The following is a 57,671-nucleotide window of genomic DNA, read 5'->3' as shown; positions in this document are numbered from 1 at the left end:
GACACCGGAGCTGATTGAACTTTATACCGAGCTGGGTAATCGCCTGAAATTAGCATTTGCCGGTTCCACTGCCTCGATTTATTCATCTTCAAACGAATTGTTAAGCTGTATGCGAATGCGCGCAGATAAACAGTTTAAACTGCGCAATGGTGCGCTGGACTGTGTCCTGAAGACCTACAAGATCACCGCTGGTGGTGTGAAGCAGGTGGAAGGTGCTCAGGAAGGTGAGTTGGTAGAGCAGCAGGTTGCCCCGGATTTTGCGAACCGTTTAAAGAAAAACCTCTCGAAGCTGGATAAATGGGCGAAGAAGGAAAAGCTGGATTGCTATCGCGTCTATGATGCTGATTTGCCGGAATACAACGCTGCGGTCGATAAATACAAAGACTATATCGTGATTCAGGAATATGCGGCGCCGAAATCCGTTCCTGAAGAAAAGGCCCGTCGCCGTCTAATGGATATCATGCGTGCAACGATTCAGGTGACTGGTGTAGACAGCGATAAAGTCGTGCTGAAAGTACGTGAGCGTCAGAAAGGCAAAAGTCAGTACCAGAAGCTGTCCAGTGCTGCCCGTTACATGACCGTCGATGAATACGGTGTGAAACTTCAGGTCAATCTTTTTGATTACCTTGATACCGGTCTGTTCCTGGATCATAAAATCACCCGCCGCCGTTTAGGTCAGATGGCCAAGGGCAAAGATTTCCTTAATCTGTTTGCGTATACCGGTTCAGCGACCGTCCATGCGGCTTGTGGGGGGGCTAAATCGACCACGACAGTGGATATGTCGAATACCTATCTGCGCTGGGCTCAGGAAAACATGGCGCTTAACGGACAGGTGGGTCAGCAGCATGAGTACATTCAGGCAGACTGCCTGCAGTGGCTGCAGGAAGTGGATGACACTTTTGATCTGATCTTCATTGATCCGCCTACGTTCTCTAACTCAAAGCGCATGAAGCAAAGTTTTGATGTTCAGCGTGATCACATCATGCTGATGGAGAACCTGAAGCGTATGTTGCGTCCGGGCGGCCAGATTGTTTTCTCCAACAACAAGCGCCATTTCAAAATGGATGAAGCAGGGCTGCTGGCGTTAGGCCTGCAAGCGAAGAATATTTCGTCTGAGACATTACCTCAGGATTTTGCACGGAATAAACACATTCATAACTGCTGGATTATCACGCATAAGGAAGGCGGCCTCTGAGCCACCCATAACATAACTAAGGATTGTTACTTGCCTATCATCCTCTACAGTACTGAAGGGTGCCACCTCTGCGAACAGGCTTATGCGCTGCTTGCAGAGGCGGGTGTTGCCGGACAGGTTGACGTTGTTGATATTGCTTTTGATGACGGCCTGTTTTCTCGTTACGGTGTCACGATCCCTGTGGTGTCCATTGAAGCGAATGGATCTGTTTCTGAGCTTGGCTGGCCGTTTGATGCCAGCCAACTGACTAATTGGTTAAAGAGTCATGGCGTTAATTAAAATTAGTAATGCGCAGCTGGCCTATGGCGATCATCCTCTGCTGGATAACGCTGAGTTTTTGCTGCAGCCCAATGAGCGGGTGTGTCTGGTTGGCCGGAACGGTGCCGGTAAATCTACCCTGATGAAAGTCATCGCCGGTGATGTGCTGCTGGATGACGGAAGCATTCAGCGGATGAGCGAGCTGAAAGTATCGCGTCTCGAACAGGATCCGCCACGCGATGCAGACGGCACTGTGTTTGATTATGTTGCGGAAGGGCTGTCGGATGTCGGTGGTCTGCTCCGTGAATATCATCATCTGCTGGACAGTATTACCACGGACCCAAGTGAGTCGAACTTCGCAAGACTGGCCAAGGTGCAGGAGAAGCTGGATCACGCAGATGCATGGCAGTTCGATAATAAGATCACGTCGGTGCTTGAACATCTGGAGCTGAAACCGGAAATTTTGCTGACCGATTTGTCGGGTGGCTGGCAACGGAAAGCAGCACTGGCGAGAGCTCTGGTGAGTGATCCTGATATCCTGCTGCTTGATGAGCCGACGAACCACCTGGACGTCTCCACGATTGAATGGCTGGAAGGGTTTCTGAAAGACTTCCGCGGTTCCATTATCTTTATTTCGCATGACCGTGCCTTTATCCGTTCCATGTCGACCCGGATTGTGGATTTGGATCGGGGGCAGCTGAATTCTTTCCCTGGGGATTACGATAAGTACCTTGACGCGAAGGAAGAATTGCTGCGTGTTGAGAGCGAACAAAATGCTGAGTTTGATAAAAAGCTGGCTCAGGAAGAAGCCTGGATACGTCAGGGGATTAAAGCCCGTCGTACCCGTAATGAGGGGCGTGTTCGCGCGCTGAAGCAGCTTCGTGTTGAGCGAAGCGAGCGTCGCGAAGTGACGGGTAAGGCTGATATGCAGCTCCAGGAAGCACGCCGTTCTGGAAAAGTGGTCTTCGAAGCGGAAAACATCAGTTATCGCTATGATGAAAAGCCAATTATCCAGGATTTCAGTTTCAATGTGATGCGTGGTGACAGAATTGCACTGATTGGTCCGAATGGTTGCGGTAAGAGTACATTACTCAAGTTATTGTTGGGTGAACTCCAGCCGACAGAGGGGCATTTCCACTGCGGTACGAAACTCGAAGTTGCTTATTTTGATCAGTATCGTGAAATTCTGGATCCGGAAAAGACGGTTCTGGATAATCTGGCTGAGGGTAAGCAGGAAGTCGTGGTCAACGGTCGTAGCCGGCATGCGCTGGGCTATTTGCAGGATTTCCTGTTTCATCCCAAGCGTGCCCGCACACCGGTGAAGGCACTTTCCGGAGGTGAGAAAAACAGGCTGCTGCTGGCTAAATTGTTCCTTAAACCAAATAATTTGCTGGTGCTTGATGAACCAACAAACGATTTGGACATCGAAACTCTGGAACTTTTAGAAGATATTCTTGCCAATTATCAGGGCACTTTGCTCTTAGTCAGCCACGATCGACAGTTTGTTGATAATACTGTGACCACAAGCTGGATTTTTGAAGGTCAGGGTGTCATTAATGAGTACGTTGGTGGTTACCATGATGCTCAGGCCCAGAGAGAAAATTCTGCATCTCAGAGAGCAAAAGCGCAGGCTGAAGCCATTGAGGCAGAAAAGAAAAAAGCTGAGAACAAACAGCGGCAGCAGGCAAACCGTGAGAAACCGGGTAAAAAACTGTCTTATAAGCTCCAGAAGGAACTTGAAGAGCTGCCTGCTCGTTTAGAAAATTTGGAAAATGAGATTGCCGGTCTGCAGGAGAAAATTAATGATCCTGCCTTCTTCCAGAGTGCGCCCGATGATACTCAAGTGACGCTGTCACGCCTTGCCGAGGCGGAACAGGCTCTTGAAGAAGCATTTGAGCGCTGGGAAGAGCTAGAAGCAATGCAAAAGGAATCCTAATGCGACATAAGACGTTCACGTTTTCTGCACTGGCGGTGTTCATCGCCAGTGCTACACAGGCTCAAGCGGCGGTTTATGATGTCATCGAAATTACGGGTGACACGAGCGGTGTAGAGACACTGCAGTACTATGATAAAAACACGAGTACGCTGGCTGAGAAGGTACAGTTTTACGGTCAGGGGATTGAACCGTCGGCAAGCGGTGTGAACTGTTTTGAAACCAGTTGTGCTTCTACGGATCACAAACTCTACGGTGAAAGCCGTTTTGGCAGTGATGGTGTCGATATTCGTGATGAAGTCCCATTCCAGTTGGATAATTTTCAGCAGATTAACGATCAGTGGTCTCTGGAAAGGTATTGTAATTCAGCATTAGGTTTCAACACATGTGATACCTGGGCGAAGATCCGTTACTTCGGCACGGATTACAATTCAGATAATCCGGAAAATGGAGAAAGTTTTGGCGGTTTACGTCGTGAGCAGTTTGCATGGCAGAACAACTATTACGCGAATACCTTACCATTGCTTGATAATGGGTCAGATAACCTTGAACGGGTAACGACCTTTGCCAATACGGCTGCTGGATATGACTCTAGCGTGACACCGTCACTGGGTTCGCTGGTGGACAGCAGTGATCATGTCACGACGAACGCTGCCGTGAATGCGTTAGGAAGCTCGACGTTGGGAGATTTTACCCTTGGTGTCACGAGCTCTGCCTATTTCGCCAACAATAATCACTACGCACGCCAGTTTAACAAGCGTGGCTTCGTGAATGTTAATGGTAATCAGGTGTCTTTGTTGCCTGTCACCGGAAACGCTCTGGTGAAGAATATGGGCCAGACGTTAGCCTGGGATGCCGTGGAATATCCTGAAAACAGCGGTAATCTGCTGGTGGTTGGCAGCGCAGCATTTTCGCCTTCTGAACTGAATAACAACATGAAGGTGCCAGATGATGTGTCTGTGAGTCGAAGCGATCTGACGAATTGTAAAACAAATGGTGCCGACCCGAGTCAGATCTTCAATTCTTGGGCATGTCAGTTTGTTGTGTTTGCAAATGATGCCGTGTTCTGGAACGTTGACGGCAGTGCAACGAATCCAGAGGCACAGCTGTTGTCTGAAAGGGCTTCGAACCGTCCTGCACTTGATCCGGATGATAAGAACCGTTCTTTCCAGGCTTCAGCTCGGGCTGTTGCTTTAGTGAACCAAAAGCCTGTGATGGTGGGTTATACAACCGACTCTGTCGGCAATGATTATTATGCAATGCGCGCCGCTGTCTACAAGCTGAAAGACGGCGTCACAGGAACACCAACAGCTAAAGACTGGGCAGTATCCTATATCCCGAATCTGAATATTGAATCAGGGGATGAGCGTGTCTATCGCTATACGCTCGCGACGGACATTAATGAAAACGGCAAGGTTATTGGTGTTGCGAAGTCAGCACGCTCCGAAGAGCGTTCATTTGCTGAAAAGTTGTATGTATACGACGTCAACACACAAAAGTTCTCCTGGCTGGATTCTTCCGTAAGCAGCTTATTTTTTAAAGGTGCGAATGGTTTTGCCAGTGAGATTAATAACAATGACCAAATCGTTGGGTGGGTTGATACGGAGACCGTGAACCAGGTGAATGGTCGTCAACGTCGTCAACGCGCATTCACATATCTGGCTGGTAGTGACATTGTCACTGATGCATTGCCAGCGAAGTCCGCATGGTTGCTTGATGATCTGACGAACGATGATGTCCTTAGCGGTAATGCCAATAAATTCCGTATTGCGCAGGCGACCGGGATCAATGATGCCGGAGTGATTTCTGCAACGGCACTTAAATGCGAGAACGGTTTTCAAAGCCTCAGCAAAGATGCCAAGTGTGAAGGCGAAGAGCGTTTGGTCGCGGTACAGCTTGTTCCAAAAACGGATGCAAAAGTACAAGCACGTTTGGATGAAAAAGAGAAGGTCACCCGGAAAGGTGGATCTCTTGGCCTGGTGACGTTGTCACTTTTGGCGTTTTTTGGGTTACGCCGGAAACAGTAATCTTGCAAACTTTGTTTAAATTTTAATCAGGCTCACAAGTTGTGAGCCTGATTTTTTATGAAGGTTGATATCTTTCTCTAAATATCCAATCCTTAGAGGTGGAGTCACAAAAGCTCCATCATTATGTAATGGTAATGATGAATATGAATAAGGATGAGGATCGAACTATGAAGAGACAAAAGCGGGATCGTATGGAACGCGCACAATCTCGAGGCTATCAGGCTGGTTTAAATGGTCGTTCCAGTGATTCATGTCCATATCAAACAATGGACGCCCGTATGAATTGGCTAGGTGGCTGGCGTGATGCAAGAGAAGAGGTGCAATCTGGCCGCGCGAAATAAAAATAGTCTTTCACCCTCATATCCACAACCATGCAGAGCCCCTTTGGAGTAGGGGCTTTTCCTTTTCTGGATGCTGAAACGTAAAAAAGCCGCTTGAATGCGGCTTTTGAAAGATAAATAACTGAATCAGATTCAGAAATTAGAAGTGTCCTGGAACAGACCAACTTTCAGGTCTTTGGCGACATAAATTTCTTTACCGTCAACCAATACACGGCCATCTGCAACACCCATGATCAATTTACGGTTGATGACACGCTTCATCTGAATTTCGTAAGTGACTTTTTTAGCCGTCGGCAGGATCTGTCCGGTAAATTTCACTTCACCCACACCCAGTGCGCGGCCTTTACCTTCGCCGCCAATCCAGCCCAGGAAGAAACCTACCAGCTGCCACATTGCATCTAAGCCCAGGCAGCCAGGCATGACTGGGTCACCAGGGAAGTGGCAGTCAAAAAACCAAAGCTCCGGATTGATATCCAGTTCAGCAGTAATCAGACCTTTACCAAACTCACCACCTTGATCGGTGATTTCGGTAATCCGATCCATCATCAGCATGTTTGGTGCTGGTAATTGAGGACGGCCAGGACCAAATAGTTTGCCCTGGCTAGATTCGAGGAGATCGTCACGGTTATAAGAATTGCACTTCTTCATTGGATGCTTATTTCTCTTTGAAATTATTGGGGCAATTTAGCTTACACCTGTACGCTATAACAACTCGGATCAGTGGTGGCCCAACCAGTTCCTGAAAAATGACAGCCAGCCGCGGTCATCACTGTGTCCGCTATGTACATGCTCAATACGATCTGCAATGACGTCCAGCAACGTGTCTTCCTGACCGTCTTCTTTGCTTGCATCACGACTGAAAGCTTTACCCGTCAGCAGAGGCAGGGCGTCGTTCACGCTCTCTACAGCCCAGATATGGAAACGACCTTGCTGAATCGATTCCAGTACCTCATCGGAAAGACACAGATTACTGAGGTTTGTTTTCGGTAATATGACACCTTGCTGGCCAGTTAACCCGCGGTACGCACAAACCTTGTAAAAACCTTCGATTTTTTCATTAATACCACCGACGGCCTGGACACGTCCGAACTGATCGACTGCGCCGGTAACTGCAATTTGCTGATTGATCGGTTGCTGAGACAGTGCTGAAACCAATGCGCAAAGCTCTGCCAGAGAAGCGCTGTCACCATCTACTTCACTATAGGATTGTTCAAAAACAATCGATGCAGCATAGGGTAGCGGTTGATCCAAATTCAAAGCAGCACTTAAAAATGCCTGCATGATCATCATCCCTTTGGCATGGATATTACCGGCGAGCTCTGCTTTACGTTCGACATCGGAAATATCGCCGTCACCGAAATGCACGACGCAAGAGATACGGGCAGGTTCACCGTATGCTGTTGGATGGCCTGGCATCTCAACGACGGTTAAACCGTTCACCTGGCCGACTTCCTGGCCCTGGCAGTCAATGATCACTTGGCCATGATGAATATCTTCAATAGCCCGTTCAGGCAAATAAGCGCTGCGATATTCTTTGGCTTTGAGCGAACGTTGAATGTGCTCAGCATGAATTGACTGGCCTTCGGACTCGATGGCTGCTTCGCAAAGCAAACTTAAATACCAGATTGGGCAAAGGGGCAGGCGATTCTGATCTTCTTCATGGCGAGCACCTGTTCTCATCAGCAGTTTCAGTGCTTCGGTGTCTGCAATATCGGGAAGCTTTGCTTTTTGAATCATCGATTTCAGATAACCCAGATAATCCGGCAGGTTATCCTGCGCCAGGCGCATATCCTGTTCGAATTCCCCGTACATACTGAATCCGGAAGCAATATCAGGCTCAGCATTTTCAAGCTCAGCCATCAGGTATCTGTCACCAATCAATACGAGTTTTACATTCAGCGATTCTGGCGCAGGAAGTGGGTATAATTTCTTCTGAGTTACTGGTTGCCACTCAAGCTGACCATTCATCAATACGGCTTTTAATCTTGGCCACAGGCTTGGATTCGCCAGGATACTCGCCACAGAGAGGACCAGGTAACCGTTGTTGGCTTGATGAAGTAACCCGTGTTTGACCTGAGGTTTGGTCAGTTTTCCGTCTTCAAGCGGCGGGTAAACTGCACCAAACAAGTTGATTTCAGTGACGTTGTCACCTGCAATGATGACGGAGGATTCTTCAGCCGACATTTGAGGTGCGCTGTGGAAGTGATGAATTAAATCAATCACATAATCACGGTAAATTTTGTTGTCCGGAGCTGTAACCCGAAGAACTCTGGGTTGAATAGTAACTGCTGTGAATCGGCGTACAGCATCGCACAGGCGATCTTGTAAAATGCCTGTCGGTGCAGGGGGGAGTTGTGCATATTGCGCCAGAACTGATTCATACTGCGAATAGTCTGGAAGCATGGTACGCCAGGATTCTTCTTGCATATCTCGATGTAAATTCCGTTACTGTGAAAAAGACAGCAGTATAAAGGAATCGCTGTCCGCATAATAGAAGACGTTTGGATTTTGCTGGTCAGGTGAAAACGGTCAGCCAGGATTTGTGTTAGCTGGGCCTAAAAAACAAAAGGTTACTCACTGCATCATTGTGCTTCATGGGTAACTTAGTTACACTGTCACTCTATACTAATTGTAGTCTTTCACAAACTCAGATAAGCAGCGGATTATGAAATATCAGCAATTGGAAAACCTGGAAGCTGGCTGGAAGTGGGGTTATCTCGCAAAGAAATATAAGGAAGGAGAGGCTATCACTCGATACATTGACACGAGTGAAGCAGAAGCGGCTGTGCAGTCTTTTCTTGCGCTGGAACACGAGCCAACAAAAGTGCTGGAATGGATTCAAAACCATATGTCTCCGGCATTGGATAACAAAATGAAGCAGGCGATTCGTGCAAAACGAAAACGTCACTTCAATGCTGAACAGGTCCACACCCGGAAGAAATCGATTGATCTGGATTATCGGGTTTGGGAAAAGCTGTCTGATAAATCCAGAGAGCTAGACTGTACGCTATCCGATACGATTGAGTATCTGCTGAGTGAGAGTAGTAAGTCGCTGGAAGCCAATAAAAAAGTTCAGGACATCAAACAAGACTTAAGTAAATTGCTTCAGCTTGATTGATTCGCTATACCTAATATCAGGCGCTGTTTGTTAGAGGATGGAAACAATGGAATATGTGTTTTTACTTGCAATCGCAGTACTTATCCTGGTTTTTAAAGATCGTCCGGTGATGGTGTTAACCTTTGAGCAAGGGGAGTTGGTCAAAACGAAAGGGAATATCCCAGCTGGCTTTTTAAATAGCTGCAAAGATATTGCTCATAGAGAGCCTTTTAATGGAAAAGTCAAGGTGTATAAAAACCGTTTTACGACGAAGTTGATTTTTTCCAGAGATGTACCGGTCAAAGTAAAACAGAAAATCCGTAACGTGTTCCCGTTTACAAACAGTAATAAAAAGGTGGGGCATAAACGCGCATGAAATGAATCTAAGGTCTGAATACCCAACAGACCTTTTTTTGTTTTATCTTAGCGCACTATAACTTCATTTTCTATTTAACAGTATAAATGACATTCACACTGAACCGCTAGCCTTGAGCACTCATTTGGCGACTTTGATGTACTTTCTCCAGGCATTGGTTCAGTTTCTTCATTGAAAGTGGTTTTACAATATAGCCGTCAGGTTTATGGGATATCACTTTTTTCACGGTCTCTATTTCACTTTCTCCTGTAACAATGATCACCGGTAAATGAGGGAAGTCCTGTTTAATTTGTGTCAGCAAGGGAATGCCGTCGAGGGGAACGTTAAGGTTCAGGTCAAGAAATACACAGTCGAGTGAATGACCAACCAGTTTGGATTTAGCAAAGATGGCTTCGGCCTGACTAGTTGAACCTGCATAAAGAAGCGTTTTTGGTTGGGCGCTGTTTCTCAGAAGTTGTGCTAAAATCTGCGCCATCACTTTGTTATCTTCAATAATCAGCACATTCTTCATCCACAGCCATCCTTTTCTTTTTATGGGTTTTTATTTACTTAGATACTAGAAAAGATTTCATCGACAATCTAGGAAATTTGGGCATTACTTATTGCATCTAATGCACCATAACTTATTTTTTAGCAAAAATATAAACAAGTTCACAGTACAAAATGATACAAACATTAATTACATCATTATCTAGCTTAAACAGGGAACATCTCTGCTGAACTGAATGATTGCTGAAAGTTTAGATATTCCTCACGATATCTATCAACCCAAGAGAGGGGCATCCCAGTAAAATGGTATGTTTGTCATAAACATGGTTTCAAACTCAGCCATCATCACTCAATGTATCAGGTGTGACCTTGTCAATGCAGACTTCTCCACTCGCTTATTTGAAATATTATCGGCGCTGTTATCGTGAAGACAGTCATGATCTTTCTTTGTCGAATGTCTTAAAAATTCGGCAGGATAGAAGGCTATGGATTCGAGAAGAAGAAAACCTGCTCACCGGTAAATTACCCAGGCAACCTGTCGTCGAAACAATTGCGGAAGAGATGGCAAAACAAGCCGATCTGTATCGAAGAGAAAAGCGTTTGATCTACGGCAGTCTGATGATCAAAGGTCAGATAAATATTACGAATGGTTTTGCTGCACAACGACAGCTGTTTTCGCCATTAATTTATTTGCCGGCTGAACTGGTTCTTGATGATGTCGAACACAGATGTGTTCAGGTTGATGTGACTGACATTCGAGTAAACAACGCGCTCCTGAGGCAAATACTTAGCCCTAAGATTGATCCGCAGGTGATTGATACATTTCCAGAACCAGTGTTTCCGCTGACCGACATTTATATTGCCCAAGTCGGACACTGGTTGGGGACACATTGCCAGGTTCAACGCCTTGAAAGTTTAGCCAGATGGCCGATTTTAGAATGCGCATCAGAGACAATGAAAATGTCCGGCACGGATAACATTGAGCTGGTGTGTGCCAGCGGACTCTTTCTTGCAGACAGAAGCCGAGGGAGTCGGGGCGTTTTACATGAATTGAATCTGATGCAACAACGGCAATCGCTTTCTCAGCCATTAATGCAATTGTTTCATTTAGAAAGCCATCGTGAGAAGCAACAAAGAAAAACAACATCTCACGTATGCCATTTACCATATCAGTTGAGTTTGCCTCAGCAACAGGCCTTGAAAAATGCTGCGCTCCAACCTTTAAGCATCCTGTCCGGACCTCCAGGCACTGGGAAAAGTTTTACCATTGCTGCGATGGCTATCGACCGTATGATGCATGGTGAATCTGTTTTAATCGTAGCTAAAACAGATCAGGCCATTGATGTGATTGCGGAAAAACTCCGGGATGGTTTTGGTCTTGAAGGTGGCTTTGTTCATGCTAACAGCACATCCTTTAATAAAACGATGCGCCAGTATCTGGAGAGTATTCTGCTGTCCGGCCAAAGAGTGACGGCGTCACAAAATGATAACTCTGCACAGCAGTTGAAACAGACAGGTGCTGAACTCGCAAAGGCTGAAAAAGAGTTTTCACGAGCTTTATGGATTGCTCGTTACGCAAGCGGACATAACTCCGGAACCTGGTTACAAAAACTCAAAGCAAATTTTCTGAGTCGTTTTATTAGAGAAAGTGCGTTATGGGAAACACAAGAGACACTGCAACGTGCCACACAAGTTTACAACAGCCTGGCGATGTCAGAAATTAACCGGACCAGGAATGAACAACTGGCTGATGTGCTTCAGACACAGCGCAGGACAATGCATCAGTTCTGGGATGCATTGAAAGCAAGGAACTCGAAGACTCAAGAAGAACGTTTCAGGGATACCGATTTTACAACGATAACGACAGCATTACCGATTTGGCTGGTTACAGTAGATGAATTGAGCCAGTCTTTACCGTTGCACGAATCCTTATTTGATGTGGTCATTTTTGACGAAGCGACCCAATGCGATATCGCAAGCGCGCTGCCGGCACTTTATCGTGCCAAGCGGGCGGTTGTTGCAGGTGATGTGAAGCAACTCCGTCATGTTTCTTTTCTTTCTCGCGGCCAACAGAACAAATTCTGGCATGAAGAAGGCTTACCAGAACATTTGTTAGAGAACTTCGCTTATCGCGATAAGTCACTGCTGGATTGTGTGTCTGCCAGTTTATCCAATCAAAGTGCTGTGACGTTTCTGGATGAGCACTACCGGAGCCAAGCCGATCTGATCAGATTCAGCAATCAATACTTCTATGGTAATCGTCTGAAAATCATGCAGGCACGCCCGGGGGGCTCACAGCAACCTGCATTAGAATTTATTTATTTGCCAGAAGGCCAACGTACTAAAACAGGGCGTAACTCAGCAGAAAAAGAAGCTGTGATTACTTTAATTCAATCTTATCTTGATGCTTTTCGAAACGCGGTGTACCCACCAAAAATCGGAGTCATCTCTCCGTTCAGAGAACAGGCTGCTTTTATTGAGAAAGCGGTAGAGAAAGAGTTTTCGTATGAAGTAATACAACGGCATGCGCTGCGGGTCTCAACGCCTTATGGATTTCAAGGTGAAGAGCGTGACATCATGATTCTGTCGATGGCTGTAGATGAAAACAGTGCTCGGGCTGCAGCATACTTAAATCGGGAGGATATGTTTAATGTCATGGTGACCCGCGCAAGGAAGTCACAGGTCATCTTTCATTCGTTCATTCCCGAAGTGTTGAGTCATCAGAATTTGCTCCGCCAGTATCTTGGCTTTTCTCATGACGATAAAGCTACAACGACGCAGCAAAACGCGGAATCATTTATCTGTGATTTCACTAACCAGATCAAACAAGCGCTGGAACGGGCAGGGATTCAGTATTGGGTCGGCGCTTTTGTTGCAGGCGAAAATATTGACGTGATCTGTCAGCATGGAGAAAGCACGCTAGGCCTCGATTTAATCGGTTACAGTGGCGATTTTGAAGGATACTTTGACCTCAATACTCACAGAACCTTCCAGCGCGCCGGACTGCAAGTACTCCCGGTACCATTCCAGCTATGGCAATCTGACCCTGAACGTGTCCTTCGTGAAATTAAAAATCGCTTAAGTATAAGCTAGCTAGGTTACCGCGTAACTTTTTGTGTAAGGTTCCGTCCAGTATTGGCTGATGCTGATAATATTGGAAATGATCGCGTTATTTCCTGAGAAATCATTTATCAATGAGTTTGATTCTTTGCTTGGACAGACATCAGATTATTGCCTCTGGTCAGAAATAATGGTCATCATCTAAGTGAGCCAACCCGATAAATCCATGAAGCTCTGAAACTGTCAGTCATTCGTATCTAACACATTTACCTGGTCATACATTTGGATTCCTTGGAGCATAATTAGGATATACGCTGGTAAGCAGCACCTAATTCAATGAAGCGTTTGATCAAACGATAAACTTGGCGCGGACTCAGTTTAAGTAAACCGGCAGCCTCAACACCGGTGAGCCGTTTGTCACAGATGTCTTGGATAAGCTCGATTCTCAATAATTCATTATCAGTCATGGTTAATAGCATCCACGGGCTCCAAACTCGGTAAAGAAAGCATGTTTTGAAGCTAGAACAACATGACATTTCAATCTGGCTCAAACCTGACACTTCTAACTAGATCTTACAACTCAAGTGCGCATAACATAGATTATGTTAAATGATGTGTCCGGAGGAAGTTATACTTTTTATATCCTGCCTACTCCTATTCTCAGATGGTCTTGGTTCTGACATGTTTGAGCAGCAATTTAACCATAATTGGATTTACCATAAAATAGGTAATTCACACTATGATTTAAGCTCTGCTGCAAATGTTAGTTTGCCTGGTCCTTCAATCTTAAGTGGAATAACCAGACAGACAAACGCCTAGCGTTTGTCTGTGGAAAGATGAGAATTATTCTGTCACCGAAACAATTTCAGCATACTCACTTAACATTTTATCAAGTTCCGGAACGCGGATTGGTTTTGCTAAAAATCCATCCATTCCAGCTTCCCGGTACTCGACCTGATCAGAATGCATGGCGTTTGCCGTCAAAGCGATAATCGGAAGATCGCACTGTTTTTCTCTGAGCTTTCGGGTTGCTTCCATACCGTCCATAACAGGCATGGAAATATCCATCAGAATCAAATCGAATTGTGTTGGCGATGCCAGAACCATATCCAAAGCCATCTGGCCATGATCGGCAACCTGTACTTTGTGTCCTCGCTTCTCGAGCATTAGTTTTGCGACCATCTGGTTTGTCTTGCTGTCTTCGGCCAACAAAATAGAAAGCGATCGACTCTGAGTGGTTTTGGGTTTCAGTGCCTGTTCTTCTTGCTGTGTTTCAACCACAGTGATCGGCAAGAAAACAGTAAAGCAGCTTCCTTGCCCGAGCTGACTTTGAAGTGAAATTCTTCCCTGCATTTTCTCAATGAGATGCCGGCTAATTGCCAAACCAAGACCCGTGCCGCCGTAACGCCGAGTGATGCTGCCATCTGCTTGCACAAATGGATTGAACAGATTCTTCTGTGCTTCTGCAGAAATACCAATGCCCGTATCAATCACTTTTACCGTGACTTCATTATTCTCTGTTGCGACAGCAACTTTGACTGAACCCTGATCCGTAAATTTAATGGCGTTCCCGATCAAATTGAACATGACCTGGGTGACACGGTTTTTATCACCAAGCATCCTTGCCGGCACAGCTGGATCAACACTGACACTCAGAGTGATATCTTTCTTCATGGCCTGATCTTCAAGCTGCTCAACCACAAGACTGACGCAATCCGTAACAGACATCGGCTCCAGATATAAATCGAATTTGCCAGATTCAATACGGGACAAATCCAGAATGTCATTAATAATAGTCAGAAGAAGCTGGGCAGACTGCTCCATCTGATTGATCCATTTCAATTGATTGGCATCGAGGCCTGAATCAGCCAGTGTATCCATCAAACCAAGAACCGCATTCAACGGAGTACGTATCTCATGGCTCATCATCGCCAGAAATTGTGACTTGGCTGCGTTCGCTGATTCCGCTTGTTGCCGGGCCTGTTGTAACTCAACCAGCCGTTGCTTCTTGTTGGTAATGTCTTTCGCCGTACCCCGGTAGCCTCTTAACTCACCATGCTTATTGAAATATGGACTGGCACTGAAACTAATCCATGCCCCACCCTCAATGCCTGGTAACTGCCATTCAAGATCTTCAAAATCTTCATTTTTAAGCAGCTTGTGCCGCAGCTTAGTCTGAAAATCTTTGTCGTCATCAAATAAATCCAAAAGGCTTTTTTTATCAATCACGTGGTTGGACAGATCAGGAGCCGAAATGTAGGTAAAACGAAATTCTGTGTCGATCTCCCAAAACCAGTCACCAACTGTATTCGCAAAGTCTTTGAATCGTTGCTGGCTGTGTAGCAGTTCTTGTGTTCTGACCGTGACCAGAGTTTGCAGTCTTTCCCGGTAATCGATATCAATGATGGCACGCTCAAGTAACGGTCTGAAACGCGCGAGAACCCTTTTACAGGCGGAACCAAATTGTCCTGGTTCAGAATGAATAAACAGGAGTAACGCATCTCCGGAGCTGACTTTGACGCCGGTCATCAAAACGGAACGACATAAGGCAAGTTTATCTTTTGATAACCTCTTGAATTCAGAAACCTGTGCAGGATCAAACAGCGCGATACTTTCACCATTAATCGCCCGGATAAAGGTTTGATTGACTTCCCAGTTGCAGCCTTCGAAATGAACACAGGTCGTGACGAGCTCTTCAAGTTGAGAGGATTCATCTTCACGAGTCAGAACCAAGGCGTGTTCAAAACCAATGTACTTACGCAAAACGGCCAGCAGACTGTTAAATACCTGACGCTTATTATTTGCGCCAGCCATTGCAGACATGCCAGCCAGAATTGCCGAGTATTCGTCTCTGAGTTGTTTTTCCCGTTCCTGGCTTCTCAGCAATGCAAGCAGGGTTTCCTGTAAAGTCTCTGTTTCTTTCCCTGTCATGCTTTTCATTCCCGGTAAAATAAAACTTTAGATATCATCAAATTGCCGTGCTCATTCTCACCACCAACAAACTGCCCCTGCTCACCGAAGGTAAATGGACAAATATATGGCGCGTCACACATAGCCTGCCGCATTTTTTCAGCAACCTGCGCCATTCTTGGCTTCACCTGAAGCATACAGCCTGCACAATAAATACTGATGCCACCAATCGCCTCAATTTGATGATGACTTTCTACCAGTCCGCCAACATCACGACCGGCACGGTTCACCAAATTGTCTTCTGTGCCCGTCATCAGATAAAAACGTTCTCCTTCCTTTATAGAAGCAAATAACGTAATTCCGCCACGTTCAGTAACTGAATTGGGATGAGCCAGTTTAAAATAAGGTAAATCATGTAAGATTCCGGCAACCCGCCCCAACGGGTACAAGGCCGAAAGAGACATGATCGATTCGTTGTAGTTTAACGAATGCTCTATCCATTCCTCATAGACTTCTTTAGCGGGCCGGTGATCAAGTTCGATCAGTTCCCTGCCGTCAATCTTAGTCGCAACAGCAGACAGCCCTGTTTTCGCATACCCGGAATGAAATGAAAAACTGACTTCGCAAGTTGGATAGAAGACACTGACTGCGACCCCTTCAGAAGAGGTATGGTCCTGAGTAAAAAGCTGCCATTGACCTGCAACATTTGCATCGGCTGCACTGCCGCCGATAATGGGAACCGGCGTACCGAACTCCTGAGAGATTGCTTCGATCGCTTCTTCTTCTGCGCCCGGGCTGGCGTGCAATAAAATCATTGAAGGCAGCTCGCCTAAACGGCCCGTGTTTTGGATTGCTTTTAATACGGCTTGCCGGGCCATTTGCCCTGGCCTTTGGTGTGTGGAAACCAATGCCGAGCCATAAGCGCCGTTAAAATCAAAAACGGCCCAAAGACCAATCACGGTATCAGGAAAATATCCTAATTCTGTCAAAATGCCCTGGCAGGATGAACACCCTAAGATCTGAGTATCAGGGAAGTCGGCAACGAGCTGCTGCCTGATGAGATTGGCATCTTCATGTCCGGAAAAGTAAACCAGCAGAAGGCTGGGACGAACCAGCCTGGCTTTGAGTTTTTCAACGGCTTCGCCAATTGCTGACTCTGTATCACCCAAGGTGGAGTAACTGGTAAGGATTTCCATGCTTCATTCGCGGCTGTTAGTGTATCTTCCTCATGATAGACAGTTTCAATTTGAGGATCAGCAGACGATTGAATTTTTATTAAAAAATCTCTTAAGTCTGCGGACAAGCTACCGTTATTACTAGGTAGCAATTCTTCACAGAGCAGATACGGACATGACAAAGCAACCAGTAATCATCGTAACAGAAGGAACAACAGCGTTAGGCAAACGTATCTGTAAAGAGATCGCAGCGACGCAGTCGATTGTCATCGTGTTAAGTAATGATGAAAATGCAGGTTATGACCTCGTGGCAGAGGATCCGAGAGTGCGGTTCCGAAAGGCTGATTGCTACAAAGAGTCTGACATTCAATCTGTGGTGCAAGAAATTCAGTCGCAGTTTGGTCGACTGGATGCATTAGTAAATAACCCGCCACTGACTCCGCCTGGTCATGATATCTCGTTCACAGAGCTGGATCTGTTCGACTGGAATCAGGCCTTACATCAACAGATAACTGCACCACTGTTTACAGCCAGACTGTGTTTTCCCTTACTCAAAACAACCCAGGGTGTAATTGTCCATGTCGTTCCTACCCCGCAGGACACAGCAGTGAACAATGAAGTACTCTCCGTCTGCAGTCATGGTTTGATCGGCCTGACTGAGTCGATGGCGAACAGTTTGTCGCCAGATGTCAGGGTACATGCTGCTTGTTACTCTCTGAACAGTAAAAACGATGATAAAACTGATGCAAATCAATTTAGTGATGTCGCGGCTATGGTACGTTTTTTAGTTAGCAAAGAAACTGCTCACATGAATGGTCAGGTCTTTAAAGTATCAAATCGAGTTTTTGATAAAAAAGCCATTTAAACTCATCATCAGAAATCAAATCATGAAAAGTTGATTAAAATAATCATATCTACATGTTTAATATGAATTATTTTGATCTAAAAAATCAATATATAAACACCTTCGTCAGACTCAATTCTGACTTTCCATCCTGAGGTCATCGCAGAGCTTTCAGGCAGAGAAAAGTTACCTTGTATGAAATACTTAGTAACATTTAAAACAATAGTCTCTGCCTGAGTGACATTTGCGGGGGAAATCAGCACCGCATGAGACACAACAAAGTCCAAAGGCAACTGCAACTGGTATTGATTCCCCCCTTTTTCAGGAAGCTGAATTAAGCGAATTTCCATCTTCCTTTTTGATATATCTTCAACACATTCTCCCGACTCCTTTTGGCAAAAAACAGAGACTTCCTCTGCAGGCCTCACCTCTTTATATGTAATTGTTCTCCATACAAATGCTGTGATCAGCACAGCAAGTAAGACCAGAATTTGAATCAGTCGGGCTTTTGTTAATTTTTGAGCTGCCATGATTGTATACATTTCCCATGTTACAGAGTTCAAACTTTTCACATAAAAATAGTGAGCGATAACAAGTGCGTTGCCATCGCACTGTCATTCATTTCTCATCTCAAGTATTATGCGTGCTGAAAATGCCACTTTTACAACAAAATAGCAATTTCTGTGTCGAATTGGTTATAAAAACAACACAGCATATAGCTAAGCTTTGGGTGGCATTGCGAAATGAAGTTGTTCGCAAAGAAACAAGAGTGTAGTTGAAAATTTTTAGTGGAAGCATGCAACATGAGCCAAGTAAAGCAGCTTGATCAAAACTACAACTATACGGTCGTTCGTCAATTCACTATAGCCACCATACTGTGGGGAATTGTCGGAATGAGCGTTGGTGTATTTATTGCCGCTCAGTTGGTATGGCCGGCACTTAACTTTGACACCCCTTGGTTGACATACAGCCGTCTGCGTCCGCTGCATACCAATGCAGTGATTTTCGCATTCGGTACCAGTGCGCTGTTCGCGACATCCTATTATGTCGTTCAACGTACATGTCAAACCACGTTGTTTGGTGGCAAGTTAGCGTCGTTTACCTTCTGGGGCTGGCAAGCCGTCATCCTGTCAGCAGCGATTTCGCTGCCAATGGGATTCACAACCAGTAAAGAATATGCTGAGCTGGAGTGGCCAATCGATGTGCTGATTGCTGTCGTATGGGTTGCTTACGCTGTCGTATTCTTCGGGACCATGATTAAACGAAAGACCTCCCACATTTATGTGGCAAACTGGTTCTTCGGTGCCTTCATCCTGACAGTGGCTGTGCTGCACATTGTAAATAGTATGGCAATTCCGGTCTCTATGACGAAGTCATACTCGGTTTACTCTGGTGCTGTCGATGCCATGGTTCAGTGGTGGTACGGTCACAATGCAGTAGGTTTCCTCCTTACTGCCGGCTTCCTGGGAATGATGTACTACTTCGTTCCTAAGCAAGCTGGTCGTCCTGTTTATTCCTACCGCTTGTCTATCGTGCACTTCTGGGCACTGATTTCTCTGTACATCTGGGCTGGCCCTCACCACCTGCACTACACCGCTTTGCCAGACTGGACTCAGTCTCTGGGTATGGTGATGTCTCTGGTACTGTTTGCACCATCATGGGGTGGTATGATCAACGGTATCATGACGCTGTCAGGTGCATGGCATAAACTGCGTTATGACCCAATCCTGCGCTTCCTGGTTGTTTCTCTGTCGTTCTACGGCATGTCAACCTTCGAAGGCCCAATGATGGCAATTAAGACAGTCAACGCCCTGTCCCACTATACCGACTGGACAATTGGCCATGTACACTCCGGTGCATTAGGCTGGGTTGCAATGGTTTCCATTGGTTCGGTTTATCACCTGATTCCAAAACTCTTTGGCCAAGAACGTATGTACTCAATCAAACTGATTAACGTGCATTTCTGGCTGGCAACTATTGGTACAGTTCTGTACATCGTTGCAATGTGGATCTCTGGTGTGATGCAAGGTCTGATGTGGCGTGCGGTGAATACTGACGGTACGTTGACTTATAGCTTTGTTGAAGCCCTACAAGCATCTTATCCGTTCTACTTCGTGCGTTTCTGCGGTGGTTTGGTCTTTGTAACAGGCATGCTCTTAATGGCTTACAACGCATATAAGACGATTGTCGCACCCAAAGACAGCCTGAAAGCCGTAGAGCAACCAGCTTAAGGAGTACAACAGATGAGCTTTCGTCACGAACTTGTAGAAAAAAATGCTGGTTTGCTGGCCATTCTGATTGTCATTGCAATCAGCTTTGGTGCCCTGGTTGAAATCACACCGCTGATTTATCAGGAGCAAACCACTGAGCCTGTTGAAAACCTGCGCCCATATACCGCCCTGGAAATGGAAGGCCGTGATATTTACATCCGTGAAGGTTGTACCGTATGTCACAGCCAGATGGTTCGTCCGTTCCGTTCAGAAACAGAACGTTACGGCCATTATTCCGTTGCCGGTGAAAGTGTTTGGGAACACCCATTCCTGTGGGGTTCAAAACGTACAGGTCCTGACCTGGCGCGTGTTGGTGGTCGTTATTCAGATGAATGGCATCGTGTCCACCTTCGTAACCCACGCGATGTCGTTCCTGAATCTAACATGCCTGGTTTCCCTTGGCTGGAAACGAACACGTTAGATGGAAAAATCACCTCTAAAAAGCTGGCATTATTCCGTGATAAGTTCGGTGTTCCCTACACTGATGAGCAAATCGCAAAAGCTGGTGATGATGTGAAAGGCAAGACTGAAATGGACGCACTTATTGCTTACCTTCAGTCGTTAGGTCACGCGATGAAATAAGGAGGCACCATGGATATTGGAACCATTCATAGCATTTGGACAGTCATCCTGTTCGCTAGCTTTATTGGTATTGTCCTTTGGGCCTACAGTAAACGCCGTAAATCTCAATTCGACGAAGCTGCAAACCTTGTGTTTGCCGACGAAGAACTGGATATGGCCACGCGTGAAAAAGACAGGAGCAAATAAGAATGTCTACGTTTTGGAGTATATGGGTCTCAGTCATCACGCTTGGCACCTTAGCCGCGATGGCAGGTCTTCTGATCTGGTGTAGCCGCGACAAAATGGGTGTAGAAGAAGGTGAAGACATGGGACACGAATACGATGGTATTCGTGAAATTAACAACCCACTGCCTAAGTGGTGGTCTTACATGTTTTGGGGGACCATCATTTTCTCACTGGCTTATCTGGCGCTTTATCCGGGCTTAGGTAATTTCAAAGGTTTGTTTGGTTGGCAGAGTTCAGATCAAACAGTTCGTACTGTCGCTGAGTCAAAAGCTTCTATTGCAAACGCCCAGCAACAACAAGAGCTGAACCAGTATGCCAAAGAGCTGGGTGATGCTGAGCAAGCCTACGGTGAGCTGTTTAAGACACTGGCTTATGATGAGTCTGGTAATCATCTTCGTCCAATCGAAGCGATTGCAGCAGATTCGGAAGCCCGTCGTGTTGGCCAGCGTCTGTTCCTGCAGAACTGTGCTCAGTGCCATGGCTCTGATGCTCGTGGTCAGCAAGGATTCCCGAATCTGACAGACAACGACTGGCTGTACGGTGGTGAACCTGAGACGATCAAGACAACCATCATGCATGGCCGTCAAGGTGCAATGCCTGCGTGGATTGACACTTTAGGTGAAGACGGTGTACAAGAAGTAGCCAGCTATGTTCTTAGCCTGTCTGGACGTAAAGTAAATGCCAAAGAAGCTGCTGCAGGTAAACAACGCTTTGTTGTCTGTGCTGCCTGCCATGGTACTGACGGTAAAGGTAACCCGGCTTTCGGTGCACCTGACCTGACAGATAACACCTGGCTGTTTGGCGGTTCACGTCGTGCGGTTGTTGAGACGATCACTCACGGTCGTCAAGGTGTTATGCCAGCATGGGAGCATATTCTGGGTGAAGAAAAAATCCAGCTTATCTCTGCATATGTCTGGGGTCTGAGCAACAGCGAACAGTAATTCATATTTCTGTTACGAATCAGTTGATTGTTGACGTTTGCTGACAATTTCACTGAAGATATGCCACTGAGCCCCTGCTAAAATCAGGGGCTCTTTTTATAGATTCGATAAAGGATTCACAATGCAAAAACCATGGTATAAGCAGTTTTGGCCTTGGTTCATAATTGCGATCCCAACCATCTCTGTCGTCTACAGTATGACGGCACTGTATGTCTTCTCGCAGAACAAGGTCGATTTAGTTGCTGAGGATTATTACAAGAAAGGAAAAGGAATCAATCAGGACTTTTCCCGACTTCGTGTTTCTGACGCTCTGAAAATCCAGGCGAATATCAGCGTGAGCGACACCGATATCGTTCTCCGTCTGAACAAGGGTGAATTGAAGTCCTTCCCGACTTTACGTGTGATGTTTACGCACCGAACGCTGGCTGAAAAAGACTTCACTCAAATGATCAGCCCGGATATGCAAGGGAATTATCGTTTCTCCGCTCCGGAGTCAATTGACGGTCCCTGGTTTGTTGAAGTTGAGCCTTTCAAAGGCGACTGGATGCTGAATGGTCGTTTGAATCTCCCCTCATCTGACCCGATTCCACTTTATGGACAGAAGCAAAGATGAGTGAATCTTGCTACCACTGTGGTGATCCGGTTCCACAAGATACTCATTTGAATGTCGAGATCCTGGGAGAGGCACGAAGTATGTGCTGCCCGGGATGCGAAGCTGTTGCACAGACTATCGTCGATAGTGGTTTAACATCTTATTACGAGTATCGTACAGTCACAGCAGATAAAGCCGATTTGGTGCCTCAGCAACTACAATCTTTGTCTCTCTACGATAACGAAGATATTCAGCAGGATTTTGTCCGATCCAGTGAGAATGCAAACGAAGTGACATTGTCACTCGAAGGTGTCTCTTGCGCGGCCTGTGCATGGTTGATTGAAAAGCAGCTCAAACGTGAACATGGGGTGCTCAATATTCGGGTAAACACAACGACGCATCGTGCCTTGCTCAGTTGGGATCCTGCTCAAGCAAAACTCAGCCAACTCTTATCTGCGATACATCGTCTCGGGTACAAAGCGGCTCCTTTTGAAGCTGATAATCAAGAACAGCATTACCATCAGACAATGAAGAACTACCTGTACCGGCTGGGCATTGCTGGTCTGGCAACGATGCAAGTCATGATGCTGGCGGTAGCGCTGTACTTTGAAGTTTTCGGTGATCTTGATGAAAGCTTCAGAAATTATTTCCGCTGGGTAAGCCTTTTATTTGCAACCCCTGTCCTGCTCTATTCTGCATTACCCTTTTATCTCAATGCCTGGCGGAATCTGAGAGCCAGAGCACTGGGTATGGACGTTCCCGTCTCTATCGCTCTGATTTTTGCTTACGTAGCCAGTTTTTATGCAACAGTCACAGAGAAAGGTGAAGTCTTCTTTGAATCCATTTCGATGTTCACTTTCTTCTTATTGATTGGGCGTTACCTGGAAATGCGAGCAAGGCGTAAAGCTGCTGCTGCCAGTGCGAATCTGCTCAAACTTATCCCGGCCATGGCCAATCTCGCCGATGGCAGTCAGATTGCAGCAAAAAGTCTGAAAGTAGGTGACGTTGTCACCATTCTGCCCGGAGAGAGCCTACCTGCAGACGGCGTGATTGTTTCAGGAAGCAGCGTGATTGATGAATCCATGCTGACAGGCGAGCCGTTACCTGTCCGCAAAATCCGTGGTGAAGATGTCTACGCAGGTACGATAAATGGTGATGGCAACCTGAATATTCAAGTGACCCAGGATCGCCAGCATTCTCTGATCTCGAATATTATTCGACTCCAGGATGAAGCTCAGGCATCAAAACCCAAGATTGCTGAATTAGCTGATGTTGTCGCGCGATATTTTGTTGCCACAATCCTGATGATTGCAGCCGGCACCTGGCTATACTGGCATCAGACCAGGCCCGACGATGCCCTTTGGATTACACTGGCTGTTTTGGTCGCCACCTGCCCTTGCGCTTTATCGCTGGCAACACCGACAGCGCTGACGTGTGCAACGTCCCGCCTTGGACGTCTCGGTATTTTGTTAAGACGCGGCCATGTTCTGGAAACCTTATGTAATATCAATCAGCTTGTGATTGATAAAACCGGGACCCTCACAGAAGGCAATGTCCGAATTGTAACAACGGCGTGTTTCTCTCACCAGAGTGAAGCTGAAGTTCTTTCAATCTCAGCCGAACTTGAACGCTTTGCGAATCACCCGATTGCCAGAGCATTTTCATCTCACCGAAACTCCGATTTTTCGTTTGATGAGGTGATCAATGAAGTCGGTTTTGGGCTGAAAGGATATCGCAATGGCCAGGAGTGGCGAATTGGTAAAGCATCATTTGCGCTTTTTAATCAAGCCCAGATGCCAACCGAAGAGGATTTTCAGGTCTGGCTGACTTGTGATGGGCAGGCAATCGCCGCTTTCAAACTGGATGATCCGATTCGCCCTGACAGTAAAGCATTAATCAGTGCCTTTCAGTCGGAAGGAATTCAGGTCACCATGCTGACAGGTGATCATTCAGACAACGCTACACGCGTCGCTGAACAACTCGCTGTCGATAAGCTGGTAAGCGGGGCGACACCACAAGGCAAACTGAATTATCTGCAGGAACTGGATAAGCATCAGATTACTCTGATGATTGGTGATGGTGTCAATGATGCGCCTGTGTTGGCTGGAGCGCATTTGTCACTGGCGATGGGCAGCGGTACTGACATTGCAAAATCGTCTGCAGATATGGTGCTCTTAGGAGACCACCTCAGCCGGATACTGGAAGCACGCAAACTTGCGATGAAAACACGCAAGATCATACGCGAGAATCTGTCATGGGCGTTAGGCTATAACCTTGTTATTCTACCCTTGGCGGTTGCAGGTCTGGTTGCCCCTTACATTGCGGTTTTGGGCATGTCGGCCAGTTCCATCATTGTTGTGTCCAATTCACTGAGGTTATTAAAAGAAGATGGCTAGCCTTTATCTGCTGATTCCAATTGCAATCATTTTCGTCTGTATTGCGGTTGCTGTGTTTATCTGGGCAGTGAAATCAGAACAGTTTGAAGACCTCGAAAGACAGGGGTATGACATTCTGTTTGATGAAAATGATGACAATTCAAAGCCTAATCATCTTTCCAAAGCGTCTGAGGCAGAGAAAAAACAGTGACAACAGATTTCTTTGCCGCTTTTGCGATTGGCCTGCTGGGTGCAGGCCATTGTCTTGGCATGTGCGGCGGTATTGCTGCTGCCATCACGCTTGGTATGCCAGGTCAGCAACAAGGCCAGCGCTTTCCTTTCCTGTTGTTGTATAACGCTGGTCGTCTGGCTTCTTATGCGACCGCAGGTGCGCTCATTGGCGGCGCCGTCGCTGGCATGGCATCGTTCAGTGGCATCAGCTCCGCCCTTCTCTATCTGCGTCTGTGCGCGGCTCTGATGATGATCCTGCTGGCGCTTTATATTGGCCAATGGTGGCAAGGCATAACTAAAATCGAATTTTTAGGGCAATCGCTGTGGCGCCGCATTTCACCTTTTGCGAAATCGATGTTGCCGCTGAAATCCCCCTTTGCTGCTTTTCCCTTTGGTCTCATTTGGGGCTGGCTCCCCTGCGGTTTGGTTTATTCGACACTCAGCTGGGCAGCTGTCGCCGGAAATGCTGTTTCGGGTGCGATGGTTATGCTGGCATTCGGACTGGGAACCCTGCCCGCAATGCTACTGGTTGGCACCATGGCGGAAAGGCTCAACCATTGGCTGTCGAATCATATATTTAAAAAAACCAGTGCATTTATATTATTGAGCTATGGAATTCACACAGGTTATGTAGCAATCACACAGTTTTCGTGATGTTTTATACTCGTCATCGTGAATAAGAGTATGTTAAAGTGAGTCCAGTATCCGAACTTGGTTAGGCCACAGTTTATGAATTCAGATAAAATCCCTACAAAACGTGTGCAGTCTGGTGGATGTGCAATCCATTGCCAGGATTGTAGTATCAGCCAATTATGTATTCCCTTCACACTCAATGACACTGAGCTTGATCAACTCGACAGCATCATTGAGCGTAAGAAGCCAATTCAGAAGGGACAGGAACTGTTCAAAGCCGGGGATGAACTTAAATCGCTGTATGCGATCCGTTCAGGCACAATCAAAACTTACACAATCACAGAACAAGGTGATGAACAGATTACTGCTTTCCATCTTGCAGGTGATCTGGTGGGCTTTGATGCAATTAACAACAATAAGCATCAGAGTTTTGCGCAATCGCTTGAAACATCCATGGTCTGTGAAATTCCTTTTGAGATCCTGGATGATCTCGCCGGCCAGATGCCTAAGCTCAGACAACAAATCATGCGTCTGATGAGCAGTGAGATTAAAAGTGACCAAAACATGATTCTGCTTCTTTCTAAGAAAAATGCAGAAGAACGTCTTGCAGCTTTCCTCTACGATCTGTCTTGCCGCTTCTCTGAGCGAGGCTTCTCCGCACGCGAGTTCCGTTTAACCATGACGCGGGGTGATATCGGTAATTACCTGGGCCTGACGGTTGAGACAATCAGCCGCCTGCTGGGACGATTCCAGAAAGCCGATATTATTGGTGTTAAAGGTAAGTACATTACGATACTTGACCGCGAGCAGTTAGCCGAACTCGCCGGCGCCAATTTGTGTAAATGATTTTGCTATAAATTGATGGGCTTGATGCCCATCAATTTTTTCTCCAATTCCCTTCCAAACCGCTCCACTAATTCGCAGCAATCCATTACAGTGAATATACTAATCTGAATAAAAACAGTTTTTCAGGTCAGGTCGATTGCTATTCTGTTGAAGAAGGGGGCAGTTATGAACGTATACAAGAATATCCTTGTGGTCGCGGATCCACTTCAGGATCATCAACCAGCCTTATCACGTGCCATACATCTTGCTGAGAAAGCCGACAACGCCCGCATCACCGTTTTTCTCGCTATCTACGATTTTTCATACGAAATGACATCGATGCTCTCTTCGGAAGAACGACAGGCAATGCGTCGAGGCGTTGTTCAACAAAGAGAAGAATGGCTAAAAGACATCGTTCGCCCTCATACCAGTACAGGTTTGGACATTGATATTATTGTTGTCTGGCATAACAGACCCTACGAGGCAATTATCGCGGAAGTCTACAGTCAGCATCATGATTTGCTGATTAAAGCGACGCATCAGCACGATAAAATTGGTTCCGTAATATTTACACCGACTGACTGGCACTTATTACGCAAATGCCCCTGCCCTGTGCTTCTTGTGAAAGAACACAGCTGGCCTGAGAACGGGAAAATCCTGGCCTGTGTGAATCTGGCAGCGGAAAACGACACCCATGATGCCCTGAACGAAAAGATCATACATGAAGCGAAATCTTTGGCTGAACTGCTTTGTGCTGAGGTCAATCTGGTCAATGCATACCCTGCGACGCCTGTGAACATTACCATTGAGCTCCCCGAGTTTGATCCGGCAACCTATACTGATGCGGTCCGGGGTCACCACCTCACCACAATGAAAGCCCTCAGACAACAGCATGGAATTGAAGAAGATAAAACCCATGTCGTCGAAGGCTTACCTGAAGACGTCATTCCAAAAGTCGCAGAAGAGTTAGATGCAGAACTCGTGATTTTGGGAACAACCGGTCGAACCGGTCTTTCTGCTGTGTTCATTGGCAATACAGCAGAGCACACGATTGACAGCCTCAATTGCGATTTACTGGCACTCAAGCCCGACGGCTATATCAGTCCATTAGACCCGAATCAGTCAAGCGGGCGCTAGCATTTCAATAGCTGCACTGATGATCAAACGCCCGGACTAAATGCCGGGCTGTTTCCTCAACACTCAATTCGATGAATATCATCTTACTCATACCCAGCGACATTCATGGTTTATTCCTGCGTAGATACCAATAGAAACTAAATAAAAGAAAACAACAACCTATGTGATTCAACGAAATTCATTATTGAATATTAACCCTTCCCATAAAACCAGCACAGTCATGATACTTACATCCTCATCAGAGCAATTTAAATTCATCAAAAACAGATCTATAACAAAATATATGAAAATCATAGACTCAAATACATGCTCATAAAAACAACAGGTTAAAACGAAATATCACAAGCCATCTCTAAGAATTACATATAAATCAACCATCTGTATTGGCTTTGAATAATCATCTTAATTTCATTGAAAACGTGATGTAAATCTTGATTTATAAAAACAGATTATTCAATAAGAAAAAACCAGAAAATCATTCATCAACCGAAAACAGAATCTGTAATTCACACGGATATTAATCACCTTAAAACATTAATTTGCCATGGTGTTTAAGTTGAACTAAAGTACCAGAACCTGATGTATTGAACTGATAAAGTTCAAATGGTGCTCGTTAATAATTTGAATCTATTTAATTGAGGAAATAACAATGAGTACTATAGTTTGGAATGACGGTCGTAGCATTGCCTTAACAAAAGGCGACACAGCAACATGTGAAGCACTGAAAAGCGGTCAACTTTATGCTGTATTTTTATATAATGCAGCTGGAGAGGATCAGGATATTCCGGTAAACGTCAATATCGGTAATGGCTTCCCACCAAAAACCGTCACTGTCCCCGGAACCACAGGCAACAATGGCTTAGCTGCTCTGGCATTGGTCTCAGGTACCGATACACAAACAGTTTCTATCTCAATCACCAGTCAACAGTCAGGAGCGAAAGTTGATGCATGGATCGGTAGTGTTGGTATGCCAACAAACACTTCTGGTATCGAAAACATGCAATTACCTTTCAATGGTGAGACTCGTTCGTATGGCAGCCGTGATCGTTACTACGCAGTGCCTGAAAGCCGCTGGTACCAGCTGACGATTAATAGTCCGCAAAATCAGTTCATTTCAGTTCAATTCACCGAAAACCAAGCGAAAGTATTTATCAATAACCCTGTGGGTGATCCCGGTAATGTGATTGTGCCAACCGGTACAGTTGCTGAAGGTTCAAGCTACGAAATCGTAAAACCTAAAGGACAACCACAAACAATTACTTATGATGACCAGGGTAATGGCAGACAAAAAGTATGGATGAATGCTGATAGTCAGCAAAACTCATCTGACTCAACAATTGTTGCTCAATATCTGTAAAAAATAATGAGAGGTTGCGTGAAATGGAAAAACCAAAGCAACCTTCTCATAATCAAACCGCTATAATGAATGTGCCCAGGCGTCAATTTCTGATTTCAACGGTTGGAATTGTATGCTTGGGCTTTTCATTCCTTACCAGCTTTCCTGTTATTTCTTCTGAATCGCTGCAAAAAAGTCAAAGCATTATCAATTGGGATGATGGACGACTCATTTATTTGCAGGAAGGTCAAACTGCAACCTGCTCGTCTTTATTAAAAAATCATATATATTGTGTTGTCGTCTATAACGCTTCAGAAAACGATAACGATATTGAATTAACGGTCACTTGGAGCAATCAATACCAACCTGAGATTTTCACCATTCCAGGCACAACAGAACGTCAAGGAAACGCGTCTTTAATTATTGTTTCCGGTGATGATACTTCAACCCTTTCAATCTCTTTATCACAAGGCAATGGAGAACCACTGGAATGTTGGCTGGTGAGCACCGAAATGCCTAAAAACTTAACTCAATTATCAAAAACCGAACTACCCGCGGACGGAAAAATGTACCCGCTGCCAAAACGGAAAATTTACAATGCTCAAACAAGCCAGAACTGGTATCAGTTAACGCTGGAGAACGTACAAACCCAATCCGTCATTGCTCAAATTCAGCAACAGAAAATTGTACTTTATATCGTCAACCCGGTTGAGCACCCAAATGTAAATATACTTGCACTGGGCACAGTGAAATCTGGTGATCAATATGTCATTCAGATGCCCCCTTCTGATGAACAGCCACAACGGTTAGAGACATTTGTTCAAGGAGACGGTGAGCAATTGGTTTGGCTTGGCGTGTCTAGTCAGCAGGACCTTGAAAATGCAAAAATTTCATTACAAACCCTGTAGTAAATGCCAATCGGCATAGTCACCAATCTTCATGTTCTCCTGATAATTTCTTCATTAACGGTGAAAACCCCGCTCAGCTTAACTTCGTCTTCCCAGGGATTGGTCGTGTAAACAAACACTTTTTCAGATCATAGGCTTCTGCGCGTTTACGCAAAACATACTGGAATCCATCGCAGGAATCCGTATCATACCCGCCATAATTTTTGCTAAAGGCCAGCAAGTCCGACTTGCGCCTCGAAAGCATGCATTTTTACGATGGCGAACTGTCGATTTAGCAGTTCATCACGCTCAGTGAAATAACCGCCAATAGGTTGAAAGCAATACTATTGGTGTGAAAGAGAGAAACAATGATTCAAGATCAAGAGCTTACAAAATCACAGAAGTATGGTTTTGACAAATTAGCGAAAAAACTGCGCCGCAATACCGGACAGGCCATTGCTGATTTCAACATGATCGAAGATGGCGATCGGATTATGGTCTGCCTGTCTGGTGGTAAAGACAGTTATACCATGCTGGAAATGTTGAGCAGTTTGCAACGCAGTGCGCCTGTTAGTTTTGAATTGATCGCAGTCAACCTTGATCAGAAACAACCTGGTTTCCCTGAGCACATTCTGCCTGAGTACCTGGAGTCAATTGGTGTTCAGTACAAGATTGTCAATGAAGATACCTACTCCATTGTGAAAGAGAAGGTTCCTGAAGGGAAAACAACCTGCTCTCTTTGCTCACGTCTGCGCCGGGGAATTCTGTACCGCACCGCCAAAGAGCTGGGTGCAACCAAGATTGCTCTTGGACACCACCGTGATGACATGCTGGAAACCTTGTTCCTGAATATGTTCTACGGCGGCAAGATGAAAGGTATGCCCCCCAAACTGGTTTCGGATAACGGCGAACACGTTGTGATCCGTCCGTTAGCGTACTGCCGTGAAAAAGACATTGAACGTTACTCGGAAATGAAGGAATTCCCAATCATTCCATGTAACCTTTGCGGTTCACAACCGAATCTTCAGCGTCAGGTGATCAAAGAGATGCTGCGTGACTGGGATAAACGTTATCCGGGCCGGATAGAGACCATGTTTACAGCCATGCAAAATGTGGTGCCATCACATCTGGCAGACTTTAATCTGTTCGATTTCAAATCGATCGACAAAGATTCAGGTGCAATCAACGGTGGCGATATCGCATTTGACCGAGAAGAAATGCCCGCCTCTCCCGCTGCTGCGGATGATGTCAGTGAATTTGACCCGGGTGAAAAACTGGATATCCTTCAGGTCAATTAACCCAATGTACTCCCTGAGCCGCAGACACTGCGGCTTTTTTTATGTCTGCAGTCATCAGTTTCTCTGAGATTCCATGCTTCAATTAAAAGATGATAGCTACAGCTTCTATATTTACAGTCAGTCACACTGCATTTTGTAGAAAACATTTAACAAAACACCAAAGTTTTTGTTAAAAACGGACTGGTATATGGTTGTATTATCCGTATCATACTAAGGTACGTTAGATACTTGTCATCATTTGAAGCCGTCTGTTCGCCCGCTGCGCAGATCGTTAAGAACCAGATCGAAACACAGGGATTTCTTCCCTGATCATCATTTCATCGATTGAACAAAGTGGCCTTTGGCTGGGTTCTTTATCGCTAGACGCGTTTCAAACAAGTAAGGTTCAAAGTCTGCAGTAGTCCTGCACGCTGCCAAGTCACTATAAAGGATTAAAAATGACTTATTACCAAAAATTGGAGCAACACACTAAGAAGCTCTCAAGAATTCATCATTTATCCTCAATCTGCAGCTGGGATCAAGCTGCAAAAATGCCTGAAGGCGGGAACACTGCGCGCTCAGAAGCCATGGCTGAGCTGGCTTTAATTCACCATGAACTCTCTACCGCTCCTCACCTGGGTGAATGGTTTGAAAAAGCTGAATCTGAGTCTCTGTCCGCTGAACAAAAAATCAGCCTGAAAGAAATGAAGCGCCAGTGGCAAATGGACAACGTCCTTCCCGCAACATTAGTCGAGCAAAAATCTCTGGCCGGCTCAAAATGTGAGCATGCGTGGCGCTCTCAGCGTAAAGAAAACAACTGGCATGAATTCAGCCAGAATCTGGAAAAAGTGGTTCAGCTTGCGCGTGAAGAAGCACAGATTCGGGCAGAAGCCACAGGATTAAGCCGCTATGACGCGATGCTGGATTTATACGAACCCGGAATGACCTGTGACAAAATTGATCAGATTTTTGGCCAGGTTAAAACCTGGTTACCTTCTCTGATCCAGGATGTCCGGACAAAACAAAGCCATGACGAAGTGTTAGTGCCAAAAGGCCCATTCCCGGTTGAACAGCAAAAGACGCTTAGTCTGGATATCATGGGCAAACTTGGTTTCGACTTCAGGCATGGCCGCCTTGATGTCAGCACCCACCCGTTTTGTGGCGGTGTGCCAACTGATGTTCGCATCACGACGCGTTATGATGAAGACGACTTCACCAGTGCATTAATGGGTGTCATTCATGAAACCGGACATGCTCGTTATGAGCAAGGTCTGCCTGAGCAATGGCTGGACTTTCCTGTCGGCCAGGCACGATCAATGGGAATTCACGAATCTCAGAGCCTGTTCTTCGAAATGCAGCTTTCCCGCTGTAAGCCTTTTATCGAAATTCTGGCGCCTCTCGCGCGTGAAGTATTTGGCCGCAATAACGATAAAGCTCTCAGCACAGAAAACATGGCACTCTTCAATACCCGCGTTGAGCCGGGCTATATTCGTGTCGATGCCGATGAGGTGACCTATCCTGCCCATATTATTCTTCGTTATGAAATTGAGCGTGATTTGATTGAAGGCAAGATTGAAGTCGCTGATATTCCTGATCTTTGGGATAAAAAAATGACGGAATACCTCGGCCTGTCAACAAAAGGAAACTTCACCGACGGTTGCATGCAGGATATTCACTGGACAGACGGTAGTTTTGGCTACTTCCCTTCCTACACACTTGGTGCCATGTATGCCGCGCAATTCATGGCCGCTATGCGCCGCGAGATGAATGTTGATAACCTGATCCGCGAACGGAACCTGCAACCTATTTTCAATTGGCTGGACCGACACATCTGGAAAAAAGCCAGCTTCCTCTCTACCGAGGACATCCTGAAAGAGGCGACAGGTGAAACATTGAATCCGGATTACTTCAAGGAACATCTGGTCAGCCGTTACCTTGAAGGTTAAATGAGCTGAATCACTGAAATAAAGGGCTGTTGAGGCCCTTTTTCATTTCAGACCATACTCATTTCAAGCACGGTGTTAATTGCAGTACCATTCCATTTATAGACATAGTGTGCAGACTGGCAGACTTTATGGACCAGATTTGGCTTATAAAGTGCGTAACAATCATGCCCCCGATGACGCACAGATTCATACACAACGCCATCGTTTTTCTGTTCTTTCAATGAAACAGCCAGCGCCTGTGAATGGGCATAATGCGTTGGGTGGTACAAATTAGAATCCAAATGAACCTGTGTTGTCAGGTCAGTGAGATCGGCGGTAAACCAAGCCTGAATGCTCCGCATTTGGATATCTTGTGCAGGTTCCCGGGTATATCCGAGAATTCGTTCCATGTGATAGATCGTTTCCTTAATGGAGGTATTCACATCTCGTGATGCATAGTAAGCACCAAAATCAGACGTGTTAAACCGGCCACCGTCAGGGTTCACATGAGTAAAAGCCGCCATCACAAAACTACAGTGCGGGATACCGACTAACCTTTCTTCCGCCGGGACCCTTGAAAAGTCTCCCGTTTCTTCAGATAACCGCGGATTCGTTAAAGCCTCAACTGCAAAAACGGCTTCTAATTGTTCGGGATCGGCAACATCTTCATATAGATTGATCGGAGGATACTTTGAAGGGATCAGCCTGAAACAGACCTGATCATTAAAATGCTGAATATTGTCATCATTCGGCATATCAGGATCGTCCTCCTCGCCAGGCATTCAATCGCGAGGCAACTTCGTACAAGTCTGCCACCCGGCCCTGACACATCACATCCATTGCACTTCGGCCAGCAAAGAATGGATGACTGTTTGGCTTTTGAACCCATCGATAGACACTGTCTTCACTGGTGAATAAAATTCTCAGACATTTATGAATGTTCAGCAGATAACTCATTCTTTCCAGCAGATCCTTCGAGACTTTGGCTGACTCAGGATTTGAACGGTATTTATTCAGTGTTGAGCGACTGGATAAACCCAGCAACGCCATCTGTTGGTTCTGATTACAGTCCCATTTGTCCAGAATGTTGAAGACAACGGGTAGCACTTTGTTACCCGAATTCTCAATCGGCTCATTGGCAGCAACGGAATGCGTACTCATGACCCTCTCCCACCATGCTTATTAATAGACATATTATAGCACAATGTTTATAAATGGGCATTCATCCGGCATATTGGGAAGAAGGGAAAGTCAGCAGAATTGTGGAAGGTGGGCCCGAAGTACAATCCCTCAAGCCCGGACTTTAATTGACTAGGAAGAGAATTTTGCCAGCCAAGGCGTCACCTTATCCGCAGGGTAAGGTAAAGTTAAAACAGCATTTTCAGGAAGTTCTTTAACGTGAACGACAGCTTTACCAGCTTGAATCGCAATCGTGCTCTTGTCTGAAACTTCAATCAGCCCTGATTGGGTCTGCTCAAAATGCATGACAACACCGCTGACCTCTGGCATAAACCAGGAAGAGAACATACCACCAAGATCACTCAGCATTGTGTCCATTTGTGGCAGAAGTCCAGCAAGCTCAGCCTTTGTCACATACTTTCCAAATGAGTGGGTCGCAATCACTTGCATGGACAGATCGCAGACGATGCCATCGTCAATGACAAATGTGACATCCGGATTCGCCTGACGGAGATTGTTATCCAGCGGAATCACCAAGGCATTATCTGCGGGAATCACAAGCTCCTCATAATGCTCTTCTTTCTGCATCCAGCCTTTATGGACAACACAGGTTTTACCCGTTTGCTGATCTATCAAATAAAGGGCGATCTTTACATCAGGATGGGAAGATTCAACATTGTGCTTCAATTTGCCAAAAAGGTTGCTGTAGCGCATCTCAATATTCTGCGCCAAAGTTTGTGTTGAAGCACTGAGTAATGCTGCAGCGCATGCTGCCAGTAAAAAAGTGTTTTTAGCCATCGGTCAGCCCTGTTGCCAATACTGTCTGTTATGCCGAATCATTCCCTGAATTTCATCAACATACTCCTGCCCGCGCTCAGAGTAACGATGCAGGCCTTCCGCAAGTTTCAGTCCTGTAATTTTGTGGCCGGAAGCTCTTTCCTGAGCCCGGATTTCTCTCAGTTCTGCATAAGCCCGATTACGGTTCACATTCATGAAGTAAGCGTGAACCGATTGCTGCGCATCGGAGAACACCGCGACTTCATGAGTTGCACCTTCGTTTCTTGCGCTCGGTACAAGGCCACAACCCGGTGTATAACACCATTGTCCAAAATAATTGTTGCCTTCTTTAGCGAAGCGGGAGGTTCCCCAGCCGGACTCGTTGGCGGCCTGGCTCAACACAAGCGTTTCCGGGATTTCATCGACGCGTACCAGCATCTCATCCAGCCATTGTTCGGTAATTTTGTCATCTGTGAGTTCAACTTTGTAAGCATCTCCAAACTGCCGGGCTTCATCCAAGTCGTTTTCCTGAATTACCTGTCCCACTTTAAACTGAGCCTGAATTGCCAATAAGAAAGAGCGTTCCTGGCTCACTCTGGCATTTTCCTGCGAGACTGCAGGACGGAGAAAGTTGAAAAAAGTTTGTTTCTTGTGAGTCACGTTTTCCATGACGTTGAAATCCGGCCGGGTCACTCGTTTCGTCTCTTCAGCTGGCTTTTCAGGTTCAGCACAGCCAAAAATCACCAACGTGCACCCTGCAACGGCAGTTTGTTTTATATTTTTTATCACGCGTCGAATACCTTCGTCTCTTCTTCTTTTCCTTGGTTATTGTTGTCGCCGCCATTGTCCCCTTTACGCACTGTGGTCACCTGAAGAGTGATACCAAACAGATTTCTGTACACAATCGCTTTTACATTAAAGAAAAACGGAATTGTCCAGATCAGACCAATACCTGCTGTCGCAAAGGAAAGGAAAAACAGGATCAGTACGGCCAGGAAAATAGCAGACATCGGCAGAATTTTACGGAATGTGGCGACAACCGAATATTGAATCGCCTTCATTGGTGTCACACGCTTTTCGCATACCAGTGTGATCGTCATGCTGAAGGCCATCGTCAGGAACAGGCCAATCAATGGGAACAACGCACTACCGATCCCCTGCAGCGAAGATGTCAGCAGCATTGTCACAACAGACACGACAGCAAAAGGAAAACCTTTCACCAGATATCGCGGTTTTGTAGGTAAACCGACCGCATGGTTCAATGCCATCAGGCTGACACCTGCGTATAAAGGCGCGCTGAGTACATCAGACCAAAAATTTGCCATAAATCCGGCTTCGAGAATATCCGGGGTCAGGCCTTCACCTGTGATAAAAGCGTCAAAGAAGATGCCCGGGTTACCCAGTTGCACTTTCAGCGCAACCAGCAGCAGTGCCAGCTGCGCCAGAAACAACCCTGCAATCGCGGGAAAAAATGTCAGAAAGTGCTTTGCAGTCACTTTCCAGGCTTCCTGAAGAACAGCGATAGCCTGCAAATCTGCTGTACCAGATGTTGCTTTTTCGATTGAGCCGCCAACCTGAAGACTTTTGTTATTCATACAGATATAAGATTCACAGTAAATTCAAAACAGTGCTGTCGATTGTACGCTACCCCTTTCGGTAAACAAATCGCGCGATGGTTAAAAAATGCTTCAATACCTCAAAATGAGCGCAAAAGTATCGTCTTGATTCGGGTTTTGTTCAGATTAACACTGGGCCCAGTCGTCAGATTGCAATCTAAAAGCTGCACGATTAAGCTGGAAAACCGACAGATTTTGTTCAGAAATATTCAAAAACCTTTCGCAAAATCAATTGGCAAAAAAGTCATGTTCATGGGTCAAAAAAAACTTTGAATTCAACCGGTGGAAGACTATTATCCGCCTCCTGAAATAGACCTTATTTGTGCAGCATGTAGTTGCATGAAACGATGTGGAGACAAGGTAGAGTTGAACACAAACATCACATCCAAAGAATCGGTTATTCAACTGAAAGAGCTCAGTAAGAGCTTTGACGGTAAACAAATTATTACCGGGTTAAACCTCAACGTTAACGACGGCGAGTTCTTAACTATTCTTGGACCATCCGGCTGTGGGAAAACCACGGTCCTGCGTCTGATTGCAGGCTTCGAAGATGCTGACGAGGGCCAGATTCTGATTGCTGGACAAGATGTGACACAGGTTCAAGCCGAACAGCGTCATGTCAACACGGTATTTCAGAGTTACGCCCTGTTTCCACATATGACTGTGTTTGACAACGTTGCATTTGGCCTGCGGATGCAGAAAGTGCCTGAAAAAGACATCAAGCCACGTGTGATGGAAGCGTTGCAGATGGTCCAGCTGGATCAATTTGCCCCGCGCAAACCGCATCAGTTATCTGGCGGACAGCAGCAACGGGTTGCTATCGCCCGTGCTGTGGTCAATAAGCCGAAGGTACTGCTGCTGGATGAATCCCTTTCTGCTCTGGATTATAAACTCCGGAAACAGATGCAGCTGGAACTGAAACAACTTCAGCGTCGTTTGGGAATCACCTTCATTTTCGTGACTCACGATCAGGAAGAAGCCCTGTCGATGTCTGACCGCATTATTGTGATGCGTGACGGTAAGATCGAACAAGATGGCACTCCCCGTGAAATCTATGAAGAGCCGAGCAACCTGTTTGTTGCCCGCTTCATCGGTGAAATCAACGTCTTTGATGCAACGGTCATTGAGCGTATTGATGAGAAGCGCATCAAAGCGACCGTCGAAGGTCGTGAAGCCGTGATTCATTGTGACCTGAGCGTCAACAAAGACGATGCACTGAAAGTTTTGCTTCGTCCGGAAGATATTCGCCTGGAAGAAATCAACGAGAACGAAGAATCCTGGGGCCTGATGGGTCACGTTCGTGAACGTACCTATAAAGGGATGACTCTGGATTCAGTGGTTGAAATCGAAACCGGCAAATCGGTCATGGTCAGTGAATTCTTTAACGAAGATGATCCGGATGTAGACCACTCCTTGGATCAGAAAGTCGCGATCACCTGGGTTGAAAGTTGGGAAGTGGTACTGACTGATGACGAAAAAGCTTAATCTGCAAAACATCATCATTTCGGTGATTGTCGGATGGCTGCTGCTGTTCGTTTTCATTCCGAACCTGATGATTATCAGCACCAGTTTTCTAACCCGTGACGATGCCAATCTGATTGATCTGACCTTCACGCTGGAAAACTATGTCCGTTTGTTTGATCCCCTGTATGCACAGGTGATGCTGCATTCGTTCTACATGGCCGGCATGGCAACAATTCTCTGCCTGCTGGTGGGCTATCCGTTTGCGTACTGCATTGCGAAAATGCCGCAGAAATGGCGTCCTGTCATGCTGTTTCTGGTCATTGTCCCCTTTTGGACAAACTCGCTGATCCGAACGTACGGCCTGAAACTCATGTTAGGAACTCAGGGCGTGTTCAACAGCAGCCTGATAGCTATCGGAATCATCGATAAGCCACTTCGCATTATGTACACAGAGTATGCGGTCATGGTTGGTCTGGTCTATATCCTGTTACCTTTCATGGTGTTGCCCCTGTATTCTGCAATCGAAAAGCTGGATCACACCTATATTGAAGCGGCGCGGGATCTGGGCGCGAATAAAGTTCAAACCTTCATCAAAGTCATCGCACCTTTGACAATGCCGGGCGTGATTGCAGGCTGCCTGCTGGTATTCCTGCCGGCAATGGGAATGTTCTATATTTCCGATCTGCTGGGCGGCGCGAAAAACCTGCTGATTGGTAACGTGATTAAGAGCCAGGTACTGAATGCCCGTGACTGGCCATTTGGTGCAGCGACAAGCATTGCCCTCACCTTGTCCATGGCCGTCTTGCTGTATGCCTACTATCGTGCTGGCAAGCTACTCAACCGTAAAGTGGAGCTGGAATAATCGTGGGACGTATTTTTAAATTCAGCTTGATGTCTGTGGTATACGCCTTCTTGTATATCCCGATCATTATTCTGATCGTGAACTCATTCAATGCCAGCAAGTTTGGGATGAAATGGGGCGGCTTTACGACGAAATGGTATGAGCAGCTGGTCAATAACGACAGTCTGATGCAAGCAGCCTGGCACTCGCTCAATATCGCGGTGTTTTCTGCAACCGCTGCAGCGATCATCGGCAGTCTGACTGCCGTTGCCCTGTTCCGCTACCAGTTCAAAGGCAAAGGTTTCGTCAATGGCATGCTCTTTGTGGTGATGATGTCACCAGATATCGTGATGGCCATTTCCCTGCTGGCACTTTTTATCCTGATGGGTGCGAAGCTGGGTTTCCTCACGCTGTTGCTCTCCCACATCACCTTCTGTCTGCCATTTGTGGTGGTTACTGTATACAGCCGCCTGAAGGGCTTTGATGTCAAGATGCTGGAAGCGGCGCGTGATTTGGGAGCCAGTGAATGGGTCATCCTGAAGCAAATTATTTTGCCGTTAGCAAAACCGGCTGTATTGGCCGGGTGGTTGCTGAGCTTTACCCTGTCACTCGATGATGTCATTGTCAGTTCGTTTGTGACCGGCCCGACTTATGAAATTCTGCCATTGAAAATTTATTCAATGGTTAAAGTTGGAATTTCCCCTGAAGTCAATGCGTTAGCAACTGTCATGCTAATCATTTCGCTGAGCATGGTTGTGCTTTCACAGGTCATTACCCGCGATAAATTAAAATAAGTTGCGTTTCTTCTTTTCTGCCCGATAATCAGGCAAGAAACACGGCCAGGTAGATTTCTGCCTGGCCGTTTACGCAGAGAGTCAGTCGATTGATTCCCTGTTTTATTAACCATCCCATCAGGGATTTTGGAGTTATCACATCAATGAAGAAGTGGTCCGCGTTTCTGGCCAGCGCCGCATGTGCCGCTACACTGGTATCCGGTAGTGTCAATGCAGCCAATGAAGAATTAGTCTTTATGAACTGGGGTCCGTATATTTCAACGGAATTACGTGAACAGTTCACTAAAGAAACGGGCATTAAAGTCATCTATTCGACTTATGAGTCGAACGAAACCATGTATGCCAAACTGAAAGCACACCCGGAAGGTTACGATCTGGTGGTGCCATCAACTTACTTCGTTGCCAAAATGCGCGATGAAGGCATGCTGCAGAAGATCGACAAATCGAAACTGACGAACTTCAAAAACCTTGATAAGAACTATCTGAACAAGCCATTTGACCCGAACAATGAGTACTCTATCCCTCATGTTCTGGGGATCACTGGGCTTGCGGTTAACACTGAAATGTATAACCCTGCTGATTTTGACAGCTGGGAAGACCTGTGGGATCCGAAATACCGTGGTCAGTTGATGCTGATGGATGACACCCGTGAAGTGCATCACATCGCATTGAAGATTCTTGGTTACTCAGGCAATACAACCGATCCTAAACAGATCAACGAAGCTTACGAAAAACTGAAAGAGCTGATGCCAAATGTTCTGGTCTTCAACTCTGACAACCCAGCTGCACCATATATGGCCGGTGAAGTTGGCTTAGGCATGCTTTGGAATGGTTCAGCGGCTGCTGCGCAGCGTGAAGGACTGCCAATTCAATTAGTATGGCCAAAAGAAGGTGGTATTTACTGGGTTGACAACCTGTCGATTACCAGCAACGCGAAAAACGTGGACGCTGCGCACAAGATGATCGACTTCCTGCTGCGCCCGGATGTCGCCGCAAAAATTTCAGAAGAAACCGGTTACCTGACGGGTGTTGCTGCTTCGAATGCGAAGTATAAAGACAACCCGACATTATTCCCGCCACAGGAAGAACTGGATCGCGGCGAGTTCCAAAACGCCGTCGGCGATGCCAATATTCTGTACGAGGAAAACTTCCTGAAACTGAAAGCTGGCCAATAAGTACTTTCTTTAGGCAACCAAACCACATTGGTTGCCTTTTTCCGCCCCCCCTCTGCTATACTCTCCCACTGATTCTTGAATGAATTCCACACGTTAGAAACGGCACCCGTGCCCTTCTGACATGCACCCGTCAACGTATTTGACATCACTTGTCCGCAAGAGAGGTGGGCATTGCTATAGCGACCGGATAGCCTCAGCAAGGCTTCTGAAGTTAGGAGTAAAAAAATGAATAAATGGTCTTCAATGATGACCGGCGGTGTGTTCGCCATGTCGCTTGTTTCCAGTGCGGCGCTGGCAGCAGACAATGCACTGTATTTCTATAATTGGTCTGAGTATATCCCGGCTGACGTGCTGGAAGACTTTACCAAAGAAACCGGTATCAAAGTGATTTACTCGACCTACGAGTCGAATGAATCAATGTACGCAAAATTGAAGACCTATGGTTCTGGCTATGATCTGGTTGTGCCTTCCACTTATTACGTCTCTAAGATGCGTGATGAAGGCATGCTGCACAAGATTGACAAATCAAAGCTGAGTCATTTTAAAGACCTGGATTCAAACTTCCTGAATAAGCCTTTTGATCCGAATAACGACTACTCTATCCCCTACATCTGGGGTGCAACAGGCATCGGTGTGAATACTGATACGGTCAATAAGGACGAAATCAAAGGCTGGAGTAATTTCTGGGACAGCAAATGGCAAGGCCAGCTGATGATGATGGACGATGCGCGTGAGTTCTTTCATATCGCATTACGTAAGCTGGGCTACTCAGCCAATACCAAGAATCCGGAAGAAATTAAAGCAGCATATGAAGAGTTGAAAAAGCTGATGCCAAACGTATTGCTTTTTAACTCAGATTTTCCGGCAAACCCATATATGGCCGGCGAAACCTCTCTGGGTATGCTGTGGAATGGTTCCGCCTATATGGCTCGCCAGGAAGGTGCACCCATTGAAATCATCTGGCCGAAAGAAGGTGCGATCTTCTGGATGGACAGCCTGGCGATTCCGGCTGGTGCGAAGAATGTTGAAGCAGCCCATAAAATGATCGACTTTCTGCTCAAGCCAGAAAATGCGGCGAAAATTGCGCTTGAAATCGGTTATCCAACCCCGGTCGCAGCAGCAAAAGACAAACTGCCGAAATCCTTTGTCGACAACCCTAGTGTTTACCCGCCACAGGAAGTGCTGGATGCCGGTGAATGGCAAGACAGTGTCGGTGATGCTGTCACCCTCTATGAAGAATACTTCCAGAAGCTGAAAGCTGGTCAGTAAGGTTTAAGGCGCCGAAAACGGCGCCTTTTTTGTCAGGTTAAACAGAATCAGCTGCCAGTAACTCTTCAACCAGCTGCGGCACAATTTGAGATGCGGGCCCGTAGCGCTTTTCCTCAAACTCACTCTCGATAATACTCGGTTCCAGATTTAACTCGATGGTATGAGCACCATGCATTGCAGCCTCATGTACAAATCCGGCTGCCGGATATACAGAGCCAGATGTTCCGATGGCAATAAAGAGATCAGCTTCTGTCAACGCGGCATAAATCTTATCCATGCCTTGCGGCATTTCACCAAACCAAACCACATTTGGTCGTAAAGGTGCCGGAATCTGACAACAGTGGCAGCAATCATCCAAAGAAATATCGCCGCTCCAGTCAATCGTCTGCCCACTCTGACTACACTGTGCCTTCAATAATTCACCATGCATGTGAATAACTTGATGACTGCCAGCCAGTTCATGCAGATTATCAATATTTTGCGTCACAACCGTAACCTTGCCATCCAGCTCTTGTTCCAGACGTGCAAGCGCGATATGAGCCGCATTCGGCTTTACCGTTCCGCTTTCTAACTGCCTGCGGCGTTGGTTATAAAATGACTGAACTAAAACCGGGTCTTTCTGGTAACCTTCCGGAGTTGCAACATCTTCAATACGGTGGTTTTCCCAAAGTCCGTCCTGATCCCGAAAAGTTTTGATGCCAGACTCAGCCGAAATCCCTGCTCCAGTGAGAATGACAATGTTTCGATAGGGAAAATGCATCTTTCCTTGCCTTTGTTCATTTTTCTTTCAGTTATACCATCGACTGACAACGAATATAACTCCCTTCCTATAAGACCATGGTCTTATTGTGAGAGCATATTGTATGAATGCAATGTTTTAGTGTGTTGAATTTTAATACCACCCACAAGTTATAGTGCATTAGATGCAGATCAAAATTCTTACAATTCAGACCGCGTTATTTTTCCCAAGACAGCTTAAAAAATCCGCAACGTGGCAACCAATGCTCTGAATATACTTGTGAAATCAACAGAATCATTCCCTAACAAAGCTTTGAGCTTAATTGAGAAAAGTTTTCACAACCTCAGCAAGATTTTGAGCTCTCGTCTATGCTTCTGAAGTATCACAAAACAATGGAGTGATAAAAATGAAACAAAAAGCATTGGCATTATTGGTCTCAACGATGTTAGCCAGCCCGGCTGCACTTGCAGTAACCCTGGAAAAAGGTACGCAAGAGTTTGGTTTACAAGGTAGTTTGGACCTTGATTATATTGATGATTACCTGTTCATTTTAAATACCTCTTACGGATACTTCCTGACTAACGATTGGGAGCTGGGTGGCGTACTGGATGTCAATATGAGTGACAGTATGAAAACATTCCAGATTGGTATGTTCACTGAGTACAACTTTACCAACTCCACCGATTGGGTACCCTACTTAGGTGCTGCAGCTCAGGTTGCAAACTTGTCTGCAAATGCTGATGAAGATGTCGATTTTGATATCGAAGATGTCACCGCCTTGAATATCAAACTGGCTGCTGGCCTGAAATATTTCATTAATCAACACGTTGCTCTCAGTGCTGAAGTGAACTACAACATCGCAACAGATGATATCAATGTGACCAAAGACGGTGTGGAAGACAGTTTCACCCGGTTTATTTTCGGTACACGATTCTACTTCTGAAGACTTTCCCCTCTGAATCAACGCCACTGAGTGTGGCGTTGATGCTTACTTCAATTTCAACGTGTTTTGCTGCGCTTTACTTAATCCGCTGACAACCAGTTGATAGGATGCTGAAGCAAGCTGCTCTAACATGCCAGACTGGATCTGACCATCCATACGAACCGTTATCCAGTGTCTCTTATTCATATGATACCCAGGGGTAATTGAGGGGAACTCTCCCACCAGAAATTCCACATCTGCCGGCGTTGCCTTCACGGTCAGAACGGGGATATTTTCCCTCACAGCAACCCAGGCAAACATCTTCCCGGCCACTTTATAAACCGTTGGCTCAGGCCCAAATGGATAATCAATCACTGCACCAGGCTGGCTCAAAAGGTGCTGGTCAATGAAAGCAGCCCAATCATTTGTACTTTTCATTCCCACATCCTCCGCAAAGAAATACAACAACCGTATCAAAACTCAGACAGTTTGCATAAAGCTGTCTTGCTATACCTGAAAAGTTCCACAAAAAAATGCTGGCTCAATGTGAACTAGGTAAGCAGGTCTGTTATGAAATATGCGATGCCGTTGTTAGTGTTGTCATTCCAGTTACTGACCGGGTGCGAAAGCTTGTCAGTGACAAACACAGAAACAGTGAATCAAGAAGAACAAACCTTACTGCAATTGGCTCTGAATCATGCGCATTGTCAGATTAATCACGATGTGATTGAAGGACGCTATCTTGCGACGGGTTTGCCCGCAGATTACACTCCACCTTCCCTGCCCGAATTATCGTTGATGAAAGAAGCCAGTTTATGGGACAGATTTGCAAGAGAGAGCAACATTAACGTCCCCAATGACCGTCGTGTCAAATATTACCGGAACTGGTACCTTCAACGCCCTTTGCACATTAAAACAGTCTCCCAACGCGCCGAACCTTTTCTCTATTATCTGTATGAGAATGTCAAAGCACGACACTTGCCGGTTGAATTAGCTTTATTGCCTTTTATTGAAAGCGCGTTTGACCCTTACGCATACTCACATCAGGGCGCAGCAGGACTTTGGCAAATGACCAGAGCAACCGGAAAATCTTTTGGCCTTCGAATCAACAATGAATATGACGGACGGCTGGATATTGTGGCATCAACCAACGCCGCACTGGATTTGCTTGAATATCTGTATGACAGATTCAACGGTAACTGGCTTCATGCAATTGCTGCCTATAACAGCGGAGAAAGCCGGGTACGTAAAGCGATACGACAAAATAAGAAACTGGGTAAACCAACAGATTTCTGGGCATTAGATCTCCCGAAAGAAACAGCGCATTACGTTCCGAAGTTGCTCGCACTCAGCCAACTCTTAAAGGAACAGCATCAGTTCAGCATGCCACTCGCCTTCATTCCCAACAGACGGGTTATGACAACAATCACAGTCACACACCAAATGCCGCTGAAGCAGATTGCTGAAGATGCCGGTATGTCCGGAAAGACGCTGAGCCTGTTCAATCCGGCTTATGCAGCAGGGCTGACGCTTCAGCGCGAAGAAAGCACTTTGCTGATACCACGCAAGCAACTGGAGCACTTTTATCAGCAGTCAGACGTCTTGCAATACATCAAACAAAAGTACAGCATTCATCATATTGAGCCGGGTGACTCGCTTTACCAGCTGGCGACACTGAACAACACTTCAATCGGCACCCTCAAACAAATCAATCAACTGGCGAGCAGCAAAATCCATGCAGGTCAGCGCTTGTTGATTCCAATCCCCTAGTTGAGAAGTCTCTGAATCATCAGCTAAAGCCACATATTTTCATGATGCGGAAGGGTTACTTCGGTGACCCTTCACTCGTGAATGTCTCACTGGTCATTGCCTCGCTGGTAACTGTCCCATTCTGAATGACATTCCAGTCAGGTTCAGCAGCAGATTTCAGCACACTGCCGACTTGATTCAGAAGTTTAATATCCGTTTGGTTATGAGATAAAGCCAGACCGACAATCACGCCTGCAAGCAAACAAACCGGGGCGATCAGGCTCCGGATTGCCATCAGACTACTCAGGGCGACAACCATGAGGATCGTCGCGATATACAGATGCCCTGAAAACTGAGAAAAAAACGCGATGTAGACAGCAACCGCCTGGATCAGGCCACCGAGAATTAACAAGGAAATTGTCATTTTTTCACCACGATTGGTACTTTATTGTGCTGTTTTCAGTGAGTATAGACACAGGACTGACGTTTGTGGTGAACAACAGAAGTCACTTATATGAATTGATTCAGTGTTGCAAATTTGTTTTTCTTTCGTGTCAAATATGTTCTTGCATTCCTGGACTATACTGAAAATAAAAGAAAAGCTGTGCTGTCTGGAGGGAGAACAGTCACAGGACAGAATAGAACAACGATAAAATAGCAGGAGGGTATGTCCATGAATCATCACGACGAAATGATTGTCCCCAGTACATTCGGGTTAATTGGCAGAATTGAAATTGCTGCCGCCTGCATTCTGGTCGCCGGATTATTTTTAATGCTTGTTTGAAACAGGAAGTCTCGCGTTCGGACAAAAAAGAAAATGAAATGAGAAATGATAGGGTGCTCAGCCTCAGATAAAGCTGAGCACCCTTTCGAATGCAGTTTCCCTACCGCTTATAGTCTCTGGCCTCTTCTACACGTCCAGATCAAGGATGGAGAACATTCCCCAAATGGTCGGGAATCATACATGAGTATGTCATCAGTTGCATCACTTTTGTGGTAACTTCAGAGACATGTCTTTTTTCTGACACATTCACCATCTGGCTAGACCATTTGCTCTGAAATTATCGGTTAAACTACCCGGATTACGATGATCTAAGGTAGTTCCAACTCAATGTTTCTAAATTCTTACTTCGCTGAACAAAACGGTAGTTATTCTTTTTCTCGTGAACAAGCCAGCCACTTTGCCAAAAGAGTTGCCGGTGACTTTAACCCGATTCACGATGCTGACAACAAGCGCTTTTGTGTTCCTGGCGACCTGCTCTTTTCCGTGATGCTGGCAAAAACTGGATTAAGCCAGAAGATGCGTGTGGAATTTGCCGGAATGATCACCGATGGTATCGCACTGACAATCAACACCAAGTCAGCAACCGATCTGTCACTGGTCGACGACAAAGGAAAAGAATACCTGCATGTGATCCGTGATGGTGAGATTACCCACAATACAAAACTGATCGAAACAGTCACCCAAAACTATGTGAAATTCTCCGGGATGAACTTTCCGCATATCATGGTGCCACTCATGGAGTCTGAACAGGTGATGATCAACCCTGTCCGTCCACTGGTGATCTACGAAAGCATGGAGTTAGAATTTTCACGTCTGGATCTGGATGCCCCTCAAGTCGAACTGACTGATTCCATCATCGAAACCGACGGCAAACGTGGCAGCGTCACACTAGCCTTCAGCTTTAAAGAAAATGGTGAAGTGGTTGGCGAAGGCAGAAAGAAAATGCTGATGAGCGGCCTGAAACCATATTCTCAGGAAGACATTAACGATCTGGTTGATCGCTTTAATGCCCGTAAAGCCGCATACCTGGCTGCATAATTCGTTTCATCAGACTCAGGTGTCCAGATTGTCTTGCTCAATTCTGGACACTTTTGTCTTTCCCTGCTAAATTCCCGTCACTTATCCCACAAAATGAAGGACACACGATGATTGTATTCAAAACCCGCCGGGCACAGAACATGGTAAAGAGTCAGTAAGCGAAAGAGTCCACTGAAACCCACTCCGCTTCTGCCCTTCCCGCTTGTCTTGCCCGGTTCATTCTGACCGGGGCCGTATTGCCCCTGAATAATTTCTAATTTCAGACAATGGCGCTTTGCGTCAGGGGTCAACACATCATGACAACACTTATTTCTCAACCCATACACGCTTTACAGGAACTGGGCTGGAAACCTTACTTTCAACAACAACTTTCCCTGCAAGAATGGGAAACATGTAAACCTGCACGTGTCAGTGCCGTCCATAAGAGCCGTATTGATGTTCTTACCGAACAAGGCCAGTTCTCGCTGCCCATGCTACCGGCAATGCCGGCACTCGCCGTGGGAGACTGGCTTTTAGTTTCAGAAACCAACGCCTATATGCGCTTACTTGATCGTTATTCGCGCTTTCAGCGAAAAGCTGCCGGCAGTAAGGTGGCTGAGCAACTGATTGCCAGCAATGTCGATACTGTATTTATCGTCTGTTCACTCAATCAAGATTTCAATCTGAGCCGAATTGAACGTTATCTTGCTTTAGCGCATCAATCCGGTGTTGAGCCTGTCATCGTGCTGTCGAAAGCCGACTGTGTTGAAGACCCGGCACCATTCATGGAACAAGTCCGTCAGCTTGACAGCATGCTCCTGGTTGAAGCCGTGAATGGACTTGATCCGGACAGCGTTGCCAAATTGTCAGCCTGGTGCGGCAAAGGAAAAACAGTCGCTTTTCTCGGTTCATCTGGCGCCGGTAAATCAACACTGGTCAATACACTGTTATCTGCAAACGCCCAGTTAACGGGAAGAATTCGTGAAGATGACAGTAAGGGACGTCACACGACAACAGCCCGTTCCCTGCATCTTATGGCTGAGGGCGGTTTGCTTCTGGATACACCGGGTATGCGAGAGCTTCAGCTGGCAGACTGCAGTGAAGGTCTTTCCGTAACGTTTAATGATATTGAAGCACTTGCGGAAACATGCCGGTTCAGCGACTGTTCACATCGTCAGGAACCCGGCTGTGCGGTACAGGAAGCGATTGACAATGGTGATCTGGATGAGCGACGGCTGCGGAACTACCACAAACTGAACAGAGAAATTGCATTCAACTCTGCATCCATTGCGGAGAAACGTGCAAAAGCGAAACAGATTGGCCGCTACCACCACGCGATACAGACAAGCAACCGAAAACATAAAAACCGAGTATAAACAAAAAGCCCTCCAGAAACGGAGGGCTTATTTTATGTAACACACTAAATCAACGAAGATTTGCGCATTGCGCTTCTTTGTTCACAGAGTTCACAGACTGATGTTTTTCACGATAAAGCCGCACTGCGGCCTGCGGACCCGTCAGTAATGTCAGAACCATCAGGAAAGAAACCGGCACCGCTGTAATCACGATGAAAGACTGGAGTGCGTTTAATCCGCCATCACCGGCCATCAGCAGCACAGCGGCAACACATCCCATAGCAATTGCCCAGAACAATCTATGGCTGGCCGCAGGTTCATTCTTCCCTGAAGTCACCATCGCAATGGCATAGGCCATTGAATCACCGGTTGTCACGACAAAAGTCGTCGTCAGTACCAGGAATGCCGGAATTAACCAGTCACTGAAAGGTAACTGCGCCAGTGTCGCCAGCAATACTGCAGGCAATCCCCCTTCATTCAGTGGACCAGAGATTGCACCTGGTTGCGTCAGCTCAAAATAAATCCCTGAACCACCCAACACGGAAAACCAGAAGTGCGTCACCAGAGGGGCACCAATCGCAACCGTCATCACCAGCTCACGAATACTGCGGCCGACTGAAATACGGGCAATAAAAATCGCCATCATCGGTGCAAATCCGATAAACCACCCCCAGAAAAACCAGGTCCACCATGCGTTCCAGTCAGGGGAAGTCTGAGTCAGACTCATCTGAGGCAAATGTTGAATGTACACAGACATTGCCTGTGAGAATTGTTCAAAAATAAATCCGGTAGGACCGGTCACCAGCATCACAGCCAACAGGAAAACAGCGACGATGACATTAAACCGGCTGAGCCACTGCAAACCTTTGTCCATACCTGTTGCCGCCGACAGAGAATAGATGGTGACGACAACCGCCAATAAACCGACTTGCGTCATCACCGAGTCATCCAGTCCGGCAACCACATGCAAGCTGTACCCCAGTTGCGAAGCCAGAAAACCAATCGGCCCAATGGTCCCCGCTGCAACTGCAATGATCGAACAGGCATCAATCACAGATCCAATCCAATGATTCTCCAGCCGGTCCCCCAGCAACGGATAAAGTAATGCTCTGGGACGTAACTGAATGCCCTTTTGATGATGGGCATACATCAGCACAATAGTCGCCAGTGTTCCCAGCACAGCCCAGGCAAGAAATCCCCAGTGCAGAAAACTTTGACTCAGTGCCGGGGCAACAGCTTCTGCCAGCCCCGCATGAACTCCCTCAAAAGCAGGTGGCGTGGTCACAAAATGATAAATGGGTTCAGCTGCCGACCAGAACACCCCGCCACCAGCCAGCAATGTGCACATAATCATTGCTGTCCATCTGAACTGACCGATTTCTGGGTTCAAGGAATTCCCGAGTCTGACTTTGCCCAATGGCAGCAGAGCCAGCACAACCGCGAGGATAAAATTCAGCAACATAAACCATTGCCAGAAATGTCCAAATGCGGTGGTCGCTTGACCAAAGAGTGTTTGAATCGTAGAGGATACCCAGGACAGATCCGCGATTGCCGCGATCAGAAACAGGCTCAGGAAGCCAATCGTTAGAACTGAAATTAATTTATCAGCCCCTGGTTGTTTGGTGGTATGCATAAATTACTCACTAGTTGTGTGAGGGGACGCACACTAACAGCTTATTTTCTGTAAATCCAACGAACCCGCGTGATTTTTAGCCAGATATTCCTAAAAAACCTTCAGTCGTACAGAAATTCACCAGTTAAATTCTGATGCCAAAATTTTACTTGCGATCACCTGGTCAATTTGAGTACGAAACAAATGAGCCGATGTTGATTCCATCGGCTCAGGGAATTTGATTAATAAGTGATTTGACTGATTCGGAAAAGTCAGGATCACTGCCCCAGCTTCTTGCAAATCATTTCAGCAAGATAATGAGAATTCAGGTTTCTCTGAATCAGCGTTTGATCCATCCTTCCATGTGAAACAACATCCAGCCAATGCGCAATCATCGCGGTAAAACCTTTACTCTCAAGCATTGGCGTCCAGTCCGGCAACGTCAGTTTGCTTTCTGCGCCATCAGTCCAGCCGGTCCCGGTCGCCAGTGAATCAAAATGGAGAGTCTGATTTTCAAAGTTTAGGGTCACCTGCTCAGCAGTGACACCATTAATCCGGTTCATTGATGCCTGATGAATGGTTTGATCAATCTGCCATGCGACGTCCAGTCTGGCTAACTTCCCATGCAATTGCTGAGTGATCACATGAAGATCTTCTGCCTGGACATTTCCTTTCAGATTGACGCTATCCAACGGATGGATAAAGTCATCAAATACAAAAGTCCGGACATCTCCGGGCTGATTCAGCCGGTGTTTCTGCCATCGTATCTCCAGCAACTGATCTTGAATGGCCCTTGCGCTGAGATGAGGTTGAATCAGAGGCAGATAACGCCGGTTAAATCCCATAAACAAAGGCAATTGCTTCGTTTCCGCAAGGTTATATAAGGATTCACATTCCGCGTAAGTGTCACTCAGCGGCTTATCGACAAAGACCGGAATCCCTTGATTCAGAAAAAACTGTGCGATTTCAAAATGAGAGGCCGTCGCGCTGTGGATCATCACGCCATCAACTCCCAGCCCCGCCAGCTCGCGGTAGTCCGTCACTGCATCATGAATACGATGGGTCTGAGCAAGCTGCTTCAGCACCTCTGGATTTCGGGTACAAAAAGCCAGCTCAATACCCGGCCATTGCGTGATCACAGGCAAATAAGCTTTCTGAGCGATATCGCCCAGCCCGATGATGCCAATTTTCATTTTTACTCCTTGTAATCCGGATAAAAAAAACCCCTGTCTGTGACAAGGGCCGATGCATTCCGATCATGACAAATTGTCTGAGCCAATCAGTGCGTTGTCACGTTATGTTCATATTCAACAACAATTTGATTGCCACTATAACGCACATTTTTAATATTACCATCAACAATATAGGTATTGGTCAGCGTCACCGTATTCGGTAATGTGCCGCCAATTTGTTCCCGCAAAGAAGGAATCGTCAACACCGGATCAACACCCATATACTGACAAAACTGACTGACGAAACGATGTTCCAGCGGCAAACTGCCCCGCAAAATGTCGGAGAAAAACAACTGACTGACGCCCAGCTTTTTCGCCATTTCAATTTGTGTCACCCGCATCTTCGCCTTGTAACTCATCCATGTTTCATACAGGACTTTTCTGTCTTCTTCTGTGTATTGCATACCCGTTCCTAGCGCAAAAAAATGTCAATTCATCGCAATTAAAGCCTAAAGCATCCGGTAAAATGTCAGAAAAACGTTAGGCTTGTTCCAAATAAGAATCTCGCAAAGCCGCATGAAATCTGGGTTTCGTTCATTCCACACAATTTCAGCAAGTTAGAAAACTCACCTTGTCTTGATTTTGATTATGAAAGCTTTCTGCAATCCGGTTATACTGCTTTGAGTTCATATTTCATCAGGGATTTCATACCAAACGCCATGCTCTCACAGACGCGCAATCAGCAGAATTCAAGCTTAAGAAGGGTCATGATTGTTATCCTTTGTTTGCTGTTTTTGCCCTGGGGCAGTCTGAGTATCGCCCTGACAATCGCTGGTGAAGATCTGCTCGATGACTGTATGAACCCCGCGATTGAGATGACACAGCCAGACTGTTGTGATGACATGACGGATCAGATGTCGGAAGGCAAACAGCGCACCTGCCATGAAAGTCTCCATGCCGTGAATTGTGAACAACACTGTCAGTCTTCGTGTCACACGTCACTCTTCATGCCGGCATCCCCCCTGTTCCCCTTGATGCTGACATCCGCAATTTCATTTCATGCCTATGCATCCGGGTACTGGGATGAACCGGTTTCCACACGTTTAAGACCCCCGATTCGCTCCTGAACGAATAAATCCGTCCTCTTGTCTGGTTTTGTCTGGTTCAGACTGACTCTTGCCGGGAGGAATTTCGTTTTCGCCAGCCCGATCAGGCTGTGCACCAGAAGTGAATCAAGGAAATAAACATGAAAAAAACACATCAACTCTTATCCGCTGCTCTGCTCATGATGAGCTTGTCCTCTGTCGCAGCAGAGGTGATTGAAGGCACAAATTATCAGTCTCCGTCCTGTGGTTGTTGCAAGGGCTGGGTCAAACACATGAATGACAATGGGTTTGATATCAAAATGACCTTCGAGAATAACCTGCATCCAATTAAGCAAGCGAATGGCATTCGTCCTGAGTACGCCTCCTGCCATACGGCAAAAATTCAGGGGTATGTCTTTGAAGGCCACGTTCCGGCCCAGGACATCAAACGGTTCCTGGCAGAAAAGCCTGCCAATCTGAAAGGTTTGGCCGTCGCGGGGATGCCGATGGGGTCACCTGGAATGGAATACAATGATCAGAAAATGCCATACGATGTCGTCGCATTTGATCAGGATGGTAATACCGTGGTCTGGGCAAGCCATCATCAGCCACAGACACCGTAAATAAAAATAAAGGCCGGGATGACCGGCCTTTTTATTTTCTGAACTAGTTGATCAATTCGACTGCTGATTTAAGCGATGGAACCACTGACGATTCGGATCCTGAGTTTCGGCCCATTGCGGATCCAATGCCCGTTTTTCGAGGTACACCTGAAGCCCTGTAAAATACAGAACCGCCGTCAGCTCAGAATCCTGGCTGAAATAAGCGAAAAAGGCATCTTCTCGCTCGGCTAATTGTGCCAGTGTACTCACACCGTGACGCAATGCCCATTGCACGGCATAGGGGGACACTTCCGTGCGATGCAAAATCTGAGGCTCAATCGACTTAAGCGCGACATCAATCCCCTTCGGTTCTTGAGCCAGACGCACCGCCGATTGCACATGGCTTTCTTCTTCTGCGAGCCTTTCCCGCAAACTGGCCAGACTCGCCGCCTGTTGCGTTTCGGAGTAACCATGGGTTGTCTTACAGAAACGAATGGCAAATCCCAGCTGATGGCGGCCAACCAGCTCAACTGTTTGTTCCAGGTACTCTTGCGGAATCGCATAAGTTTTGGCTAACTGTTCTACAGCCTGAACCAGATTCGGATAGACGATACCATTATATTCCACCTGAAATGCCTGACTGACCTGACCAACAGGCTGACCATCAATCGCCAGCGGCCACCCGGTATAGTTCACGCGTTCTCTGGCAATCTCAAACATCTTCCAGGCACTTTCCTTAAAGCCTTCAAAGGCTTTGCCTTCCATTTCTGAGTCTTCCAGTTCTTCCTTTGTCCAGTGCGCACCAATCTGCAAATGTTTCTGATACTTACGGTGAAGCCTTGCTTTCACCCGATCGCGTAATAAATCCAGCCCGCTCGCTTTCGTCCGGGTACACAAACTATAGCATTCTTCACAACAAGGGACTTTGACCGGCAGATCGCCTGCAAAGTCCGGTTCAGGCCGGAAAATAAAGCTCTCATAATAAGGCTCACCGCAAAACCAGCAGGTATGGCGAAACTCAAAAGGGACATCGATCGACTGGATAGTCATGATTCTGCAGGCTCTCTTTGCATCAGGTCCGTTTTATTATGCGTATCATCGGTGACCGGTACAAGGTAAGTCACTCATTTGTCTGAACCGCAAATTAATTACAACTTTGTTTTTTGCCATTCCCGTACCGAACACGCTAAAATACGTGACCGTTTTTTGAATGTGAGTGGTATGGATGTCTGAACAGAAGCGAAAGGCGCTGAAAAAAATCGCCAAATGCCTCGAATTAGGTAACTCAGCCAATGTCAATGAAGCAGCACAGGCCATCAAGATGGCGCATCGTCTGATGCTGAAATATGGCCTTGAGAAAGATGACATTGAATTTATCCAGATGGGTAAAACAAAATCAGCAACGCTGTTACCAACAGACATCAGCCAGCAGATCCTGAAAATCATCCGTGGCATCAACCGGCGCTTTGGTGTCGAGTGTGTATTGACCAATTACAAAGGATTGAAGCAGGCCGAGTTTATCGGTGTCGCCGAGCGGGCAATTTTTGCCGCGTTTGCCTTTGATGTGGTTTACCGGGAAATGAACCAGCAAACCGGCCAGTTCCGCAACAGTTTTGCCGGGACAGGTGCCAGTCAGACCGAAGTCACGCGCCGGGTCTCTTCTTTCCTGGCAGGCTGGATTGAAGGGGCATTAGAAAAATTACCCGTTCTGAACACCGATGATGATCATGACAAGCGCATGAGCAACTACATCGATCGTGAATTTGAAAACCTGGATCGTGAGACGTTCAAACAACAACTTCAGGAAGCAATGAAAGGCATCACGGATGACTACGAAAAAGGCATGAAAAAAGGCCGATCCATTTCGGTCAATCGCCCTGTCGGCGGCGATCGCCGGGAAGCCACTAAACTGCTGAGCTGACAGCGGTTTCCGAAACGGAAAACCAACTTCGGTAACATCTGCAAGAAAAAATAAATCCGGTGCCCAAACAGGCACCGGATTTTTTTACATAATATCCCGCTTCGTTATCGGGTGCTGTTCTCCTCCGTTGCTATCTTCTGCAACAGAACATTCAGACACTCACCTAACCGGCGACGGTTATCTGAATCTGACATCATGCTGGCATGATCGCCATCCACCAGCGTGACATTCAGTGAATCAGCAGGCAGATACTGCTCCCAGCCCAATGCAGAATCATCCTTCCGGCTGTAACCTGACGGTTGGATCCGCGCCCAGTACTCAGCCAGCGCCTGACTGCGGATCGGCGACATTTCCTCCTTCGCTTTCAGCAAGTGTACCGGCAGGCCAGAAGGTGTAATGGCTGTCTCTTCTACCAGCGTCGCAAAGTGATAGCGCCGTTCCCACAACGACAATTCCTGTTGCGGATCTTCCAGCAACGTACGAACCCCCATCTTCTGCAGCGTCATCAGTACTTGCTGCAACGGCATTTCCCGCAGACTGTCCATCAGAACCATTTCCAGCTCAGGATATTCACTCTCCAGCCAGCTCATGAACAGATGCGTCATACTTGCCATCGCAACCTGAGGCCGCATGGTGTCAAGCAGTCCCAAACACGCCACCTGTTCACCTTCCCGTTGCAGCATATCAGCCACCTGATACGCAAGCACACCCCCAGAGGAGTAACCGAACACATGATACGGCCCGCTGGGTTGCACCTGACGAATCATCTCGATACAGGATTTCGCCATCATGGCCATACTTTCCGGCAACTGCGCTGACATATCCGGCCAAGGCACCGCATACACGGGATAATCCGCATGGAGTGACTTCGCGAACTCATACACATAGGAATGATCCCCGAAACCGGTCGGCATAAAGAACAGCGGTTGACGGGTTCCGCCACGGCGAGCGGGAAGAGCATTGCGTGCGCCTTTCACTCCCGGATTCCGGTCAAGATACTCAGCCAGATCCGACAGCACCGGATAGTCGAAGACTGCCTGTACCGAAATCTCCAGCCCGTACTGCTTCGCCATACTCACCTGACGAACCACCAGCAGTGAATGACCGCCGAGCTCAAAGAAATGATCATGGCGTCCGACCTGCGCTATGCCCAGAAGCTCGCCCCACATATGTGCCAGGATCATTTCCGTCTCGCTTCTTGGCGGTACATAGTCATCACTGACTGCAGTCAGTCCTTCAGGCTTCGGCAATGCACGGCGATCCACCTTGCCGTTTGGTGTCAGAGGCAATTGATCCAGCCACATATAAGCTGAAGGCAGCATGTAGGACGGCAGACGATCCGCCAGATACTTCCTCAGTTCAGCTGATTCCGGCGTTTTTGCACGATCACTATTAAAACCATCGCTTGGCGTCAGCCAGGCTACCAGACGTTGCTCAGCGCCCAGTGTTCGCAAATCCACCAGCGCATCACGAACCGCAGGATGTGACAGTAATTGTGCTTCAATTTCACCCATTTCAATCCGGAAACCCCTGATTTTCACCTGCCCGTCATTCCGTCCCTGATACTCCAGACTGCCATCTGGCAGATACCGGACCAGATCCCCGGTACGATACATGGTTGTGCCCGCGTGAAATGGATCCGGCAGGAAACGCTCAGCGGTAAGTTCCGGACGGTTCAGGTAGCCAAGGGCCACCCCCACTCCTCCAACATACAGTTCACCAATTGCTCCCCGGGGAACCACCTGACCCTGCTGATTCAGCACATAAACCCGGGTATTTCCAACCGGCTTCCCAATCGGCAGCCGTTCACAGCCGTTCACTTGCTCAATATGAGCCGTCGTCGCATACGCACTTGCCTCCGTCGGGCCATAAGCATGAATCACTTTCACAGGCCCCTGATGTTTCAGTAGGCACTCGTAAGCCGATGGTTCTTCTTTCTCCCCACCGGAAATCAGATGCCGGAGCTGTGACAAAGGTTCACCAATCAGGTGAACATACTGGTTGAACAATGCTGTCGTCAGGAACAAAGTCGTGATTTCAAGTTCCTTCAGCGACCGGGCAAGCAGCTGCGCATCCATGATAACTTCCTGCGGGATCACCACCACCTGACCGCCATTCAACAGCGGCGCCCAGACTTCCATGGTCGAGGCATCAAAGGCCGGGTTCGATGAGAAAGCAATCCGTTCCGATGCATCAAAATCTGCATAGCCGTTGTGGATGACCAAACGGGTAATCCCCTGATGCGGCACCAGGACCCCTTTCGGCTGACCGGTTGAGCCCGAGGTATACATCAGATAAGCCGCGCTCGTACTTTGCAGAGCCAGCTCAGGATTCTCGCGCCGCTGGCTGCGTTCTTCAGGGAACACATACGGCAATGCATCATTCCCCGGCTTATCTGCGATGATAAGACGGGCACCACTGTCACTGAGAATCCAGGCCTGTCGCGTTTCCGGCAGTTTTGAATCCACCGGAACAAACATCGCTCCTGTTTTCAGAACGGCCAGTTGCGCAGCCACCAGTGCCAGACTGCGGCCCAGCTTGAGTGCAATACGATCGCCGGGCTGAACGCCCCGTTCAATCAGCGTATGCGCCAATTGGTTTGCCATCCCATTCAGTTCGGCATAACTCACCCTTTGCTGGCCATCAATGACTGCAAT

At 46.6% G+C, this 57,671-nt stretch carries 55 protein-coding genes (2 of these 55 only partly in view); 35 read left to right on the top strand and 20 right to left on the bottom strand.

Annotation, left to right across the window (positions count from 1 at the left end; translation table 11 throughout):
- From rlmKL to rmf, 5 genes are all read left to right on the top strand, one after another.
- Positions 1-1,195, top strand: the 3' portion of a protein-coding gene (gene rlmKL, locus ACYP03_RS11240) for a bifunctional 23S rRNA (guanine(2069)-N(7))-methyltransferase RlmK/23S rRNA (guanine(2445)-N(2))-methyltransferase RlmL (RefSeq protein ID WP_459779843.1). The gene continues 950 nt to the left of window position 1, outside the view; 1,195 of the gene's 2,145 nt are visible here — the last part of the coding sequence; its start codon lies beyond the left edge, outside the window; the stop codon is at positions 1,193-1,195.
- Positions 1,196-1,225: 30 nt separating this feature from the next.
- On the top strand, positions 1,226-1,474 hold the full coding sequence (locus ACYP03_RS11235) for a glutaredoxin family protein (RefSeq protein WP_330959503.1): 249 nt from the start codon (positions 1,226-1,228) through the stop codon (positions 1,472-1,474).
- Positions 1,461-3,389 (top strand): ATP-binding cassette ATPase Uup, encoded by a 1,929-nt coding sequence (gene uup, locus ACYP03_RS11230; protein ID WP_330959504.1) that lies wholly within the window; start codon positions 1,461-1,463, stop codon positions 3,387-3,389. The genes ACYP03_RS11235 and uup overlap by 14 nt, the downstream gene beginning before the upstream one ends.
- Complete coding sequence (locus ACYP03_RS11225; RefSeq protein ID WP_459779840.1) at positions 3,389-5,413, top strand: DUF3466 family protein; 2,025 nt, start codon at positions 3,389-3,391, stop codon at positions 5,411-5,413. Before uup ends, ACYP03_RS11225 begins: the two co-directional genes overlap by 1 nt.
- A 167-nt stretch (positions 5,414-5,580) precedes the next feature.
- Entirely contained in the window at positions 5,581-5,754 is a 174-nt protein-coding gene (gene rmf, locus ACYP03_RS11220) for a ribosome modulation factor (protein ID WP_248140297.1), read from the top strand.
- A 132-nt stretch (positions 5,755-5,886) separates the two neighbouring features.
- Here rmf and fabA read toward each other — a convergent pair whose 3' ends face one another.
- Together fabA and ACYP03_RS11210 are read right to left on the bottom strand one after the other, a co-directional pair.
- Complete coding sequence (fabA, locus tag ACYP03_RS11215; RefSeq protein ID WP_459779837.1) at positions 5,887-6,402, bottom strand: bifunctional 3-hydroxydecanoyl-ACP dehydratase/trans-2-decenoyl-ACP isomerase; 516 nt, start codon at positions 6,400-6,402, stop codon at positions 5,887-5,889.
- Between the two features lie 69 nt (positions 6,403-6,471).
- Positions 6,472-8,181, bottom strand: a complete 1,710-nt coding sequence (locus ACYP03_RS11210) for an AAA family ATPase (protein WP_459779835.1) — start codon at positions 8,179-8,181, stop codon at positions 6,472-6,474.
- Between the two features lie 238 nt (positions 8,182-8,419).
- Between ACYP03_RS11210 and matP the strand changes: the two genes are divergently transcribed.
- Together matP and ACYP03_RS11200 are read left to right on the top strand one after the other, a co-directional pair.
- The gene (gene matP / locus ACYP03_RS11205; protein ID WP_330959507.1) at positions 8,420-8,872 is read left to right on the top strand and encodes a macrodomain Ter protein MatP; all 453 of its coding nucleotides are present in this window, start codon (positions 8,420-8,422) and stop codon (positions 8,870-8,872) included.
- A gap of 46 nt (positions 8,873-8,918) precedes the next feature.
- Complete coding sequence (locus ACYP03_RS11200; protein WP_330959508.1) at positions 8,919-9,227, top strand: DUF3634 family protein; 309 nt, start codon at positions 8,919-8,921, stop codon at positions 9,225-9,227.
- 106 nt (positions 9,228-9,333) lie between these two features.
- On the opposite strand, the gene ACYP03_RS11195 is transcribed toward ACYP03_RS11200, so the two are convergent.
- Positions 9,334-9,738 carry a response regulator gene (locus ACYP03_RS11195; RefSeq protein ID WP_330959509.1) on the bottom strand — a complete coding sequence of 135 codons (405 nt, stop codon included), beginning with the start codon at positions 9,736-9,738 and terminating at the stop codon, positions 9,334-9,336.
- 353 nt (positions 9,739-10,091) lie between these two features.
- Between ACYP03_RS11195 and ACYP03_RS11190 the strand changes: the two genes are divergently transcribed.
- Complete coding sequence (locus ACYP03_RS11190; RefSeq protein ID WP_459779832.1) at positions 10,092-12,809, top strand: DEAD/DEAH box helicase; 2,718 nt, start codon at positions 10,092-10,094, stop codon at positions 12,807-12,809.
- 269 nt (positions 12,810-13,078) lie between these two features.
- Here the strand turns inward: ACYP03_RS11190 and ACYP03_RS11185 are convergent, their stop codons facing one another.
- The 3 genes from ACYP03_RS11185 to ACYP03_RS11175 all read right to left on the bottom strand — a co-directional run bounded on the left by ACYP03_RS11185 (position 13,079) and on the right by ACYP03_RS11175 (position 16,882).
- Positions 13,079-13,255: a helix-turn-helix domain-containing protein gene (locus ACYP03_RS11185; RefSeq protein ID WP_459779830.1), complete on the bottom strand. Its 177-nt coding sequence runs from the start codon at positions 13,253-13,255 to the stop codon at positions 13,079-13,081.
- 364 nt (positions 13,256-13,619) lie between these two features.
- Positions 13,620-15,707, bottom strand: a complete 2,088-nt coding sequence (locus tag ACYP03_RS11180) for an ATP-binding protein (RefSeq protein ID WP_459779828.1) — start codon at positions 15,705-15,707, stop codon at positions 13,620-13,622.
- Positions 15,708-15,712: 5 nt separating this feature from the next.
- Positions 15,713-16,882: an FIST signal transduction protein gene (locus tag ACYP03_RS11175; protein WP_459779826.1), complete on the bottom strand. Its 1,170-nt coding sequence runs from the start codon at positions 16,880-16,882 to the stop codon at positions 15,713-15,715.
- 154 nt (positions 16,883-17,036) lie between these two features.
- Between ACYP03_RS11175 and ACYP03_RS11170 the strand changes: the two genes are divergently transcribed.
- Positions 17,037-17,726, top strand: a complete 690-nt coding sequence (locus ACYP03_RS11170) for an SDR family NAD(P)-dependent oxidoreductase (protein ID WP_459779824.1) — start codon at positions 17,037-17,039, stop codon at positions 17,724-17,726.
- 77 nt (positions 17,727-17,803) lie between these two features.
- Here the strand turns inward: ACYP03_RS11170 and ACYP03_RS11165 are convergent, their stop codons facing one another.
- Positions 17,804-18,235, bottom strand: a complete 432-nt coding sequence (locus tag ACYP03_RS11165; RefSeq protein WP_459779822.1) for a hypothetical protein — start codon at positions 18,233-18,235, stop codon at positions 17,804-17,806.
- A gap of 273 nt (positions 18,236-18,508) precedes the next feature.
- Between ACYP03_RS11165 and ccoN the strand changes: the two genes are divergently transcribed.
- The 14 genes from ccoN to ACYP03_RS11095 all read left to right on the top strand — a co-directional run bounded on the left by ccoN (position 18,509) and on the right by ACYP03_RS11095 (position 32,962).
- Positions 18,509-19,936: a cytochrome-c oxidase, cbb3-type subunit I gene (ccoN, locus tag ACYP03_RS11160; protein WP_248140317.1), complete on the top strand. Its 1,428-nt coding sequence runs from the start codon at positions 18,509-18,511 to the stop codon at positions 19,934-19,936.
- A gap of 12 nt (positions 19,937-19,948) precedes the next feature.
- Positions 19,949-20,557, top strand: coding sequence for a cytochrome-c oxidase, cbb3-type subunit II (gene ccoO, locus ACYP03_RS11155; RefSeq protein ID WP_036751999.1), 609 nt, complete (start codon positions 19,949-19,951; stop codon positions 20,555-20,557).
- 9 nt (positions 20,558-20,566) lie between these two features.
- Entirely contained in the window at positions 20,567-20,743 is a 177-nt protein-coding gene (locus ACYP03_RS11150; RefSeq protein ID WP_248140319.1) for a cbb3-type cytochrome oxidase subunit 3, read from the top strand.
- A gap of 2 nt (positions 20,744-20,745) precedes the next feature.
- Positions 20,746-21,723: a cytochrome-c oxidase, cbb3-type subunit III gene (ccoP, locus tag ACYP03_RS11145; RefSeq protein WP_330959514.1), complete on the top strand. Its 978-nt coding sequence runs from the start codon at positions 20,746-20,748 to the stop codon at positions 21,721-21,723.
- Positions 21,724-21,844: 121 nt separating this feature from the next.
- Positions 21,845-22,336, top strand: a complete 492-nt coding sequence (locus tag ACYP03_RS11140) for a FixH family protein (protein ID WP_248140321.1) — start codon at positions 21,845-21,847, stop codon at positions 22,334-22,336.
- Positions 22,333-24,711 (top strand): heavy metal translocating P-type ATPase, encoded by a 2,379-nt coding sequence (locus tag ACYP03_RS11135; protein WP_459779818.1) that lies wholly within the window; start codon positions 22,333-22,335, stop codon positions 24,709-24,711. The genes ACYP03_RS11140 and ACYP03_RS11135 overlap by 4 nt, the downstream gene beginning before the upstream one ends.
- Entirely contained in the window at positions 24,704-24,901 is a 198-nt protein-coding gene (ccoS, locus tag ACYP03_RS11130; protein ID WP_459779816.1) for a cbb3-type cytochrome oxidase assembly protein CcoS, read from the top strand. Before ACYP03_RS11135 ends, ccoS begins: the two co-directional genes overlap by 8 nt.
- The gene (locus tag ACYP03_RS11125; RefSeq protein ID WP_459779814.1) at positions 24,898-25,575 is read left to right on the top strand and encodes a sulfite exporter TauE/SafE family protein; all 678 of its coding nucleotides are present in this window, start codon (positions 24,898-24,900) and stop codon (positions 25,573-25,575) included. The genes ccoS and ACYP03_RS11125 overlap by 4 nt, the downstream gene beginning before the upstream one ends.
- Positions 25,576-25,650: 75 nt before the next feature.
- The gene (locus ACYP03_RS11120; protein WP_248140325.1) at positions 25,651-26,400 is read left to right on the top strand and encodes an FNR family transcription factor; all 750 of its coding nucleotides are present in this window, start codon (positions 25,651-25,653) and stop codon (positions 26,398-26,400) included.
- 165 nt (positions 26,401-26,565) lie between these two features.
- Complete coding sequence (uspE, locus tag ACYP03_RS11115; protein ID WP_248140326.1) at positions 26,566-27,516, top strand: universal stress protein UspE; 951 nt, start codon at positions 26,566-26,568, stop codon at positions 27,514-27,516.
- 649 nt (positions 27,517-28,165) lie between these two features.
- Positions 28,166-28,873, top strand: a complete 708-nt coding sequence (locus tag ACYP03_RS11110; RefSeq protein ID WP_330959518.1) for a hypothetical protein — start codon at positions 28,166-28,168, stop codon at positions 28,871-28,873.
- Between the two features lie 23 nt (positions 28,874-28,896).
- Complete coding sequence (locus tag ACYP03_RS11105; RefSeq protein WP_459779811.1) at positions 28,897-29,760, top strand: hypothetical protein; 864 nt, start codon at positions 28,897-28,899, stop codon at positions 29,758-29,760.
- Positions 29,761-30,107: 347 nt separating this feature from the next.
- Complete coding sequence (gene ttcA, locus ACYP03_RS11100; protein ID WP_459779809.1) at positions 30,108-31,037, top strand: tRNA 2-thiocytidine(32) synthetase TtcA; 930 nt, start codon at positions 30,108-30,110, stop codon at positions 31,035-31,037.
- A gap of 437 nt (positions 31,038-31,474) precedes the next feature.
- Complete coding sequence (locus ACYP03_RS11095) at positions 31,475-32,962, top strand: carboxypeptidase M32 (protein WP_459779807.1); 1,488 nt, start codon at positions 31,475-31,477, stop codon at positions 32,960-32,962.
- 47 nt (positions 32,963-33,009) lie between these two features.
- Here ACYP03_RS11095 and ACYP03_RS11090 read toward each other — a convergent pair whose 3' ends face one another.
- The 5 genes from ACYP03_RS11090 to ACYP03_RS11070 all read right to left on the bottom strand — a co-directional run bounded on the left by ACYP03_RS11090 (position 33,010) and on the right by ACYP03_RS11070 (position 36,492).
- A complete protein-coding gene (locus ACYP03_RS11090; RefSeq protein WP_459779805.1) occupies positions 33,010-33,696 on the bottom strand; it encodes an RES family NAD+ phosphorylase in 687 nt (228 codons plus the stop codon).
- A 1-nt stretch (position 33,697) separates the two neighbouring features.
- Positions 33,698-34,102: an MbcA/ParS/Xre antitoxin family protein gene (locus tag ACYP03_RS11085; RefSeq protein WP_459779803.1), complete on the bottom strand. Its 405-nt coding sequence runs from the start codon at positions 34,100-34,102 to the stop codon at positions 33,698-33,700.
- Positions 34,103-34,252: 150 nt separating this feature from the next.
- Positions 34,253-34,918, bottom strand: a complete 666-nt coding sequence (locus ACYP03_RS11080) for a DUF2987 domain-containing protein (RefSeq protein ID WP_459779801.1) — start codon at positions 34,916-34,918, stop codon at positions 34,253-34,255.
- Positions 34,919-34,921: 3 nt separating this feature from the next.
- A complete protein-coding gene (locus tag ACYP03_RS11075) occupies positions 34,922-35,686 on the bottom strand; it encodes a glucosaminidase domain-containing protein (protein WP_459779799.1) in 765 nt (254 codons plus the stop codon).
- A complete protein-coding gene (locus ACYP03_RS11070; RefSeq protein ID WP_330959525.1) occupies positions 35,683-36,492 on the bottom strand; it encodes a DUF2189 domain-containing protein in 810 nt (269 codons plus the stop codon). Before ACYP03_RS11070 ends, ACYP03_RS11075 begins: the two co-directional genes overlap by 4 nt.
- Before the next feature lie 387 nt (positions 36,493-36,879).
- On the opposite strand from ACYP03_RS11070, the gene potA reads away from it, so the two are divergent.
- The 5 genes from potA (at position 36,880) to ACYP03_RS11045 (ending at position 42,056) form a co-directional block, all read left to right on the top strand.
- Positions 36,880-37,998, top strand: coding sequence for a spermidine/putrescine ABC transporter ATP-binding protein PotA (potA, locus tag ACYP03_RS11065; protein ID WP_248140336.1), 1,119 nt, complete (start codon positions 36,880-36,882; stop codon positions 37,996-37,998).
- Positions 37,982-38,839 carry a spermidine/putrescine ABC transporter permease PotB gene (gene potB / locus ACYP03_RS11060; protein ID WP_459779797.1) on the top strand — a complete coding sequence of 286 codons (858 nt, stop codon included), beginning with the start codon at positions 37,982-37,984 and terminating at the stop codon, positions 38,837-38,839. Before potA ends, potB begins: the two co-directional genes overlap by 17 nt.
- A gap of 2 nt (positions 38,840-38,841) precedes the next feature.
- The gene (potC, locus tag ACYP03_RS11055; protein WP_248140338.1) at positions 38,842-39,612 is read left to right on the top strand and encodes a spermidine/putrescine ABC transporter permease PotC; all 771 of its coding nucleotides are present in this window, start codon (positions 38,842-38,844) and stop codon (positions 39,610-39,612) included.
- 143 nt (positions 39,613-39,755) lie between these two features.
- Positions 39,756-40,787 (top strand): extracellular solute-binding protein, encoded by a 1,032-nt coding sequence (locus ACYP03_RS11050; protein WP_248140339.1) that lies wholly within the window; start codon positions 39,756-39,758, stop codon positions 40,785-40,787.
- 243 nt (positions 40,788-41,030) lie between these two features.
- A complete protein-coding gene (locus ACYP03_RS11045) occupies positions 41,031-42,056 on the top strand; it encodes an extracellular solute-binding protein (protein ID WP_459779858.1) in 1,026 nt (341 codons plus the stop codon).
- 37 nt (positions 42,057-42,093) lie between these two features.
- On the opposite strand, the gene cobB is transcribed toward ACYP03_RS11045, so the two are convergent.
- Positions 42,094-42,816 (bottom strand): Sir2 family NAD+-dependent deacetylase, encoded by a 723-nt coding sequence (cobB, locus tag ACYP03_RS11040; RefSeq protein ID WP_248140340.1) that lies wholly within the window; start codon positions 42,814-42,816, stop codon positions 42,094-42,096.
- Positions 42,817-43,201: 385 nt separating this feature from the next.
- On the opposite strand from cobB, the gene ACYP03_RS11035 reads away from it, so the two are divergent.
- The gene (locus tag ACYP03_RS11035; protein ID WP_248140341.1) at positions 43,202-43,738 is read left to right on the top strand and encodes an outer membrane beta-barrel protein; all 537 of its coding nucleotides are present in this window, start codon (positions 43,202-43,204) and stop codon (positions 43,736-43,738) included.
- Positions 43,739-43,783: 45 nt separating this feature from the next.
- Here the strand turns inward: ACYP03_RS11035 and ACYP03_RS11030 are convergent, their stop codons facing one another.
- The gene (locus tag ACYP03_RS11030) at positions 43,784-44,155 is read right to left on the bottom strand and encodes an MmcQ/YjbR family DNA-binding protein (protein ID WP_248140342.1); all 372 of its coding nucleotides are present in this window, start codon (positions 44,153-44,155) and stop codon (positions 43,784-43,786) included.
- A gap of 132 nt (positions 44,156-44,287) precedes the next feature.
- On the opposite strand from ACYP03_RS11030, the gene ACYP03_RS11025 reads away from it, so the two are divergent.
- Positions 44,288-45,487 (top strand): transglycosylase SLT domain-containing protein, encoded by a 1,200-nt coding sequence (locus ACYP03_RS11025; RefSeq protein ID WP_330959527.1) that lies wholly within the window; start codon positions 44,288-44,290, stop codon positions 45,485-45,487.
- A gap of 55 nt (positions 45,488-45,542) precedes the next feature.
- Here the strand turns inward: ACYP03_RS11025 and ACYP03_RS11020 are convergent, their stop codons facing one another.
- Complete coding sequence (locus ACYP03_RS11020; RefSeq protein ID WP_248140344.1) at positions 45,543-45,890, bottom strand: hypothetical protein; 348 nt, start codon at positions 45,888-45,890, stop codon at positions 45,543-45,545.
- A gap of 687 nt (positions 45,891-46,577) precedes the next feature.
- Between ACYP03_RS11020 and ACYP03_RS11015 the strand changes: the two genes are divergently transcribed.
- Together ACYP03_RS11015 and rsgA are read left to right on the top strand one after the other, a co-directional pair.
- On the top strand, positions 46,578-47,288 hold the full coding sequence (locus ACYP03_RS11015) for a DUF3581 domain-containing protein (protein ID WP_248140345.1): 711 nt from the start codon (positions 46,578-46,580) through the stop codon (positions 47,286-47,288).
- Positions 47,289-47,584: 296 nt separating this feature from the next.
- Positions 47,585-48,643, top strand: coding sequence for a ribosome small subunit-dependent GTPase A (gene rsgA, locus ACYP03_RS11010; RefSeq protein ID WP_459779792.1), 1,059 nt, complete (start codon positions 47,585-47,587; stop codon positions 48,641-48,643).
- A gap of 49 nt (positions 48,644-48,692) precedes the next feature.
- Here rsgA and ACYP03_RS11005 read toward each other — a convergent pair whose 3' ends face one another.
- The 3 genes from ACYP03_RS11005 to ACYP03_RS10995 form a co-directional block, all read right to left on the bottom strand.
- Positions 48,693-50,255: a BCCT family transporter gene (locus ACYP03_RS11005; protein ID WP_459779790.1), complete on the bottom strand. Its 1,563-nt coding sequence runs from the start codon at positions 50,253-50,255 to the stop codon at positions 48,693-48,695.
- Positions 50,256-50,512: 257 nt separating this feature from the next.
- Complete coding sequence (locus ACYP03_RS11000; RefSeq protein WP_459779788.1) at positions 50,513-51,427, bottom strand: Gfo/Idh/MocA family protein; 915 nt, start codon at positions 51,425-51,427, stop codon at positions 50,513-50,515.
- A gap of 86 nt (positions 51,428-51,513) precedes the next feature.
- A complete protein-coding gene (locus ACYP03_RS10995; RefSeq protein ID WP_036752068.1) occupies positions 51,514-51,870 on the bottom strand; it encodes a helix-turn-helix domain-containing protein in 357 nt (118 codons plus the stop codon).
- Between the two features lie 303 nt (positions 51,871-52,173).
- On the opposite strand from ACYP03_RS10995, the gene ACYP03_RS10990 reads away from it, so the two are divergent.
- Both ACYP03_RS10990 and ACYP03_RS10985 read left to right on the top strand, forming a co-directional pair.
- Positions 52,174-52,533, top strand: coding sequence for a hypothetical protein (locus tag ACYP03_RS10990; protein WP_459779785.1), 360 nt, complete (start codon positions 52,174-52,176; stop codon positions 52,531-52,533).
- Positions 52,534-52,652: 119 nt separating this feature from the next.
- A complete protein-coding gene (locus tag ACYP03_RS10985) occupies positions 52,653-53,114 on the top strand; it encodes a DUF411 domain-containing protein (protein WP_459779783.1) in 462 nt (153 codons plus the stop codon).
- Between the two features lie 51 nt (positions 53,115-53,165).
- Here ACYP03_RS10985 and ACYP03_RS10980 read toward each other — a convergent pair whose 3' ends face one another.
- Positions 53,166-54,143, bottom strand: a complete 978-nt coding sequence (locus ACYP03_RS10980) for a hypothetical protein (RefSeq protein WP_459779781.1) — start codon at positions 54,141-54,143, stop codon at positions 53,166-53,168.
- Positions 54,144-54,318: 175 nt separating this feature from the next.
- On the opposite strand from ACYP03_RS10980, the gene ACYP03_RS10975 reads away from it, so the two are divergent.
- Positions 54,319-55,014, top strand: a complete 696-nt coding sequence (locus ACYP03_RS10975) for a DUF2786 domain-containing protein (RefSeq protein ID WP_248140352.1) — start codon at positions 54,319-54,321, stop codon at positions 55,012-55,014.
- 104 nt (positions 55,015-55,118) lie between these two features.
- Here ACYP03_RS10975 and ACYP03_RS10970 read toward each other — a convergent pair whose 3' ends face one another.
- Positions 55,119-57,671: the 3' portion of a non-ribosomal peptide synthase/polyketide synthase gene (locus ACYP03_RS10970; protein ID WP_459779779.1), read on the bottom strand. 18,522 nt of this gene lie beyond the right edge of the window; the window shows 2,553 of its 21,075 coding nt (coding positions 18,523-21,075); its start codon lies beyond the right edge, outside the window — the gene reads right to left on this strand; it ends in the stop codon at positions 55,119-55,121.

The organism is Photobacterium sp. R1 (assembly GCF_054600795.1).
The sequence above is the reverse complement of the archived record's forward strand: the minus strand, read 5'-3'. Positions and strand labels throughout refer to the sequence as shown.

Excerpts from the sequence above, each read along its gene's own strand:
- uup (WP_330959504.1), top strand. The coding sequence starts at position 1,461 with ATGGCGTTAATTAAAATTAGTAATGCGCAGCTGGCCTATGGCGATCAT.
- ACYP03_RS11225 (WP_459779840.1), top strand. The coding sequence starts at position 3,389 with ATGCGACATAAGACGTTCACGTTTTCTGCACTGGCGGTGTTCATCGCC.
- rmf (WP_248140297.1), top strand. The coding sequence starts at position 5,581 with ATGAAGAGACAAAAGCGGGATCGTATGGAACGCGCACAATCTCGAGGC.
- fabA (WP_459779837.1), bottom strand. The coding sequence starts at position 6,402 with ATGAAGAAGTGCAATTCTTATAACCGTGACGATCTCCTCGAATCTAGC.
- ACYP03_RS11210 (WP_459779835.1), bottom strand. The coding sequence starts at position 8,181 with ATGCAAGAAGAATCCTGGCGTACCATGCTTCCAGACTATTCGCAGTAT.
- matP (WP_330959507.1), top strand. The coding sequence starts at position 8,420 with ATGAAATATCAGCAATTGGAAAACCTGGAAGCTGGCTGGAAGTGGGGT.
- ACYP03_RS11200 (WP_330959508.1), top strand. The coding sequence starts at position 8,919 with ATGGAATATGTGTTTTTACTTGCAATCGCAGTACTTATCCTGGTTTTT.
- ACYP03_RS11195 (WP_330959509.1), bottom strand. The coding sequence starts at position 9,738 with ATGAAGAATGTGCTGATTATTGAAGATAACAAAGTGATGGCGCAGATT.
- ACYP03_RS11190 (WP_459779832.1), top strand. The coding sequence starts at position 10,092 with ATGCAGACTTCTCCACTCGCTTATTTGAAATATTATCGGCGCTGTTAT.
- ACYP03_RS11185 (WP_459779830.1), bottom strand. The coding sequence starts at position 13,255 with ATGCTATTAACCATGACTGATAATGAATTATTGAGAATCGAGCTTATC.
- ACYP03_RS11180 (WP_459779828.1), bottom strand. The coding sequence starts at position 15,707 with ATGACAGGGAAAGAAACAGAGACTTTACAGGAAACCCTGCTTGCATTG.
- ACYP03_RS11175 (WP_459779826.1), bottom strand. The coding sequence starts at position 16,882 with ATGGAAATCCTTACCAGTTACTCCACCTTGGGTGATACAGAGTCAGCA.
- ACYP03_RS11170 (WP_459779824.1), top strand. The coding sequence starts at position 17,037 with ATGACAAAGCAACCAGTAATCATCGTAACAGAAGGAACAACAGCGTTA.
- ACYP03_RS11165 (WP_459779822.1), bottom strand. The coding sequence starts at position 18,235 with ATGGCAGCTCAAAAATTAACAAAAGCCCGACTGATTCAAATTCTGGTC.
- ccoN (WP_248140317.1), top strand. The coding sequence starts at position 18,509 with ATGAGCCAAGTAAAGCAGCTTGATCAAAACTACAACTATACGGTCGTT.
- ccoO (WP_036751999.1), top strand. The coding sequence starts at position 19,949 with ATGAGCTTTCGTCACGAACTTGTAGAAAAAAATGCTGGTTTGCTGGCC.
- ACYP03_RS11150 (WP_248140319.1), top strand. The coding sequence starts at position 20,567 with ATGGATATTGGAACCATTCATAGCATTTGGACAGTCATCCTGTTCGCT.
- ccoP (WP_330959514.1), top strand. The coding sequence starts at position 20,746 with ATGTCTACGTTTTGGAGTATATGGGTCTCAGTCATCACGCTTGGCACC.
- ACYP03_RS11140 (WP_248140321.1), top strand. The coding sequence starts at position 21,845 with ATGCAAAAACCATGGTATAAGCAGTTTTGGCCTTGGTTCATAATTGCG.
- ACYP03_RS11135 (WP_459779818.1), top strand. The coding sequence starts at position 22,333 with ATGAGTGAATCTTGCTACCACTGTGGTGATCCGGTTCCACAAGATACT.
- ccoS (WP_459779816.1), top strand. The coding sequence starts at position 24,704 with ATGGCTAGCCTTTATCTGCTGATTCCAATTGCAATCATTTTCGTCTGT.
- ACYP03_RS11120 (WP_248140325.1), top strand. The coding sequence starts at position 25,651 with ATGAATTCAGATAAAATCCCTACAAAACGTGTGCAGTCTGGTGGATGT.
- uspE (WP_248140326.1), top strand. The coding sequence starts at position 26,566 with ATGAACGTATACAAGAATATCCTTGTGGTCGCGGATCCACTTCAGGAT.
- ACYP03_RS11110 (WP_330959518.1), top strand. The coding sequence starts at position 28,166 with ATGAGTACTATAGTTTGGAATGACGGTCGTAGCATTGCCTTAACAAAA.
- ACYP03_RS11105 (WP_459779811.1), top strand. The coding sequence starts at position 28,897 with ATGGAAAAACCAAAGCAACCTTCTCATAATCAAACCGCTATAATGAAT.
- ttcA (WP_459779809.1), top strand. The coding sequence starts at position 30,108 with ATGATTCAAGATCAAGAGCTTACAAAATCACAGAAGTATGGTTTTGAC.
- ACYP03_RS11095 (WP_459779807.1), top strand. The coding sequence starts at position 31,475 with ATGACTTATTACCAAAAATTGGAGCAACACACTAAGAAGCTCTCAAGA.
- ACYP03_RS11090 (WP_459779805.1), bottom strand. The coding sequence starts at position 33,696 with ATGCCGAATGATGACAATATTCAGCATTTTAATGATCAGGTCTGTTTC.
- ACYP03_RS11085 (WP_459779803.1), bottom strand. The coding sequence starts at position 34,102 with ATGAGTACGCATTCCGTTGCTGCCAATGAGCCGATTGAGAATTCGGGT.
- ACYP03_RS11080 (WP_459779801.1), bottom strand. The coding sequence starts at position 34,918 with ATGGCTAAAAACACTTTTTTACTGGCAGCATGCGCTGCAGCATTACTC.
- ACYP03_RS11070 (WP_330959525.1), bottom strand. The coding sequence starts at position 36,492 with ATGAATAACAAAAGTCTTCAGGTTGGCGGCTCAATCGAAAAAGCAACA.
- potB (WP_459779797.1), top strand. The coding sequence starts at position 37,982 with ATGACGAAAAAGCTTAATCTGCAAAACATCATCATTTCGGTGATTGTC.
- ACYP03_RS11050 (WP_248140339.1), top strand. The coding sequence starts at position 39,756 with ATGAAGAAGTGGTCCGCGTTTCTGGCCAGCGCCGCATGTGCCGCTACA.
- ACYP03_RS11045 (WP_459779858.1), top strand. The coding sequence starts at position 41,031 with ATGATGACCGGCGGTGTGTTCGCCATGTCGCTTGTTTCCAGTGCGGCG.
- cobB (WP_248140340.1), bottom strand. The coding sequence starts at position 42,816 with ATGCATTTTCCCTATCGAAACATTGTCATTCTCACTGGAGCAGGGATT.
- ACYP03_RS11035 (WP_248140341.1), top strand. The coding sequence starts at position 43,202 with ATGAAACAAAAAGCATTGGCATTATTGGTCTCAACGATGTTAGCCAGC.
- ACYP03_RS11030 (WP_248140342.1), bottom strand. The coding sequence starts at position 44,155 with ATGAAAAGTACAAATGATTGGGCTGCTTTCATTGACCAGCACCTTTTG.
- ACYP03_RS11025 (WP_330959527.1), top strand. The coding sequence starts at position 44,288 with ATGAAATATGCGATGCCGTTGTTAGTGTTGTCATTCCAGTTACTGACC.
- ACYP03_RS11020 (WP_248140344.1), bottom strand. The coding sequence starts at position 45,890 with ATGACAATTTCCTTGTTAATTCTCGGTGGCCTGATCCAGGCGGTTGCT.
- ACYP03_RS11015 (WP_248140345.1), top strand. The coding sequence starts at position 46,578 with ATGTTTCTAAATTCTTACTTCGCTGAACAAAACGGTAGTTATTCTTTT.
- rsgA (WP_459779792.1), top strand. The coding sequence starts at position 47,585 with ATGACAACACTTATTTCTCAACCCATACACGCTTTACAGGAACTGGGC.
- ACYP03_RS11005 (WP_459779790.1), bottom strand. The coding sequence starts at position 50,255 with ATGCATACCACCAAACAACCAGGGGCTGATAAATTAATTTCAGTTCTA.
- ACYP03_RS11000 (WP_459779788.1), bottom strand. The coding sequence starts at position 51,427 with ATGAAAATTGGCATCATCGGGCTGGGCGATATCGCTCAGAAAGCTTAT.
- ACYP03_RS10995 (WP_036752068.1), bottom strand. The coding sequence starts at position 51,870 with ATGCAATACACAGAAGAAGACAGAAAAGTCCTGTATGAAACATGGATG.
- ACYP03_RS10990 (WP_459779785.1), top strand. The coding sequence starts at position 52,174 with ATGATTGTTATCCTTTGTTTGCTGTTTTTGCCCTGGGGCAGTCTGAGT.
- ACYP03_RS10985 (WP_459779783.1), top strand. The coding sequence starts at position 52,653 with ATGAAAAAAACACATCAACTCTTATCCGCTGCTCTGCTCATGATGAGC.
- ACYP03_RS10980 (WP_459779781.1), bottom strand. The coding sequence starts at position 54,143 with ATGACTATCCAGTCGATCGATGTCCCTTTTGAGTTTCGCCATACCTGC.
- ACYP03_RS10975 (WP_248140352.1), top strand. The coding sequence starts at position 54,319 with ATGTCTGAACAGAAGCGAAAGGCGCTGAAAAAAATCGCCAAATGCCTC.